The following is a 57,671-nucleotide window of genomic DNA, read 5'->3' as shown; positions in this document are numbered from 1 at the left end:
CTCGGCCGGCCTGTACGGGATTTCTCGCGAGGAATTCGAGACGCTGGTCGACCGACCCAGACGACAGTTCCGTCATCCCCTCGAGAGTCCCGATCCTGCGGGGATCGAGTTCCTCGACGATCTGCCCTCCTCGGATGGGGTCGTCTTCACGGCGGACGAGCCGGAAACACCGCCGATGATTGAGGAAACGACTCGTCCCCAGGATCGTTGAAGAAAACTGAAGTCCGGGCCCCGGCCGGCCGACAGCCGCCGTTGACGCCTCCCGCGATCGCACGTATCATCCCGCCCGAGCCCGGCCCTGCGCGGGCTTCGACAGAGGATTCGCAGGAGATCCGGACGAAACGGAGGTCGTCGCATGAACACGGCATTGAGGTGGGTCGCCGTCTTGGCCGGGCTGGCCGGTGGGCCCGTGAACCGGACGGACGGCCCCGAGATCACCTACCAGTTCAAGACGATCGAGGTCCGCGGCCTGGAGTGGCGTGAAGGCGGCGTCCCCGGCCTCAAGGCCGTCGCCAGCCGGGGCGGCGTCACGGTCTGGACGGCCCCGAAAGACTTCATCCAGAAGCTCCCGGCCGGCTCCGTGAAGGAAGGCCCCGCGACGCCCAAGGTCATGACCCGCTCCCAGACCCCCGCCCACGTGACCAGCCGCAAGGGCCATTCCTACGTCACCCAGGTCGCCTGGCGCGGCGAGGGGACCGCACCCCGGCAGACCTCGGACACGATCCGTGAGGGGATGGCCGCGACGGTCTCCGGCCGAGCCATGGACCAGGGGATCCTCACCCAGGTCGTCATCGAGGACACCGAGGTCCGCGCCGTCCACACGGTGAGCTGCCCGTCGCCGGAGAAAGCAAAGGTTTCCAAGCAGGACGCGAAGGTCGCCGCCTGCACTGAAGTGCAGACCGACGAAGCGTGCTGCCATCAGGACGCCTGCCCCGAGGTCGCGCAGTGTGCCTTCGAGGAAGCGGGTCTGGGTTCGGATCATCGCGCTCACGCCGCCGAGATGGTCATGGCCGGCGCGGAGCTTGGTCTCTACCTGCTGTATGAGAGCTACAACGAGCTGACCGACCCTGGTTCGGCGAAGTGGGCCGCTGTCGAGTTCGTCGGCGTGGATGGGACAACTCCTGGCAAGGAGTCGGCGCCGGCCCGGACAGCCAGGGTTGAGATCCCCGAGGTTGGCCGCGCCGAAATCGCGGGCGAGTGGCTGATCCCGAAGGATGAGGTCCTGCTGGTCGCCTTCGGTCCCCATACCGTGGCCGACAAGGACGGCAAGGCCGTCGTCCGCGAGCACCTCGCCATGATCACGGCCGAGGAGGTCGCGAAGGACGAGGAAAAGGACGCGGAGCCCCTGGGCTTCCCGGTCTTCCCCCCCGCAGCCCGAACCTCGCGCCCGGCCTCGGTCGTCGCCCCGGCCCCGGCGCCGGCCCCGGCCAATCCCGCGCTGCCGATGCCGGCCATGCCCAGCCGGACTCTCCCCCAGGGCGTGAACGCCGACGGCACCCCCGCGGCGCTGCCGAAGCTCCCCGAGGAGGACACGACTCCCGCTCCGGAGGGCTCGGCCCAGCCGACGGCGAGTCCGCAGGGTCGGAAGGCCAAAGCGCCGAAGTAGCCGTCGTTTTCGCTACAGGGCGGCGGAGTAACCCCCGTCGACCGGGATGGCTACCCCCGTGACGTAATCGCTGGCACGGCTCGCCAGCCAGACGGCCGTGCCCGCCATATCCTCCGGTTTGGCCCATCGCCCCGCGGCGATCCGGGCCAGGACCCGCTCGTGCAGGCCCGGGATCTGTTCCCGGGCCTGCTGCGTCATCTCGGTATCGAACCAACCGGGCAGGATCGCATTCACCTGGATGTTGTCCGCTGCCCATGAGAGGGCCAGGCTTTTGGTGAGCTGGACGATGCCCCCCTTGCTCGTCGCGTAGGGCGCGGCGAAGCTCGAGCCGAAGATCGACGTCATCGACCCGGTGTTCACGATCTTCCCGCCCCCAGCCCGCTTCATCGCCGGATAGACGGCCTTCGACATCAGGAAGGCACTCGTCAGGTTCGTCTCCAGGACGAGCGTCCACTCTTCCGCCGTGATCTCCTGCGGCGGGCGGCGGATGTTGATCCCGGCGTTGTTGAAGAGGACGTCGATCCGCCCGAAGTGTCCGAGGACTTCCTTCGCGACGCGGTCCACCTCCTCCGCCCGGGCCACGTCGGCCGAAAGGCCGATCGCGCCCCGGCCGATCTCCTCGGCGGCGGCCCGCGACTTCTCCGCGTTCCGGCCGACGACCGCGAGCGACGCCCCGGCCTCGGCCAGCCCCTTCGCGATCCCCAGGCCGATCCCGCCGTTCCCTCCGGTCACGATCGCCACCTTGCCGGTCAGGTCGAACGGGTTCAACGCGGGTTGCCTCCTCACGGTCACCTCGGGCGGGGCCGCCTCGCGGCGGTCTTCTTCTCCCGGTAAGCTAATCCAAGGGGACCGCCCGCCGCAAGGATGACGGGCTCGTCGCCTGATTCGCCAGGTGCCTGTCCACGAGAGTTGCCGATGACCGACCCGCGCTGGGAGACGCTCGCAGAGATCCTGATCCGCCACTCCGTCAAGCTCCGGGAATGCGAGACGCTCTTCATCGAGTGCTTCGACCTGGACGATAGCTCGCTCCCCAGGCTCCTGGTCCGAAAGGCCCTGGAGCTCGGGGCGTTCGCCCTGGTGGACGTGCGCGACAATCGCCTGGTCCGGGAGCTCGTCCGCCACGGGTCGGCGGCCAGCCTGAAGCGATGGGGCGAGGTCGACCGGGCGCGGATGGAGCAGGTCGACGCCTACATCGGTCTCCGCGGCTCCCGGAATATCAGCGAGCTGGCCGACGTCCCATCGGACCGGATGAATCTCTACAACGAGCAGTACCAGAAGCCCGTCCATTTCGAGTATCGGGTCCCGAAGACCCGATGGTGCGTCTTGCGACTGCCGGGCCCGAGCATGGCCCAGCAGGCCGCCATGAGCACCGAGTCGTTCGAGGATTTCTACTTCCGGGCCTGCACGCTGGATTACTCCCGGCTGGCCGCCGACCTGCGGCCCCTGGTGGGACGGATGGACGCCGCCCGCGAGGTCCACATTCAGGGGCCGGATACCGACCTCCGGTTCTCGATCGCCGGCATCCCGGTCGTCCCCTGCGCCGGGGAGATGAACATCCCCGACGGCGAGGTCTTCACGGCCCCGGTGCGTGACTCCGTCGAGGGCCACGTCCGATTCAACGCCCCCACGATCTACCAGGGCTCTCCGTTCGACGGCGTCCGCCTCGAATTCTCGAAGGGTCGAATCGTCCGCGCGGATTGCACCGCGGGCGACGTGGAGAAGCTCCGCTCGATCCTGGGCTGCGACGCGGGGGCCGCGTTCGTGGGCGAGTTCTCGATCGGCTGCAATCCGCGGATCTTCCACCCGATGCGGGACATCCTCTTCGACGAGAAGATCGCCGGCAGCTTCCACTTCACCCCGGGCAACGCCTACGACGAGGCCGACAACGGTAATCGCTCGAAGATCCACTGGGATCTCGTCCAGATCCAGCGCCCCGAGTACGGCGGCGGCACCATCGCCTTCGACGGCCAGCCCCTCCGCGTCGATGGACGATTCGTCCACCCGGATCTCGAGCCGCTCAATCCCCCGGCCTCAGCCGGCTGATCGGGCCGGCCGTTCCCGGCGCGCTCATTGGCCGCGGGCCCGCCACCGCTCGACGAACCGCCGGTAATCGGCCGGCGTGTCGATCCCCACGCCCGGCTCCTCGACGACCCCGATCGCGATGGCGTGCCCGGCCTCCAGGACGCGAAGCTGCTCGAGCTTCTCGGCGGCCTCCAGGGCCGATGGCGGGAGGCTGGCGATCGAGAGGAGGAAGTCCCGCCGGAAGGCATAGAGGCCCAGGTGAAGCAGCCCGATCGGCTCGCCTCCCCCCGACGGCAGCCCGTCGCGATGGCAGGGGATCGGGCTCCGCGAGAAATAGAGCGCGCGGTTGTTTCGGGAGCGGACCACCTTGACGCAGGATGGATCCCGGTAGACGGACTCCTCGCGGATGGGCGTCGCCAGGGTTGCCATGCGGGCGTCGGGATCCTGTTGCAGGAGCGATACGAGCTGATCGATGGTCTCGCCGGCAATCTCCGGCTCATCTCCCTGGATGTTGACGATGATGCCGGCTTCCGCGATTCGCGCGGCGACCTCGGCGACGCGATCGGTCCCGGTCGGGTGATCCGCGCGGGTCATCATGGCCTCGCCGCCGAACGCGACGACCGCGTCGTGGATTCGCGCGTCGTCCGTGGCCACGACGATGCGTTGCAAGGATCGCGCGGACCGCGCGGATTCGACGACGTGCTGGATGAGCGGCCGACCGGTTTCGGATAGAAGGGGTTTGCCGGGCAGTCGGGTCGAAGCGTGTCTGGCCGGGATCACGGCGACGATTTGCATTTTTCGAAAGGCCCTCGCTCCGGATCCGGGACGATACAAGGGTCGCCGGACGGGACCCGTTCCCGCCGGCCATCGCCCGGGCCTTGTCTCACTCTAGCGCGTCCCATGAGGGGACACAAGCCGGAGTGGGATCGCAGCTCGAGGCGACCGTGGCGCGAAGGGATCGCGCCCGGGTTCCGCGCCGATGGTCGCGGGGCCGAAGGGCACGGCGAGCCATCGCCGGCCCACTCAGGAGGTCGCTCGAGGATCGCGATCCAGCGGACCGCGCGAGGGGTGTCCCCAGACCCTTTCCCGGACCGGTCGGAGGACGATCCGTTGCTCCCGGGTCACCAAACCGGAGGCACCCGGTCCCCAGGTCGTCCGCGGACGGACCCGGCGACGGAACGCCGAAGGCGGCCCAACAACCTTGCCATACGCTCCGCGGACTCTCCGGGCGACGCCCGGGCCGGGTCCCCGCGCGTCGCTCGTCTGGCCGAACGATCCGGCCCGCGATCGCCGCTCGCCATGGAAGGGGGGTGTTCACAACCGATTCGCGGGGCGGCCGGAGCCAATGGTATGGCGGCCGTCTGGGGAGACCTGTTCATGGCATGGATCACGGACTGCTTCCGGAACCGAAAGAAGGACCGAGCCCAGCATCCCACGATCGAATCCCTCGATGATCGCTGCCTCCTGTCCACGACCCCGGGGACCGAGGTCCTCTCCGCCGCGAAGGCCGGCGTCCCGGCCTTCTCGAACCACCTTCGGCCGGAGACGTCCGTTCAAACTCCGCCCGTCGAGCGGGCTCGAGCCCACGTCCCGGCCTCGGTCGCGACCAGGGAGATGCCGGTCGGTTCGGTCGCCGCGGGGACGGCCGCGGTCTACGACCCGATCATCAACGCCGCCGCCACGCGATCGGCCTATTCGGTGGACGGGAAGGGCATGGCCGTCGCCGTCATCGACACCGGCGTCGACTACAAGAACTCCGCCTTCGGCGGCTCGTTCGGGGCCAATGCCAAGGTCATCGCCGGCTACAATTTCGCCAACAACTCCGCGGATCCGATGGCCACGACGTCGCAGCACGGCACGGCGGTCGCCGGGCTGATCGCCTCGTCCGACGCCAGCGACCCGGGCGTCGCGCCGGGCGTCAACATCGTGGCCCTGAAGGTCGTCGGCGACAACAACTCGGCCGACCTCGGCAGCATCGTCAACGCCCTGCAGTGGGTCGTGGATCACCACTCCGAGTACAACATCACCGTCGTCAACATGTCGCTCTCGGACGGCGGCAACTACGCCCACAACTGGTTCGCCCAGGATGGGGGCAACGGGCAGAAGATCACCGAGTTGATCGGACAGCTCACCTCGATGAAGATCGCCGTCGTCGCGGCGACCGGCAACAGCTTCACGGGCCAGCAAGGGGAAGGGTTCACCTCGATCGTCGACGGCGTGATCGGCGTCACGGCCACGGACACGTCGGATCACCTGCTCTCGAACGCCCAGAGGCTCGGATCGACGGTCGGCATGGGATCGATGACCGACCTCGCCGCCCCCGGCAAGGGCCTCGTGGCGCCGGCCGGCGACAGCGGGACCACGACGGTGGAAGGGACGAGCTTCGCCGCCCCCCTCGTCAGCGGCGCCGTCGTGCTCCTTCAACAGATCTACGCCTCGCGGTTCGGCACGCTGCCGACCGTCGATCAGGTGACCGGGTGGCTGGAGAAGGGCGCCAGGGCGGTGAATGATAGCGTCACCGGCCTGACCATCGGACGTCTCGACGTCCTCAACTCCGCCTCGCTGGTCCCCCAGGCCACCGCCACTGCACCGGCGTCCCCGCCCCCGCCCCCGCCCCCGCCCGTCGTGGTGACCACGCCGACGCAGACCGATACGGGCGGATCGGCCGCAACGAACCCGACCGCCTCGGTCCCGGTGGTCGATACGACGACGACTTCGCCTCCGCCGACCACCACGACCACGCCAACGACCACGACATCCGGCGATGGGACGACCACGACCACGACCACGACCACGTCGCCGGGCTCCGCGACGACCACCGTGACCGCCTCGTCCAACGTGCGGATCTACGTCAACGGCAAGCGAGTGACGAGCTCGGACCAGTCATCCACCCTCTCCGCGGGCAGCCTGGACACCCTCATCCAGGGGATGAACGCGTGGGCGTCCGACGATTCCTCGGATTCGACCGACGCCGGGACGTCCCAGGTCCGCGTCTGGAAGGCGGCGACCCGGGCGAGCAGCCTGGCCGCCGCGGGCAAGCTCTATCCGACCGGCCGCCTGGCCGTGCGGATGTCCCACCCGCGTCGTCGAGCCCGCTAACCACGGCGGAGCGTCGCCTCGCCCGATCGGTCGCGATAGAATGCAGTCGGATGGGACCCCGCGCGGCCTCTTTCCTGGGCGGCGACGGGGTCCTCGACTTGTTCGGGCATCCCCGGGGAGGCCGGGCCGGCCGGCATCGAGTCTCCGGGGTTCATCGCGAGGGGGACGCGGCATGGCGACGACGTTGAAGACCGCACTGATCAGCGGCGCGGGGAGCGGGATCGGACGCGGCATCGCCCGGGCCCTGGACGGGCTCGGGATCCGCCTGGCCCTGCTCGGGCGCGAGTCCGCCAAGCTGGAGGAGACCCGGGCCGGGCTCTCCGGCGGGGCCTCCGCCTTGACCGTCTCCTGCGACGTCGCCGACCGCAACGGCGTCGGGGGCGCCGTTGAGAAGGTGCTCGAGACGTTCGGCTCGATCGATATCCTCGTTTGCAACGCGGGCACGAACGTCCGCAATCGCAAGCTCGACGTCCTGGCCCCGGAGGACTGGGACCGGATGGTGGCCGTGAACCTGACCGGGCCGTTCAACCTGGTGAAGGCCGTCTTGCCATCCATGCGCGAGCGGGGCTCGGGGCTGATCATCCAGATCTGCTCGATCTCCGGCCTGAGGGCCAGTACCCTCGGAGGCGCCGGCTATTCGGCCTCGAAGTTCGGGCAGTCGGCGCTCGGGATGTGCCTGGGCCGGGAAGAGGGGATCCGCGGAATCCGGTCCACGGTGATCTATCCCGGCGAGGTGAACACGCCGATCCTCGATGCCCGTCCCGTGCCCGTGCCGGCCGACCGCCGCGCCGCGATCCTCCAGCCGGAGGACATCGCCGCCGCGGTGAAATTCCTGGTCGAGCTCGACCCGCGAGCGAGGGTCCCCGAGCTCGTCATGACGCCCACGGTCGACGACTTCTGCTGAGACGCCGACCGGGCGTCGCGGGCCCGTGCGGGCTCAGACATTCAGTCCGAGGTGGCCGGCGGCGATCTCGCCGCTGGCGTACTCGTTGAACTTCTCGTAGATCAGGTGGCGATAGAGCTTGCTATCGATCTCGAGCTGGGCCGGGCTCCCCACGTCCTCGATCCGGCCGTCGTGGATCACCAGGAGCTGGTCGCAGGAACGGATGGTCGAGAGGCGATTGGGGAGCAATAGGAGCGTCCGGCCCTCGGCCAGGCGTGAGAGGGTGTCATCGAGGAGGAGCTGGGTCTCGTCATCCACCTGCGCCGTGGGCTCCTCCACGATCAGCACCGAGGCGTCGTGGAGGTACGTTCGCGCCAGGGCGATCCGAAACTGCTCGTCCGGCTTCAGGTAATGGCCGAGCGGCCCGATGATCGTGTCGTAACCGTGAGGCAGGTCCAGGATGACGTGATGGACGTGGGCCAGCTTCGCCGCCTCGATCACGCGGGGGAGCCCATTGATCGGATCGCCCATGCCGATGTTCACGAGCACCGAATCGGTGAAGACGAGGTCCGCCTGGAGGACCGTGCCGACCTGGGCCCGGATCGACTCCAGGGTGACGTCGCGGAGATCATGGCCGTCGATCAGGATCCGGCCGGAATTCGGGTCGATCAGGCGCGGGATGAGGCAGGCGAGGGCCAGCCGGGAATCCTCCTCGAGGCTGAGGATCCCCGTCCTGGTCCCGGCCGCGATGTCCACCCGGATCGAGTTCAGCAGCGGCCGTCCGGAACGACTCCGAAGCGAGACGTCCTGCAAGCTGACCCGCTCCTTGACCGCGCCCAGGAAGTGGGCCCCCACGTTCTGATGGAGCTCCGGCGACCGTTCCAGGAACTCGAAGACTCCACCTGCGGATCGGTTGGCCTGGGCAATCAGCCCTCGCAGCTTCAGCCATCGCGCAATCGGCAGCGCCAGGCTCGCCAGCGACGCCATCAGCACGAGCATGGTGGCGATCGAGATCTGATCCCGGATCAGGACGTTGTAACCGAGGAGCCCCAGCGCGATCACGACGGCCGCCCCATAGAGCAGCACCGTGGTGGGGTTGAGCCTGGGCTCGGTGGCGATCCGATCCGCATCGGCCTGGCGGAATCGGTCCAGGTGCTCGTCGAAGCGCTGGCGATCGTAACTCTCCAGGCCGTGGATTCGCACGGTCCGGAGCAGGGCGAGATCCTCGTGGAGCAGGCAGAGCTGCACCGAGACGTCGCGGAGGGCCGCGTCATGCGCGAGGCGGGCGTCGCGGTTGAGCACCCGCGACGTGATCCAGACCAGCAGGCCCAGCGAACCCAGGAAGACGGTCAGGATCGGAGACGCGAAGAGGGCGATCAGGATCAGGCCGGCGGCGAGGATCTGGGTCCGCGGCGTGACGTCCAGGTCCGCGAGCAGGGCCTCCCGCACGTCGTTCACCTCTCGGGTCCAGATGTTCACGACCGGGCCGATCCCCTCGGTGGGGAGGGACGAGTCCCCGAGCCGGTACATCTGGCGATGGATCTGCCGGCGGAGGGTCGTCGCCAGGTTGGTCGCCGCCCGCGACATGGCCCGGCGCCGCCACTGGGTCATCAGGCTGATGGCCAGGAGGAGCAGCAGGCCGCTCGCCAGCAGGGTGGCCAGGGCCCCCACGTTGTTCCTCAGCGGCGGGATGATTCCCGTGATCCGGTCCATCAGTCCCGCGCCCAGCCGATGGACCGGATTGGGGCTCATCAGGTTGTTGGCGACGAGCGGGAAGATGCCCGTATTCCGGAACCGGATATACTGCCCGTCGCTGGATCCCAGGGGGATGGCCCAGGCGGGGAGCTTGTCCTGGTTGGCGACGGGGAATCTGGCCTCGCCGCGGTCGGCCATCAGGACGACGAAGAGGCAGCCGATCACCAGCAGCTTCAGGAGCAGGAGCGACTGGACCGCGCCGAGGATTCGGGCGACGAGGCCGTCGCGCTCGGAACTGATGAGCGTCCTTGCGCGACGATACGCGTCGGCTTGCATGCGCGGAGACTCCGGCGGGTCGGGATCGCTTCCAATCAGGCGAGGTCGCGATCCTCAAAAAGCAGGAAGGCGAACAACAAGGCTGCTCCACTGTACAACACGCAGTAGCCCAGCGCCGGCAGAACGTAGCGGTACCACGGGATAATCTGACCGGTGGAGATCGAGGGGCCGGCGTTGTAGAACTCGAGACCGGGCAGAATCCACGCGAAGAGCTTGGCCATGAAGCTCATCAGCTCGTTCATCTGCCCCTGCTGCGCCACCTCGACCAGGACCGGGCTGAGGTGCCCCAGGAAGAAGATGAGGATGCAGACCACCAGGTTCACCAGCATCGGCAGCCTGGTGGAGATGGCCACGCTGATGCTGGTCAGGATGGTGACCTCGAAGAATCCCAGGATCAGGCCCGGCAGGACCTGCAGGACCTGGGCGAGCCGCTTGGCCGTCTCGGCGGTGCCGCCGGCCGACTCGCGGAGATCGTAGGCATACTTGTACCAGAGTCCGCCCGCGAAGAGCGTCCCCAGCAGGACATAGAGAGCGAGGACGCCGAGCTCGATCCCCAGGAACTTGCCGATGATGAACTGTCGTCGGTTGATCGGCTTGGAGAGGAGCGTGATCGCGGTCTTGCCCTCGATCTCCTCGGCCACGGTCGAGCTCGCCGTCAGCAGCGCGAGCAGCATGCACGCGAACGAGATCGTGGTCAGGCCCGTGTCCTTGTACATCTTGATGTCTTCACCGAAGGTGAAGTATGGGACGAAGATCGTCGCGATCAGCAGCGCCCCGGCGATGACCGCCATGACGAAGAAGGAGGGCTGGCGGATCGTTTCCTTGGCGGTGGCGAGGGCGATGGTGATGGATTTCATGGTCGATCGGGATGGGGGGATCTTGATGATGGCAATGACAACGATTGGATCGTGATCGGGACGAGCTCCGCGGACCGGGCAGGCCGGCTAGAAGCGGATCGAGAAGCCCTCGAGGGCGGGATGGCCGGTCGGTTCGTCGTGGACGCTGGTCTCCCGGATGAACCCGCCCATCTCGTCGCCGATGGCCTCGAGCAGGCGATCGAGCTCCGCGGGCGTTCCTTCGACGAGCATCTCGACTCGACCGTCGGGCAAGTTCCGGACGCTCCCGACGACCTCGAAGCCACCGGCGAGGTGGCGGCAGGTCGCGCGAAATCCAACGCCCTGGACGTGGCCCGAGAAGAAATAGCGACGACGAACCGGGGACATGGCGGTCCCAGCGTTTCCGCTCCGCCGGCCACCGAGCGAACTCCGCCCGGCCCCCGCGGCTGCCCATTCAACAGATATTCAGTCTAGCGGACATCGGCAATCCCGGACAAGGGGCAGAGGCGCGGGCATTGCGCCCCGGGAGCCCGTTGAAGCCCTCGCCGCAACGCGAACCGGCCGCGATCCGACGTGGTCGGGGATCGCGGCCGGCCCTGGCGAATTCCAGCGTGATCGCGGTCGAGGGCCGGATCAGAGCCCGTTCAGCTCGACCCGTTCGATGGTGGCGATGGGGGCCTGGATCGGAAGCAAGGCGGAGCGCCCGGGGCCGACGCCGACGGCCGAGAACGGGACGATCGGGGCGCCGGCCGAGGTGCCGGCTTTCACCGTGACGGCCGAGAGCGTGAAGGGGAGCCGGTTGTCGACCCGGAGCGTGGTGCTGCCGACCACCTTCTTGGCGGGCTTGACCGTCACGAGGACGCCGGCGATCGCCTGGTCGAGCTTCCGGGCCAGCGTCTCGCCATCCAGGACGGCGAGCGACGAGTTGTCCTGGAAGTTCGCCCTGCCGATCGGCTGCCAGGCGTCGTCCATGCCCCGATAGCCGATCGCGATCCGGCCCTTCGTCTCGCCGATCTTGGAATCGGTCAGCTCGAGCTTCACGAGGAGCGCGGGGCCCGTGACCGCGGGAGTCTCGCCGCCGATCGCGGACCGGACCGGAAGTCCCATCAGCCGGTAGTTCTCGATCTGATCGTTGAGCCGCTGGGCGTCCTGGGCGAGTGCCCCCTGGCCGTGAATCTGGACGAAGATCCGCCCCTGCTGGAGGGCCGAGGCGTCGACCGTCTCCTCGCCGGGGCTGCGGTCGACCAGCTCCACGAGGCGGGCGGCAATCTGGATCTCCGAGTGGTTCATGATCTTGCCGGCCTCGGCGGCCATCGTCTCGAACGGCAGGTCGTTGCAGACCCTCCACATGACCGCCTGGGCCACGCCGTGGCTGGTGCCCAGCGTCGCGAGGGTTCGGAGGGACTTGCGGACCCGCGGGTCGTTCGAGTAGTCATCCACGTCCATGAGCGAGAACGTGTTGGCGGTGGTCGGGGTCGGCAGCCCGTAGTTCAGGCAGACGGCCGGGATCGACAGCTCCAGGGTTTCTCCCGCGGGGACCGCGACGGCCGGACCGGAGGTGGGCTTCACGCCGACCGACCGGAGCCCGACGGGATTCCCGGTGCTGGCGAACTGGCCGAAGCCGCCCGCCCGATTGTTGATCGAGCCGAGGCCCATGCTCTGAGGCCGTCCGCCGGGCTGGGAGGCGGACGCCGACGCGACCAGCCCGGGCGGGATGACCACGTTCAGCCGCTTGGCCGTGGTGTTCCGGACCGTCAGCCGGACCCGCTCCTGGCCGTCCCCCCGGGCGATGACGCCCAGCTCGCCGGAGCCGCTCCCCTTGAGCAAGTCGACCGTCTCGGTCTCGACCGCGGCCGGCGGGGCGGATCGCTCGACATCGTCGGCCAGCCCCGGGGTCCGGGCCGTCGCCGGGATCGATCCGACCAGGATCAGGCCCGCGGCCGACCAGGCCCGGACCAGGCAAAGGTGTCGCCACAGCATTGCGTTGGACCTTTCTGGACGGGGCCGTTCCCGAGGGCGCTCCCACGCCCACCCTCCCGGGCCCGTTTCGTCATGCACTCATAAGTCGGTGGATTTGCAATTTCGGGCTCGATTCGGCGCGGATCGTCCCTCATCCCCCGAGACGTCCCGCGGCGGCAGGATATTCGAGCCTATCACGTCCCAATCTTCGGCACCGTCCCGCTTCGACCTCGAACGATTTCCTGTCCCTTTCGGCCCTGCGACCCATCGCCCTGGGGTCGACCGCCAGGACCGTCGGAATTCTCCCGACCGTCCGGGTTTCCCCCCCGCCCGCCATTGACCGATGCACCGATCAGCCATTACCTTGGCTTCTCAGCGGTATTGTACCATGCAGTCCGAAACTGCGGGGGCTTCATGAGCTTCGGCGAGGATGACGGCGGCAGCGAAGTTGAGCTGGAAACGGTTCGCGGCCGGAACTGGCCCACGGTCACTCAGTTCTCGGTCTTCCTCGAGAACCGGGTCGGCCAGCTCCTGGAGGTCGTTCGCGCCTTCCAGGGGAGCAAGGTGAAGATCGTCGGCCTGACGATCTCGGATTCCGCCGACTGCTCGATCCTCCGATTGATCGTCAGCCATCCCGAGCAGGGGCGCGAGATCCTCTCGCTCAACAAGCACGCCTTCGCCGAGAACGAGCTCGTCGCCGTGGAGCTCTCGGCGACCTCGAGCGCGATCAACGAGCTCTGCACGGCGCTCCTCCAGGCCGAGATCAACATCCACTACGCCTATCCGCTGATCGGCACCCCCCGCGGACGGTCGGCGATCGCCATGCACATCGACAACTCCGAGCAGGCCAGCCGCACCCTCCACGACATGGGATTCGAGATCCTCTGCGAGGCCGACCTCTCGTCGTGACCGCGTCGCCGACTCGGCCTATCCGACCTGACGGGCGAGCCAATCCCTGGCCGCGCCGAGGATTTTCGCATGGTCGAAGGCCAGGGCGAAGTGACCATCAAGCGGCTGCCAGGCGGCCTCGGCCGCATCGTCCCCGCCTTCAATCCGGTGATCGGTCCCAGCGAGGATCGCCGCGAAGGCCAGGGTGATCGTCCTGCCGCGGGGATCGCGGTCGGGCTCGCCGAAGAAACCGATCGGCTCGACCGGGCCGGGGATGATCAGGCCCGTCTCCTCGCGGAGCTCGCGGCGGGCGCCGGCTTCGGGCGCCTCGTCCATTTCGAGGTATCCGCCGGGAATCGCCCAGGAGCCGGCGAACGGATCGCGGCGGCGGCGGATCAGCAGGACGTGCTCCGCGCCGTCGATCCGGGTGAAGACGACGAGGTCCACGGTGACCATCGGACGCGGGTGGTCGTAGCAGTAGGGAGGCGGCATGGGGCACTCGTTCGAGGGTTCGTGCTACGATGAGGAGAAACCAACGGGATTCTCCCAGCAGGGACCATGATGAGCAACTCCGAGACCGTCGCTCCCGCGTGGACTGTTCCCGACCCGGATGCCGCCGGGATCGAGAATCTGATCGGCCGCCTGAGCGAGCACGACGCTGACGTCGATATGGCCGGGACCTGGTCCGAGCCGCTCTGGCGATTGCTCCTGGAGGCCGGGGCAACCCTGTGGTCCCTGCCGACGGAGCAGGGGGGGCAGGGGCTTGCCCGGCCGCTCATGATCCAGCGGTTCGCCCAGGTTGCCTCCGGCAGCCTGACCGCGGCGTTCATCATGTCGCAGCACGAGGCGGCCGTGAAGCGCCTCGCCGCGGCCGGCGATCGCCCCGCGGCCCGCCGCTGGCTCGACCGGATCCGGGCGAAGGAGGCGTTCGCGACCGTCGGCATTTCTCAGCTCACCACCTCCCGGCGCCTGGGGGCCCAGGCCCTGACCGCGATCGAGACCTCCCCGGGGCAATACCTCCTTAAAGGGGCCATGCCCTGGGTGACCGGGGCCGAACGGGCCGACCTCTTCGTCACGGGCGCGCTGATGGAGGATGGTCGACAGCTCCTGATCGCCCTGCCGGCCGATCGGGCCGGCGTGACCGTTCGACCCTCTTTCGAACTGGCCTCGTTGCAGGCGTCCTGCACCGCGGAGGTGACGCTCGGGGAAGTCCAGGTGGACGACTCCGACCTCCTGACCGATCCCAACGCCGAGATCTCCTCCCAACCCGGAGCGGTCGGGACGGCCGGGCTGGAAACCTCGGCCCTGGCACTGGGCCAGGCGCAGGCGGCCGTGGCGGCGTTGCGGCAGCTCTCGGCGGCGAAGACCGAGCTTCTTCTGCCCTCGGCCCGCTTCGAAGCCCGTTGGTCCGAATGCTTCGGTTCTCTCCTGGCCTGCGCCCGGGGGGACCTGAATTCCTGCGATCCCCTGGAGCTCCGCGAGCAGTCCAACGACCTGGTCTGCCGGTCGACCCAGGCCTTCCTGCTGGCACGAAAAGGGAGTGGCTTCGTCAGGTCGGAGCCCGCCCAGCGGTGGGCGCGGCAGGCCCTCTTCTTCCTGGTCTGGTCGTGCCCGCCTTCGCTCGTCCAGGAGGCGATCGGCAACCTAGCGGGCGCTTGAGCCTTCGCCGCCCTGCCTCGCCTTGAGGACCGCATCCAGGGTCCTCCGGAGCCCATCCTCGAACGAGACCAGGGGGCGGTAGCCGAGGACTTTGCCGATGAGCTCGATGCTGGCCAGGGAGTCGCGCACGTCCCCGGCCCGAGGTTCCCTGAGGATCGGTTCCAGGTTCGTACCGAGCAGTCGGTTCAGGCCTGCGACCAGGTCGAGCAGGCTGACGCGCGTCCCGGTTCCCACGTTGAACACCCGGCCCTCGAGCGGCGCGGGGTGCTTCAAGGCTGCGAGGTTCGCCGAGACGGCATTGGCGACATACGTGAAGTCCCGGGTCTGGGTCCCGTCGCCATAGATCGTCGGAGACTGCCCTCGGGACATGTGCTCGATGAACAGCGAGATCACGCCGCTGTACGGGCTCGACGGATCCTGCCTCGGCCCGAAGATGTTGAAATATCGCAGGCTCGCACCGTCCAGGCCCATGGTCCTGGCATACACCCGGACATAATGCTCGCCGGCAAGCTTGCTCGCGGCATAAGGCGAGAGCGGATTGGGGAGCATCTCCTCGTGCTTGGGGAGCTCGAGCGTGTCGCCGTAGGCGCTGCTGGATGCGGCGAGGAGGAAACGGCGGACGCCGGCCAGGCGCGCGGCTTCGAGCATGTTGAGGGTGGCCGTCGGCCCGCTCCGGTGCGATCCGAGCGGATCCTTGACCGACCGAGGGACGCTCGGTATGGCTCCCTGATGGAGGACCAGGTCGACCCCGTCGGCGGCGCGTCGGCAGACCTCGAAATCCGCGAGCTCCCCCTCGATCCAGTCGTACCGTCCTTCGAAATCGGCGAGGTTAGAGCGATGGCCGGTCGACAGGTTGTCGATGACGCGGACGGAGTAGCCCTCATCGAGGAGCGCCCCGACGAGATGCGAGCCGATGAAACCCGCACCGCCCGTGACCAGGACCGTTTCCGATTGGCTCATCTTGGTTGGCTATCCGATTTGGGGGTCGTCAGGATCCGGAGAAGTCGCAAAGGGACTCGACGTGAGGCCCGCTGCCGTCGTTCGCCCAGCCGTCGAGCTGGGCGGCATCCTTGAGCTGCTGTCCGCGCTCTCGACGCACGGAGAGGAACGAGCAGTGCAGGTCCGGCAGCGAGGTCAGGTCGCCCCAGAGCTTCTCGAACTGGGCGACCGGGAAGACGTCCTCCTGGCCGTGGCCCCAGCGCCGCTTCACGTCCTTGATGGTGACGTAGGTGGGGACCCTCGCGGCCAGGTTCCGGACGGCCACGGCGACCTTCTCGGGGTGGGACGATAGCTCGTCGCGGGTGAGCTGGAGCGTCTCGAGCAGGCCGTCGATGCGGACCCAGGTCGTCAGCGTGTTGTAATAGCGGAGGGCGAACTCGGTCTCCTCGCGGGGCTGTGCCAGTCCTTCGAGCAGCCGGAGCCGGCCGGCCACCTTGGCGAGCCCGCCGCCGCGATCCTCGATGCGGCGGGGGATCACCTCGAAGCCCAGGGTGGACCCGCCCTCGACGATCGAGCCGAGGATCCCCGGGTCGAGCGTGGCGCCCAGGGTGTCGATGTTGTGGACCATCAGCCAGTTGAGCCGGGGATGGTCTCGCAGGAGTCGACCGAGGAGCCCGTTGCGGAGCAGGTTGGGGACCTCGTAGAAGTGGCCCGGCGGGTTGAACCGCTGGACCGGTAGGTTGTCGGTATAGTCGTTGCCCTCTCCCTGCGATTTCGCCCACTCCAGGATGGCCTTGCGGCCGGCCTCGCGGACCTTCTGCTTGTTCTCGTCCAGGGTCTCGTGCGTCCCCTCCTCCCAGAGGAAGGTCAGGTCGCGGGCCATGGGGATCAGCCGCTGGCCGATCGACTGGCCGCGGGAGAGATGGACGGGCCCGGGATGGCCGTAGTTCTCGCTCCGTTCGAGGTGTCGCTCGATGGCCGAATGGGTGAGGTAGCTCGTGGTGACGACGTGGGGGATGACGATCCCCAGCCGCTTCATCACGGCGCGCGTCTTCGCAAGGTGGATTTCCAGGAAGCTGCGATGCCGTCCCGCCATCATCACGAACGGATTGACGGCCTTGACCACCCCGGCGCCGGTCGTCCAGCGGCTCCCCACGCCCGCGGCCAGCGTCACGACTGCCACCTCGCCGCAGGCGAGCGCGGCCTCGCCGGCGAGCGTGGTGCCGCGCGTCGCGGGCCGATGGGCCGGGACCAGGTCCGCGTCGTCCACGTCCTCGATCTCGAGGTCAACCGGCAGGCGATTGCGCGCCAATCCGATTCGCCCGCGTTGCAGATCGGATCGAAGTCGCTCGTGCTGCACGGCGTCGAAACCGTTGTCCCGGCGGACCGCCTCGGCCTGCTCGTCCCACTGCTCGGCGGTGGCGTCGCCGGCGGCGCGGGTGACCGGGAAGAGATGGTTCACGGTCGTCCGGAAGACGCCGAGGAGCTGGCCGGCATCCTGCGAGCCATTCGCGAAGCGGTCCACGTCGGCCCGGCGAAGCGACGACAGGCCGGCCCGGTCCGAGGAGATCATCCGCGGTATCTGGAGCGTGTAGTAGCGGGCCGGCATCGTCGCCGCGGGTCCCGTCTCCAGCTCCGCCCAGGATCCCCTGGGGTTGATCCGGAAGTCATAGACCACGGGCTCCATGGCGAAGGGCAGGGCGTCGTCGAGCTCGCCCTTGGCGCGGCGCATCAGGTCCTGGACCTTCGCCTGGAACTCCGCGTGACGGTGGGGCGCGACCATGAAGGCCATGCCCCCGCCGGACATGCCGCCGAGCATCAGGAAGCCCCAGAAGTCGTCGCCGAGCTCCGCCTTCGCCAGGGCGATGATCGACTCCGTGAACGCGTTGGAGACCCAGGGGATGATCCGCTTGAGCGGCCCGTCCCAGTTCGCCGTCGTGTTCCGCCCCAGCGCCTGGACGTCCACCTTCTGGACCGCCTCGACGATCCGCTCGAAGATCCCGAGGGCCTCCTGTCGGGCCTCCCACTCCGCCGGGCCGCGGAGGAGATACTTGGTGGTCACCATGCTGAGGATGGGCCCGACGTTCTGGGCCATCCCGCCGTGGATCAGGATCAGGCTCTTCGCCAGGGCCTCGCGGAAGGCGGCGGGGGAAGTCCCGTTTGCCGTCGATCCCGGGCTCGCCTGTTCGTCGGGCGACTCGTTCAGGAGGCGGTGCTCCGGCAGCAACCTGCCGCGGCTCACCTGCCACTCCGGGTCCCCCTCGCCGGCGGGGACGCCGCGGATCAGCTTGACGCCCGGGAAGATCCCGCCCGAGTCCTGCCAGCCGCCGCCGGAGCCGCCCAGCCATTCGCCGAGGATCGCCCGCGCGACGGCCACCCGCGCCTCGTCGAGCTCGAGCCCCCCCGTGAGATTCCTCGCCTGGCGAGTGGCCCTCATCAGGACCGTGATGAGCGAGGCGAGGAGGTTGGTGGAGACGGCCAGCCGCGAGCCCTTGGGGATGTCGTTGACCTTGCTCACGACCTCGAGGCCGAGGCCGGGGCGGATGACGGCGCCCAGGAGCGGGCCGAGCGGGATGCCGGTCCCCTCGAGCGACGGCGGCACCAGCCCCGATGCGATGATGCCCGCCTTGACCAGCCCCAGGTAGTCGTTGCCGAAATTGAACAGCTCGTCGAGGGATTCCACGTCCTTGCAGGCGTTCAGGTCGATGCTCGTCAGCCTCAGGACCGGCTCGTCGATGACCCGGATCCGCGTCTCGATGGGGGGCCTCGGGGCGTCGTCACGGCCGTGCACGCCGAGGTCCACGGAGATGTTCAGGACCCGGGCACCCTCGGGGTAGTCCATGCCCAGGAAGAAGATGTCCGACCAGCCGCTATGCGAGAGGTCCAGCCGGACCGGCGTCCGCTCGACCAGGATCGGGAACGGAGAATCCGCCCCGCTCCGCTCGAGGAGCCGCGGATGGAGCCGGAGCGGATGCTCTTCGATGCCGCCGACGCGGAACATCCAGCGGTTCCCCCGACAGCTCCGGACCGACTTCCGGACCTGGTCGGCGAGGGTCTGGAAGGCGACCTGGTCGTAGGCGAGGGCCAGCGCGCTGGCGATCGCGCCGTCGGGCCCGCACTCCCGGGCCGCGCGACGGAAGGCGGTGATCGCCTGCTCGTAACGCCGCTCCATGAGGTCGGTGAAGCCCCGGAACGGGATCCGGCCGGTGGCCCGGACCCCGGGATCCTCCTGGATCTGATAGCGATAGAGCGCGTGCAGGAAGAGCGAGGCGCGGACCCGTTCGTAGAGGTTCTCGCTCGACTGGCGGAACGCCTCGAGCTCCTCACACGCCTCGAGGGTCTCGCCAAGGTCGCAGGCACGCGCCAGCGAGAGGACCGAGCGATCGCGGATCGCCGGGTCGGTGCGGGTGATCGTCTCGATCAGCAGTCGTCCGAGTTGGCTCATGATCGGTGGGAATTCTGCTCGAAGACCGCCAGGGAGCCCGCCAGCACGGCGAGGATTCGCTCTCGATCCAGGCCCGCCATGGCGAGGGCGATCTGGGCCTCGATGTTGCCGAATTTGACGCCCAGGTTGAACCGGGATCCGCGAGTCTCCAGCGCCAGGTATCGCTCGCGGCGGGCCAGCTCGTTGAGGGCCGACGTGAGCTGGATCTGCCCGAGGTCGCGTACGTTGCGGCGGACCAGGTCGCCAAGGATGTCGATGACCGTGCTGGTCAGCACGTGCATCCCGAAGAAGCAGAGGTAGTGCCCGGCCCGCAGCCCCGGCACGTGGAGGCGGAGCTCCGCGAGGGTCGGGTTCGGCTTCTCGATGATCTCGTCGATCGTGTAGACGTCGGATCGCTGCGGCAGTCGGCGGCCGGCCAGCGTGCCGTACTGGTGGATCAGGTGCTCTCGCGTTGCCTGGACCGCCGAGACCGCGCAATCCTCAGACGCGGCAAGGTCCAGGAGCTGCCTGGCACATCGGCGAGGCTCGGAGGACACATACAGGTGATCGCTCAGGAGCAGCAGGAAGGGCTGCCCGTCGAGGAACTCGCGTGCGGACCAGACGGCATGACCGTAACCGAGTGCTTCTTCCTGGATCGCGAATCGGAGCCGCTGCTCGAGGTGCTCGACCCGGTCCGCCTGCTCATTGGCCCAGTCCTCGCCCCGGAAGGACGCCCTGAGGTTGGCCGCGTAGCGTCGGAGCTGGCCCCGATAGCTGGACTCGTCCCCCGGGGCGACGACGACGCAGATCTCCTCGATGCCGCTCTCGATCGCCTCCTCGGCGATGACCTGGAGGACGGGCTTGGTCAGGCCGTCTCGATCGACGATGGGGAGCATCGTCCTCTGGACGCCATCCGTCGGCGGATATTGCCCCGCCCCCCGCCCCGCGGCCGTGATCACCGCCTTCGAGAGATGCACGCGAAATCCCCTCCAGCAGAGCCCGCTCCGGGCCTCCGGCCCGAGTCCGATCTGTCCCTATCCCGCCCGCGGCGCGGATTCAGGCACTCAGACTAAGCCCTGTTTCACGGGTCAGCAACCCCGGAGCCTTGACATCCCAGGTCCCAGGGGATAAATTAACTCTCACCCAACCAACAAGATTGGGGATGTAGCTCAATTGGTTAGAGCACCGGCCTGTCACGCCGGAGGTTGCGGGTTCGAGCCCCGTCATCCTCGCTTTCATCCCGCCCCATCGCACCTTTCGGTGCCCTCTCTCCCATCATCCGATTCGCGAGACGGTCACCACCCATCTGATCGAGCCTCTCGAATCAGAAGGTGAAGCAACGGGGCAGGATTTCCAGGCTCGGACAATCGCGAGGATTCCTTCATCGAATCCTCTCCCTGTTTCGGCCCGTCAGGTCTTGAAGCGGCGACGCCTCTGCCACCATAATTCATGATTCCTCATGGAAGCCAGCGCCAAGGCGGCGCCGAGTCCGTCCCCCCCTTCGAGGCGAATCGTCCGGCGACTCTTTCGCGTCGACCGGCACCGGGAGAATCCAGTCCACAGATGTACGTACCAACAAAGCTGTTCTTCACCAAGGGCGTGGGCACCCATCGGGAGAAACTGACGAGCTTCGAGCTGGCCCTCCGCGACGCGCGCATCGCCTGCTACAACCTGGTCCGCGTCTCGAGCATCTTCCCGCCCCGCTGCAAGGAAATCTCGATCGACCAGGGGCTCAAAAGCCTCCAGCCCGGCCAGATCGTCCACGTGGTCATGAGCGAGAGCGCCACCGCCGAGCCGAATCGGCTGGTCGCGGCGAGCGTGGGGGTTGCCATCCCCAAGGACCGGGACACCTTCGGCTACCTCTCCGAGCATCACTCCTATGGTCAGACCGCGAAGATCGCCGCGGACTACGCGGAAGACCTCGCGGCCGAGATGCTCGCCACCGTGCTGGGGGTCGAGTTCAATCCCAACAGCTCCTGGGACGAGAAGCGCGAGATCTGGAAGATGGCCGACGTGATCGTCAAGACCAAGGAAGTGACCCAGACGGCCGTCGGGCACAAGGACGGGCTCTGGACCACCGTCGTCGCGGCGGCGATCCTGCTACCCTGAGCGGCGATCCCGGCTCCGCGTCCTCTCGGTCCTCCTCTCCCTCGGTTCCCATCGGCGCGCGAATTCATGGCCAAGAAGAAGAACTACCTCAACAAGATCAGCAAGCATCGCATCGCGCCTCCCGCCGTCACGGGGCGGGAGTCCGCGGCCGACCTCATCGAGGAGACCTTCCTCAGCTACAACGGCGGCCGGCTCCGCGAAATCTGCCAGGTCTTCACCCGCAAGCTGCTCGAGCCCGACTGCACGGTCGGGCTGACCGTCTCCGGGGCCCTCACGCCGGCGGGGCTCGGGATGAGCTGCCTGATCCCCCTCATCAAGGCGGGATTCGTGGACTGGATCGTCTCGACCGGGGCCAACCTCTACCACGACACGCACTACGCGCTCGACCTGCCGCTGCACCAGAGCCGCCCGCACCTGGACGACTTCGCCCTCCGGCAGAATGACGTCATCCGGATCTACGACATCGTCTTCGATTACACCACGCTCCTGGACACCGACGCCTTCTATCGGGAGATCATCAAGGATCCCGCCTTCGGGCGGAGCATGGGCACGGCCGAGTTCCATCACGAGGTCGGCCGCTACCTCCACGCCCGGGCCGAGACCCTGAAGCGTCCCGCCAATAGCCTGCTCGCCGCCGCCTACGAGGCGGCGGTCCCCGTCTACACGTCCAGCCCCGGCGACAGCTCGATCGGCATGAACCTCGCCGCGCTCAGCCTCCAGGGCGGCAAGCTCCAGATCGACACCCTGCGCGACGTCAACGAGACGGCGGCCATCGTCTACAACGCCAAGAAGGGGGGCGGCAAGTCGGGCGTCCTCATCCTGGGCGGAGGCAGCCCCAAGAACTTCATCCTCCAGACCGAGCCGCAGATCCAGGAGGTCCTCGGGCTCGCGGAGAGCGGCCACGACTATTTCCTCCAGGTCACGGATGCTCGACCCGACACGGGTGGACTCTCCGGCGCGACCGCGAGCGAGGCCATGACCTGGGGCAAGGTCGATCCGGACACCCTGCCGGACAGCGTCACCTGCTACACCGATTCCACCATCTTCCTCCCGCTGTTGACCGCCTACGCGCTCGCCCGTCATGAGCCGAGGCCGCTCAAGCGACTTTACGACCGCCGGACCAAGGACTACGCGGCGCTCCGCAAAGACTACAAGGCTCGCGGCGAGGCCGCGCCGGACCTCACCGCCCGGAAGAAGCTCGATTGACCGTCCCAGGGCGTTCGATTGACACGAGGATGATCCGCATCGATCCCGATCGTCCCGACCCGGAGATCGTGGCCGAGGCCGCGGCGATCCTCCGGCTCGGCGGGCTCGTGGCGTTCGCCACCGAGACCGTCTATGGTCTCGGGGCCGTCGCCACCGAGCCGGCCGCCGTGGGGCGGATCTTCGAGGCCAAGGGCCGGCCCTCGTTCAATCCGCTGATCGTCCACGTCGACGGCGTGGAGCGGGCTCGCGAGTGCGCGGCGAGCTGGCCCGACGCCGCCGACCGCCTGGCCGCGCGGTTCTGGCCGGGTCCGCTGACCCTGGTCCTGCCGCGATCCGCGAGGATCCCGGACGAGGTCACCGCCGGTCGGTCGACCGTGGCGATCCGATCTCCGGCCACGGCCGTGGCGCGGGCACTCATCGCGGCCGTCGGCCTTCCACTCGCGGCTCCGAGCGCCAATCGCTCGAACCGGATCTCGCCGACCCGGGCCGAGCACGTCCTCGAGGAGCTCGACGGACGCGTCGAGCTGATCCTGGACAGCGGGCCGACGAGGCTGGGTCTCGAGTCGACGGTCCTCGACCTGACGTCCTCGACTCCGGTCATCCTCCGGCCCGGGCCGATCGGGCTGGCGGAGATTCGCAGCGTCCTCGAACAGGTCCCGGTTGTGGAGGCCGGCGAAGGATCGCATTCGGACTCGCCCGCGAGCCCGGGGATGCTGCCGGTCCATTATGCGCCGAGGACTCCCGCATACCGCCTCGAGCCGGGCGACGGAATTCCCGCCAGGAGTTGGACAGCTCGAAGTGCGCTCCTGATCCTGGGGAGCCACGGGGCCGAACAGTGGCCCGACTCGCTCCCCCGGATCATCCTCTCCCATCCGATCGCGGCGGCGCGAGATCTCTACGCGACGCTTCGCGAGCTCGACTCGCGAGGGCTCGGTGCGATATTCGTTGCCATGCCTCCCGCCGTCGCCGAGTGGGCGGCCGTGCGCGATCGGCTCCTGCGCGCGACCAGGCCGCTAGTCGAACAGCCTCCGCTGGATGTCGACGATTGAGATCGGCAGCTCGGGCTCCGGCTCCGAGAGGCCCAGGTGGCGGTACGCGAGGGCGCAGGCCTGACGGCCGCGGGGGGTCCGGACGACGAACTCGCGGCGAAGGAGATAGGGCTCGACCTCGTCGCGGAGCGTGTCGACCGCGACGTTCATCGTCGCGGCCAGCGCCTCGACGCCGGTCGGTCCCCCGTGGAAGACGCGGATCAGGGTGTCGAGGTAGCGGCGATCCTGCTTGTCCAGGCCCTCGGCGTCGATCTCCTGCATGTCGAGGGCGTCACGGGCGATGGACGGCGTGACGACGCCGTCGGCGCGCGCCAGGGCGAAATCGCGGACCCATCGCAGGCGGGCGTTCGCGATCCGGGGCGTCCCCCGGCAACGGCCGGCGAGTTCCCAGGCGGCCTCCAGCGAGATCTTGGTCCGGAGCTTCTCGGCGTTGACCGTGATGATGGTGGCAAGGTCTTCCCGATCGTAAAACTCGAGATGCTCGTGCATGTGGAACCGCTCGCGGAGCGGCCCGGAGAGCATGCCGCTGCGCGTGGTCGCGCCGATGATGGTGAACTTCTTGAGCGGCAGGTTGATCGTCCTGGCGGACATCCCCTCTCCCAGGACCACGTCGACCCGGAAGTCCTCCATCACCGGGTAGATGAACTCCTCGACGGCGCGGGGCAGGCGGTGGATCTCGTCGATGAAGAGGATCGAGCCCTCGGCCGCGTTCGTGAGGTAGGGCATCACGTCCATCTTCTTGTCGAGCGCCGCGCCGCTCGTAATGCTCAGCTCGACCCCGAGCTCGTTGTGGAGGACGGTGGCGAAGGTCGTCTTGCCCAGCCCCGGGGGCCCGTCGAAGAGGATGTGGGGCAGCGGCTCGCCGCGCATCCGGGCGGCCAGGAGGGCGATCGACAGCCGCTCGGCCACGGCGCGCTGGCCGACCACCTCCGCCAGCCGCTGGGGGCGGAGCTTGTCCTCGACGGGATCGTGGGGGCGTGGCTGGCGGGACGAAAGTCCCTCCGTCGCCTCCGGCTCGACCGGTTCGGGGCCGTCGTCGGGATTCCCCTTGATGATGCGCTCTCTCATGTTTGCCTCGAATCGTGTCGTGGTCCGGCCGAGGGGCACGCCCGTGCTCTCAATCCCGACTCTGGTGGTAGATGGCTTCGATCAGCTCCGCCACGGACTTGAACTTTTTCTTGCCCGCCGCGGCGAGCGCCCGGTCGAGGACCTGGCGGGCCTGGCTCTCATTGTGGCCGACCGAGAGCAAGGTCTCGTAGGTGTCGCGGATCACGTCCGGCTCCGCCGTCGGCGGGGATCCGTTGGTGCCGACGCCGTGCTTCTCGTCGGCCGCGTCCTGATTGACGATCAGGGCGAATTTGCCGACCTTGCGCCGGAGCTTGGCGACGATCCGCTCCGCGGTCGCCTCGCCGATGCCGGGGAAGGTGGCGAGCATCTTCACGTCCTGGTCCTCGATCGCGCGGGCGAGCTCGCGGACCGGCCGCACCATGGCCCGCAGCGCCTTCCTCACCCCGACTCCGTCCACCGAGCAGAAGGTGTCGAAGAACTCTCGGTCCAGGGGCGAGAGGAAGCCGATGAGCCGGGGCAGCATCCGCCCCCCCATCGCGTTCCCCTCGATGTAGAACATCGTGTGCAGCGCGATCATCTCGCCGATCCGCCCCTGCACCTGCCTGCGGGTGTGCTCGGGGATCAGGACCTCGATCTCGACGGGCTCCAGCGCGAGCGTGAGCGCCTCCTCTCCGACCGTCCGCAACGTCCCCCGGATGTGCGTGATCAACGACCCTCGTCCTTTCTCCCATGCGATCGGGCGATCTGGGTTTTTGTTCAGTAATTATGGCTCACGCTCCGTCGATGATCAAGGCCATCGAGTGGATCTCCGAAACGGCTCGCGCGGTCGCGCCCCGATCCGGCGATCGCGGTCCGCGAGTCGCGCGAACCGGACCCGCGCGAGAAGCGCGCGTCGTCGCGGCGACGTCGTCGGCGAGCTGGCCGACTGCGGCCAGCTCGCGCCGATGCCGCGAGTCGTCATTTTCTTCGGATCCGAGGCGCCGACAAGGCCGAACTCGCGCGGGCCGCTACCGCGCCGCGCGCGCCGCTCGCGCGGCCCTCGCAGTACGCTCGCGCGACGGCGTGGTCATCGCGAGGATTCCCAGCAATTTACGGGACGAGACGCACATCAAACTTCAGACTAACATAAAAGGTTATCAGGATTTCACAACGCGCTTGCAGTGTTTCGTTTGATAATGCGACACGTAACATTCGCCAGAAACTCAAAAAAAACGCAGAAAATCCTCGAAATTGCCCGATCTTCCTCTTCCACTGATTCAAAGATCTGGTATGAATTGGCGCAGGGACCGCTCGATCAGAGTTGGTCGAAGACAGACGAACATGTTTAGCAACGAGGAGAGAGCGATGGCTGTCAAGAAGTCGGCCGCACCCAAGACCGCCGCCCCGAAGAAGCCCAAGGCGACCGTCAAGAAGGCCGCACCGAAGAAGGCCGCCCCCAAGGCCGCCGCGGTGAAGAAGGCCGCCCCCAAGGCCGCCGCGGTGAAGAAGGCCGCGCCGAAGAAGGCCGCACCGAAGAAGGCCGCCCCCAAGTTGACCGACGCCCAGGTCACCCTCCTGAGCGAGGTCGGCAGCAAGGGCGAGGCGGGGCTCCTCTCGACCAAGGCCAACGCCCGCTCGCTGACGGCACTCCAGGCCAAGAAGCTGGTCAAGAAGGGCAAGAAGCACGAGGGGCAGTTCTTCTACCACATCACGAAGCTCGGCACGAAGTCCGCCACGCCCAAGGCCCCGGCCAGCGAGCCCTCCTCGGCGTCCTGAGCGATCCGGTCGCGTCGTCACGCGACCCCGGCACTCCCCGGATCGGGGGCGGGCTGGTGGCGAGCGAACATCAAGGCCCGGGACAGTCGCCCGACTGTCGCGGGCCTTGCTCATTGCGGGCGGCAACTCGACCTTGGCGGAAGCCACTCCCGCCGCTAAGATCCTCATGCTCTCGCGCGGCAACCACTCCGCGCGGCCTCCGCGAAGGAACGCGGCGGGCGGGCGCTCGACGATTCCCCAGTCAGGAAGCGGGGCCGTTGCTCATGCCAGATCACGCACGTCGATTCGGGGCGATCGCCCGCTCGGTCAGGCCCCTCTTGCTCGCTTCCTGCCTCGCCACCGCGGGCTGCAAGACGTACGTCGGCACCACGGCCACGAGCTTCCTCGGCCACGTCCGCAACAACCCGGACCCGAACGCCCGATACCTCGCCTATTCCAAGCTCGGCTCGTCGGACGCCTACGACAGCGACGAGCAGAAGGCGGAGGCCGTCCGCACGCTGATCGACAAGTTCGAGAAGGGGCGCGAGCCGATCGCGACCCGCGCGGTCATCTGCCGGTCCCTCGGCGAGCTCCACGATCCCCGGGCCCACGACACGCTGGTGAAGGCGGTCAGCAGCCCCGACGCCGTGATCAAGATCGAGGCCTGCCGCGCCCTCGGCAAGGTCGGGCAGTCCGCCGACGCCACGGTCCTGGCCCAGGTGATGGCGACCGACAATCTCGAGGACGCGCGGATCGCGGCGATCGAGGGGATCGCCGAGCTGAAGACCAGCGACCCGCGGATCTTCAAGCTGCTCGTCGACAGCATGGAGCACGACGATCCGGCCATCCGCCTGGCGGCGCTCGGCGCGCTGCGGAAGCTGACCGGCAAGGACATGGGGACCGATCCGGGGCCCTGGCGGACCGAGCTGAAGGCGCAGATCGCCGCGGCGGCCTCCCCCGACACGCGCGTCCCGCAGGACGCCCCCGCGCCGGCCGAGGCGAAGGCGATCCCGGAGCTGCTCCGTCGACCCTGAGCGAGTCATCCTCCCGCGTCAGCGACCATCGCTCGCTCCGTCGCGATGGGCCGGTGGCGGATGGGCAGACCTTGACGTCGCCTGCTAAGATACCGAACCGGCCGCGGTCGCGAGGTGTCTCGCCCTTGACGGTGCACCGCGCGCGAATGAGGCGCCGCCCTCTGTACTGAACTTCCACCCCGGTTCCGAAGCCGGATCGATGATGGATAGCCATACCCTCGACCTCCTGGAGTTCGACCGGATCCGCCTGCTGGTGGCGGCCCGAGCGGCCTGCTCCCTGGGCAAGGAGGCGGCGAAGGCCATGGCGCCTTCGAGCGATCCGGGGCGGATCCACGAGCAGATCGCGCTCACGACCGAGATGGCCGACGCGATCCGATCGCGGATCTCGCCCCCGCTGGGCGGACTGCACGACATCCGCCCCCACGTCCGACGCGCCCAGGTCGGGGCGATGCTCGAGCCCGAGGACCTCGCCCAGGTCGCCGAGACCCTGCGGGCCCTCGGATATCTCGACCAGTGGCTCGTCCGGGTGGGCGACCAGTTCCCCCGGCTCGGCGGGCTGAGGCACGGGGTGGGCGAATTCTCGGCCGTGGCGACGACCATCGAGGGCTGCCTCGACACCCGGGCCAAGGTGCTCGACACCGCGAGCCGGCGACTCTCCTCGCTCCGTCGCGAGATCGGGCAGGCGGAGGAGCGGATCCAGGAGACTCTCCGGCGGATGCTCAGGTCCCCGGAGATCAAGCGGATCCTCCGATATCCCAACTTCACGATGGTCGGGCACCACTACGTGCTGCCGATCTCGAAGGACCACCGCGGCGAGGTCCAGGGTTCCGTCCAGCGGACCAGCGCGACGAATGAGACGGTCTACATCGAGCCCGCCGCCATCTCCGAACAGTCGGCCCAGCTCTCCTACCTGAGGTCGCGCGAGGCCAAGGAGATCCGCCGGATCCTCCGGTGGCTGAGCGCCCAGGTGGCCCATGTGGCGGACTCGCTCCTCGATACGCTCCGGATCATGGCCGACGTCGACCTGATCCAGGCACGCGCCCGCTACAGCATCGACTACGCCATGTTTCCCCCCGACATGAATGCCGAGGGGAGATTGGTCCTCCGCCAGGCGCGACATCCCCTGCTCGAGGCGATCTTCCGCAAGGATCCCGCCCTCGATGTCGTCGCGTCGACACCCCCGCACGGGAATCCGATTCCCGCGTCGGACGCCTCCGCCCCGGAGCGTCTCGCGGCGGCCTCCGGCGACGCGTCGCCGTCGGATCCGGTGATCGTCGCTCCGGCCCCGGCACCGATTCCCGCGCCTCGTGCGGTCGTGCCGATCGACATCCACCTCGGCGTTCGCTTCCGGACGCTGGTGGTCACGGGTCCCAACACGGGCGGCAAGACCGTCGCCCTGAAGACGGTGGGATTGCTGGCCGTGATGGCCCAGAGCGGACTGCACGTCCCCGCGGGGGAGGGCTCTCAGTTGCCCGTCTTCGATGCCGTGCTCGCGGACATAGGCGACGAGCAGAGCCTGGAGCAGTCCCTCTCCACCTTCTCCTCGCACGTCCGGCGTATTTCTGAGGTCCTTTCCGGGGCGACGGAGCGCTCGCTCGTCCTGCTCGACGAGGTGGGGGCCGGGACCGATCCGGCCGAGGGCGCGGCGCTCGGCTGGGCGATCCTGGACGAGCTCGACAGCATCGGCTGCAACGCGATCGTGACGACTCACATCGGCGAGCTGAAGTCGTACGCCATGGGGAACGGCCGGGCCGAGAATGCGGCCGTCGAGTTCGACGTCGAGACCCTCCAGCCCCGCTACCGGGTCCACATCGGCGACGTGGGACAGTCGAATGCCCTGCGGATCGCCCGCCGATTGGGCCTGCCGGAACACATCGTCCGCCGGGCGGAAGGCTACCGGGAAAAGCACCAGGGGGCCTCCTCGTCGGCCCCCGAATGGGAGCTGATCCAGAAGCTCCGCAAGGAGGCCGAGGACGCTCGCCAGTCCGCCCTCGCGGCCCAGGCGGAGGCCGAGAGATCTCGCGAGGCCCTGGCCCAGCGGCTGGCCGACCTGCAGCGCGAGGCCCAGCGTGAGGAGTCGATCGCGGACGCCCGCGCGCGGCTCCAGCCGGGGGATCGCGTGGTGGTCCCGAGGCTGGGCTACGACCGGCCCGGCCGGATCGTGAAGCTCGACCCCCGGAAGAAGACGGCCGTGATCGCCATCGGTCACGTGACCTGGGACGTGGCCATCGACGAGCTCATTCCCCAAGTCGCCCGCACTCCGGACGAGTCGCCGCGAGGGCAGCAGCCGACTCGCTCGACCAAGCCGAAGGCGTTCCGATCGCTCGACGACTTCGAGTGACCGGCCGGGACGTCACGACTTCGATGGCGGCTGAGCGGTCACGCGCTCGATCTCCGGCGGCGGTGGCATGGGGGTCTTGAGGAAGAGTACGCCGAGGGGCGGCACCCGGAGGGAGAGGTGATACGGCTTGCCGGCATGCGGCTCCGGCACGGCGTAAACCCCGCCCTGGTTGCCGACGTTCGACCCCCCGTAGTGGCCGGCGTCCGTGTTCAGGACCTCGCGGTAGAACCCCTCAACCGGGACGCCGATCCGGTAGTTCTCGCGGACGACCGGCGTGAAGTTGCAGATGACGACCATGGAATCCTTGCTGTCACGGGCGCGGCGGAGGAAGGCGAGGACGCTGTTCTCCCAGTCGTGGAGCTCGAGCCACTCGTACCCCTGCCAGTCGAAATCCACCTCGTGGAGCGGTTTCTCGGCGACGTAGAGCGCATTCAGGTCGCAGATCAGCTTGAAGATTCCCTGGTGGTCTCCCCACTGGAGCAGGTGCCAGTCCAGGCTCTCGTCGTGGTTCCACTCCCGCCACTGGGCGATCTCGTCCCCCATGAACAGGAGCTTCTTGCCGGGGTGGCCGTACATGTAGCCGTACAGGAGGCGAAGGTTCGCGAACTTCTGCCAGAGGTCGCCCGGCATCTTGTCCAGGAGCGAGCCCTTGCCGTGCACCACCTCGTCGTGGGACAGGGGGAGGATGAAGTTCTCCGTGAACGCATAGATCATGCTGAAGGTGAGCGCCCCGTGCTCGTACTTGCGGAAGACCGGATCCTTCGACATGTAGCGGAGGGTGTCGTTCATCCACCCCATGTTCCACTTGAGGCTGAATCCGAGCCCGCCCAGATAGGTCGGCCGCGAGACGCCGGACCAGCTCGTGGATTCCTCCGCGATCGTGAGGATGCCCGGGTGCTCCTGGTGGCAGATCTCGTTGAGCCGCTTGAGGAAGTCGATCGCCTCCAGGTTCTCGTTGCCGCCGAACATGTTGGGGACCCAGTCGCCCGGCTTCCGCGAGTAGTCGAGGTAGAGCATCGAGGCCACCGCATCCACGCGGAGCCCGTCCAGGTGGTAGCGATCGAGCCAGAAGAGGGCATTGCCGAAGAGGAAGTTCCGGACTTCCGCCCGGCCGTAGTTGAAGATCTTGGTCCCCCAGTCGCGATGCTCGCCCAGCCTGGGATCGGCGTGCTCGTAGAGGTGAGTCCCGTCGAAGAAGCCCAGCCCGTGCAGGTCGCTGGGGAAGTGAGCGGGGACCCAATCCAGGATCACGCCGAATCCGTTCCGATGCATCGTGTCCACGAAGTAGGCGAAGTCGTCCGGCGAGCCGTGTCGCGACGTCGGCGCGAAGTAGCCGACAGGCTGATAGCCCCAGCTCCCGTCGAAGGGGTGCTCCGTGATCGGCAGCAGCTCCACGTGCGTGAAGTGGGTGTGCTGGAGGTGGGCCACCAGGTCGTGGGCAAGCTGGCGATAGGTGAGGAAGCCCCCGGCCTGGTCCCACTGCTTCTTCCAAGAGCCGAGATGGACCTCGTAGACCGACAGCGGCCGGTCCAGGCCCTGGCGGCTGACGCGATTCGCCATCCAGTCCTGGTCGCCCCACTGGTACCGTGACAGGTCCCAGACGACCGAGGCCGTCTTGGGCCGGACCTCCGCGGCGAAGCCGTATGGGTCGGACTTCTGGACGAGGTAGCCGTTGTTCCGGCTCCGGATCTCGAGCTTGTAGACCTCGCCCTCGCAGAGGTCCGGGATGAAGATCTCCCAGATCCCGGTGGCGCCTCGATTCCGCATCTGGTGGCGGCGGCCGTCCCAGTGGTTGAAGTTCCCGACCACGCTCACGCGCTGGGCGTTCGGCGCCCAGACGGCGAAATGGACGCCGCTGAACCCCTCGTGCATGCGGAGGTGTGCCCCCAGCCGGTCGTAGTTCCGGAGGTGAGTCCCCTCGCCCAGGAGGTGAAGGTCGAAGTCCGTGAGGACCGGGCCGAACTGGTAAGGGTCGACCTGTTCCCAGGCGTGCTTCTCGAAGTTCTCGATCCGGAGGCGATAGCGCGGAGTCGCTTCGCGATCGGGGAGGACGACCTGGAAGAATCCGTCCGGGTGGAGCTTCTCCATCGGGACCGGCACGCCCGGCTCCCCCTTCTCGAGGTCGATCAGCTCGGCCTCGACGGCCTCGGGCAGGAAGGCGCGGACGACCCAGCCCTTGCTCCGCCCGTTCGCGGCCTCGAGCCGGTGGGGCCCGAGTATGGTGAAGGGATTCCAGTGCTCCGCGTGGACGATCAGGTCGACGTCGGCCTGCGACGTAATCCGCGACTCTTCGGTTGATACTGCCATGATGTCCCACCCACAGTCCGATCCGATCGCGGATCCCACCGGTTCAGCCACCCCGCTCCGCGCCCATATTTAGCTCGATAGCACGGAGCATGCAATGTCGATCCCGAGGATCATGGGATCCTTCCGCACATTTTGCGCCACGGTCGGACCCCATGATAGCCCGCGGTCGGGTCATCGCCTCGAATGCCGGCGTGGCATGCGGGTGGCCGGCGAGATCCTCAGCGTGCCGGGACGGAACTCGATTCCGGGGTGGCGAGCGACTTCAGAGCAAGCATCCGATCCAGGGCCGCCCGGGCGTGATGGGCGGTCTCGGGCGGAACCTTGATCCGATTGACGGGAGTGCCCTGGACGAGATTCTCCAGGCACCAGGCCAGGTGCGGCAGGTCGATCCGATACATCGTGGCGCACATGCAGACCATCGGCGAGAGGAAATGGATCGCCTTGTCGGGATGCGCGGCCGCCAGCCGATGGACCAGATGCAGCTCGGTGCCGATCGCCCACGAGGAGCCGGCGGGCGCCTGCTCGATCGTCTTGAGGATGAACTCGGTCGAGCCGACGATATCCGCCTGGTCGACGACCTCCATCATGCATTCGGGATGGATCAGGATCTTGATCCCGGGGAACTGCCGGCGAAACTGGGCGACGTGCGCGGGCTTGAACATCTGGTGGACGGAACAATGCCCCTTCCAGAGGATGACGCGTGAGGCGTTCAGCGCCTCGGGTGTATTGCCCCCCAGCGGCAGCCGGGGATCCCAGACCGGCATCTCCGAGAGGTGAACGCCCATGGCCCTGGCCGTGTTTCGACCCAGGTGCTGGTCGGGGAAGAAGAGGGCCCGCTTGCGGCGGGCGAACGCCCAGTCGAGCACTTCTCGGGCGTTCGAGCTGGTGCAGACGATGCCGCCGTGCCGGCCGCAGAACGCCTTCAGATCGGCCGTCGAGTTGATGTAGGTCACGGGCATGAGGTCGGACGTGTCGAGGACCTCGGCGAGATCCGACCAGGCGGACTCGACCGCGTCCAGGTCCGCCATGTCGGCCATGCTGCAGCCGGCGGAGAGGTCGGGGAGGTAGACCTCCACCTCGGGCCGCGAGAGGACATCGGCCGTCTCGGCCATGAAGTGGACGCCGCAGAAGACGATGGACTTGCAGGTCTCGCTGCGGGCCGCGAGCTGACTGAGGCGGAGGCTGTCGCCCCGCAGGTCCGCGAACCGGATGACCGGGTCCTGCTGGTAGTGATGGCCGAGGATGAGCAGGGAATCCCCGAGCCGTTCCTTCGCCAGCCGGATCCTGGCCTCGAGCTCGTCGTCGGGCAGGCCGCGGTAGGGATCGAACGGGAGTGAGGCCGACACGGGTTCCGCGAGGAGGCTGGAAGTCATGAAGGTCCGTCCGCTTTGGCCGGGTGCGACCGGCGTCGCAGCGCCCGAAGGTCGAGTCGCATACCGTACGTCGCTTCATTATAGGCGCGGCCGGGGAGCCAGTTGAATATTTGGCGGCCCCCGGCCCTCCCTTGTGACCCCGTGTCGTTTTGATCATGCTAGGAGTCGCGGCGGATCCAGGCAGAGGCACCCCATCGCTGGAAACCCCGGGATGGCAGAGAACGTCACCGTGCTGATCGTGGACGACAGCGCGGGCGACCGCGCGCTCTTCCGGACCATCATGACGCGAGGTGGGTACACGGTCCAAGACGTCTCGAGGGGGCGGGATGCCCTCCCCAAGGCGCTCGAGATGCGGCCTCACATCATCGTCCTGGATGTCAACCTGCCGGACATGGACGGCCTGGCCGTCTGCCGGGAAATCCGCGGCAACGGCCTGCTGGCCAACGTTCCGGTCCTGATGCTCACGGTGCGGCACGACGACGCCGACGTGCTCGCGGGATTGGAAGCCGGCGCGGACGATTACGTCGCCAAGGATTCGGCCCCGGAGCTCGTCCTCGCCCGGGTCAAACGGCTGGTCCAGTACCAGCAGTTGCTCAGCCTGACGATGCTGAACCGCCAGCTCGTGCAGGCCGGCCGCCTCCTCGCCGGGATCATCCATGAGATCCGGGGCCCGCTGTCGGTGATCCGAGGGAGCGCGGAGCTCCTGCGGATGGGCAACGGGACGGAGCCTCACGATCCTCAATGGGTGGATTCAATCCTCCGAGGGATCCAGCTCCTCCAGGTCCGGCTGGATCACCTGATGGCGATGGTCCGATCGGGCCCCCCCCAGCTTCAGTCCGTCGACGCGGCGGCCGTGGCCAGGGAGGCCGTCGACCTCTTCTCCAAGGGGCTATCGCCGAGCGTCCGCGGGATCACCTTCGAGGTCTGCTGCCGCGGCGAGTCGGGGCCGATCGCTCGGGGAGACGCCGGGCGGATCATCCAGGTGCTGATCGACCTGCTCAGCAATGCCCAGCAGGCCATCGCCGGGATCCGGACCACCGGGAAGGTCCAGGTCGCGGTCGAGACGGCGGATCAGGAGGGTCCCTGGGTGAAGCTGGAGGTCCGCGACGACGGGCCGGGGATCCCGGAGAGCCACCTCGGCCGCATCTTCGAACCCTTCTTCACCACCAAGGAAGGCGGGACCGGCTACGGCCTCCACCTGGCGTCGGAGATCCTCAAGGAGCAGGGGGGCAGGCTGACGGTCCAGAACAATCCGGAGGGAGGCGCCTGCTTCTCGATCTGGCTCCCGCGCGACGGCGCCGTCGCGACCGAGAAGGCCGTGGACGGATGAGCCCCGCGTCGGGATCGGCGAGTGACGGCTCGCGCGATCGGACGGCGATCGCCCCGATCCTCATCTCCCTGGGCTGGCTCCTCCTGGTCGTCCCGACCGCGCTCCGGCTCGATCCCGAGGGGCGGAGGCTGGTGCTGCTGGCGTCCTCGCTGCCGATCGCCTGGACCTGGGCGATCCGATCCTGGGAACGCTTCTCCCGGGCCGGGCGGACCGGCTACTTCCCGGTCGACACGCCCGCGGAGCCGACCCAGGCGGCTTCCGCGTCCCACGCCCAGCCGATCGCGTCGGGCTCCGGCGAGCTCGCCATGACCCGCAGCGGCCTGTACGCCTCGATGCCGGTCGACGATCCCTCCTCCGCGGACGATTCCAGGACCGGCGAATTCGCGATCACGGATATGGTCAACCGCCTGGATCCGGTCGACTTCCGCTGGCTGGATTCCAGCCTCGCGGAGCAGGAGTTCCTCGGCTGGTCGCTCTCGGAGCTGGAGGATCTGTCCTTCCTCCAGGTGATCCACCCGGATGACCGGGAGCGGGCGAGGGACGCCCTCGAACAGGCGATCATCCGCGGCGATTCGCACGGTCACATCTTCCGGATCAAGACCGCCCTGGGAGAGACCAAGGCGGTCGAGTTGAACGCGAGCGCGCGATACAAGGCAGGGCAGCGACTCTCCTACCTCCGATGCCACCTCTCCGACGTGACCGAGAAGATCCGGTCCGAGCGGGAGCTCCGGCTCCGGAGCCGGGAGCTCATCCGACTCAACGAGCAGCTTCGCGGCATCAATCGCCAGCTCGAGGAGCTGAAGGACCGGTACTCGGAGCTCTACGACGACGTGCCGACGATGTGCTTCAGCCTCGACGACCGGGGGCGGATCATCGAGTGCAACCGGACCTTCCTGGCGACCGTCCGGCTGCGCCGCGAGGAGGCGCTCGGGCGCAGCTTCTTCACGTTGCCCCACCCCGACGACGACGAGCGGATCCATGCCATGTTCGCGGAAGTGTTCAGGAAGGGGACTATCGAAGGGGAAGGGAGATGGATCGTCGCCGGGGGGCAGACCATCGAGGTCTGGTTTCGAGGGACCGTGTCCCGGGCTCGGAGTGAGTCTCACGCCCAGGTGCGATGCGTGGCGGAAGACGTGACGGCGAAGCACCGCCTGGAATCGGAGATCCGCGCGACCAATCGCTCGCTGGCGGTCGCCAACGCCGAGCTCTCGCTACGGAATCAGGAGCTCGACGAATTCGTATACGTCGTCTCCCACGACCTCCAGGAACCCCTCCGGACCTTGCAGGTCTTCTCCGATTTCCTCCTCCGCGACCATGCCGACCAGATCGAGCCCGAGGGCCGACAGTTCATCCACTACCTGGCCGACGCCTCGCGACGGCTGCAGGCGATGGTGTACGGGTTGTTAAACCTGGCCCGGGCCGGGAAGCTTGACCGTGAGATCGGCGACATCTCATTCCACGAGCTGATCGACATCGTCAAGGCCGACCTGTCCGCGCGGATCCGCGATCGCAGGGCCGAGGTCCTCGTCGAGGGGGCGGACGTCTCGATCCGAGGGGAGCAGTGGAGGCTCCAGCGTCTGTTCACGAACCTCATCAGCAACGCCATCAAGTACAACCAGAGCGAAGCACCTCGGGTCGTCGTCGGCGCGACCGCCGATCCCGGGCGGCCTCCCGATGAGGGAGAGGCCGGGCCGGATGGCTCCTCGATGGTCCGCCTGTTCGTCCGTGACAACGGGATCGGCATCGATCCCCGGAACCACCAGAAGATCTTCCACATCTTCCGCCGGCTGCACTCGTCGGAAGAGTACGAGGGGATCGGCGCGGGGCTCGCGATCTGCGCCAAGATCGTCCAGTCGCACGGCGGCCGGATCTGGGTCGAGAGCCGCCTCGGGGAGGGGGCCACGTTCTACGTGACCCTCCCCCGCTCGCCGGAACGGCCCGCCGGGGCCGAGCCGGCCGTCGACCGCGACACGGCCTGACCCCCCGACAACACCGGGCCCGTGCAGGACCGACCGCGGTTCACGCACCGTTGTTCCGCGACCGATCGGCCCTCATCGACTCGGCCAGCCTTCGGAGTCCCTCCTCGATGCTGACCGTCGGCGTGTAGCCGAGGTCGCGTCGGGCCGCGGCGAGATTGTACCAGTGGGCGGTGGACAGCTCGCGGGCCAGGAATCGCGTCATCCGTGGCTCGCCGGCGAGTCGAAGCGTGCCGTATACGGCCTCCATCAGGCCGCCGATCGCGATGGCCAGCGGTCGGGGCACGGCCTTCCGGACGGGGGGAAGGCCGGCGATCTCGAGGAATTGATTGACCATGTCCCAGAGGGGAACGGGCTGGTCCTGGGCGATGAAGTAGGCACGGCCCGCGATCGGCGAGCCCGGCGCCAGCCGCTCGCCGGCAAGCACGTGCGCGAGCGCGGCGTTGTCGAGGTAGGTGAGGTCGATGAGCGGGTTCTTGTCGCCGATCCGGAAGAGCCTCCCGGCGCGGGCCCGATCGAAGACCCTGGGGAGGATGTTGTTGTCTCCCGGTCCCCAGATGAGATGCGGGCGCAGCGAAACGGTGGCCAGGGAGGCGTCGTTGCTGGCCAGGACGAGCTTCTCCGCGATGGCCTTGGTGGCCGGATAGGCGGCGTCGTAGTGGTCCGCGTAAGGGGCGGTCTCATCCACGCCCTCGAGGTCATGGCCGGTGAAGACGACGCTCGGCGAGCTCGTGTAGATGAGCCGCGGCACGCGATGCTCGCGGCAGGCGGCCACGACGTTCTGGGTGCCGACCACGTTCGTCCGGTGATAGGACGAATAGGCCCCCCAGATCCCGGCCATCGCCGCGACGTGATAGACCGTGTCGCAGCCGCGGACCGCCTGGGAGACCGCGGCGGGATCGGCGATGTCCCCCTGGATCTGCTCCACGCCGATCTCGTCCAGGGCTGGGTGCCGGGTCCTCGCCAGGGAGCGGACAGCCCGGCCCTCCGCGCGGAGCATCCTCGCCACCGCCGAGCCGAGGAATCCCCCCCCACCCGTGATCAGGACTCGGCCCCGATCGTCCTGGCTCATCGACCCTTCCTCCCCGCCCAGATTGCGAGCTTCTCCCGATGAATCTTCGAGTTGTGGCGGATGTCCACCGGGAACGACGGATGGAAGCGGATCTCCTCGATCCGCCGCGTATGGGGGAACCGCGATCCCATCGCCCGCAGTTCCTGACGGACCTTTTCACGCCCCGCCGAATCCAGCCCGGGGAGCGGCTCGACGCAGAGCACCGGGACCACGACATCACGCCGTCGGGCCCCCACGAGCGCCGACCGCACGACGCTCGGGTGGGCGTTGAACACCCCCTCGCAGCAGATCGTGTAGAGCGTCTCGTCGGGCAGGACGACCCGCTGCGACATGCGGCCGCAGAACCAGAGGCGGCCCTCGGCGTCGCGATAGCCGATGTCCCCCATCCGATGAAAGAACGAGCCCCGCGCAGGGGCCGCGATCTTCGCCAAACGGGTGGCCTCGGGGCGTCGGAAATACTCGCGGGTCACGACCGGACCCGAGACGGCGATCTCGCCGAGCTCTCCGTCGTTCACCTCGAGGTCGTCGGTCCAGGTTTCGATCGGGGCGTCGCTGACCCGGATGATGCGGACGTCGAGACCCCTCACGGGGACGCCGACGCAGACGCCCTTGCCCTGCTCGGTCTCGTGCCGCGTCTCCTCCAGGATCTCCCGGCTGCCGATCGAGGCGACGGGCATGGCCTCGGTCGCCCCGTACGGGGTGAAGACCTCCGCGGGGGGCTCGAGGAGTTTCGAGAAGACGTCGAGGACGGCCGGCGAGGCCGGGGCGCCGGCCGTGATCGCGCGGCGGAGCGTGGTCAGCTTCACGCCGCGCTTCGTCGCGGCGGGCCCGACCCGGCGGAGCAGGGCGGGGGAGCCGAAGAGGTTCGTCGGGCCGAAGTCCTCGATCGTCCCAAGCAGGCGGTCCGGGTTCACTCGCGCGGGCCGGGTGAAGTCCATGTCGGGCACGATCGCCGTCATCCCGAGCGCAGGGGCGAAGAGGGCGAAGAGCGGGAACGTGCAGAGGTCGAGCTCGCCCGGCTCGATCGCGTAGAGATTCCGGAAGTGCTCGACCTGGGCCTCGAAGATGCCGTGGGTGTACACGGCCCCCTTGGGCGGCCCGGTGCTGCCGCTCGTGAAGAGGATCGCCGCCACGGCGTCGTCGGCGACGGGCCGGAACGGATCGATCGGGTTCGCCGACTCCGACAGCGACTCCCGGCCCAGGCGGCGGACCTCGTCGAGGGTCCGATGGCCGGTCCAGCGCCAGCCGGGCGCGACCACGAAGACCTCTCGGACGGTCTCACGGCCCCAGCCCAGGACCCGACGAGCGGCGACGGCCCGCGGGATGCCGAAGAAGTAATCGGGCGCCGCCTCATCGAGGCACCGCCCCAGGTTTTTCAGCCCCATGCCGGGGTCGATAAGCACCGGGGGCACTCCAGCCTTGAAGAGGCCGAAGGTGAGCGAGAAGAAGTCGAGCCCCGGCTTCACCATCACCGCCGCCCGCGCCCCCGCGGCCACTCCGGCCACGGCGAGGCCCCGCGCGATCTGGTCGCTATCGCGATCGAGCTGGCGATAGGTCATGTGCTCGTAGAGCACACGTCCGCCGGCCGAACGCCCTCCGGGCACGACCACCGCGTGACGATGCGGCTGGCGGATCGCCATCGCCCGGAGATGCCTGGCGATGTTCGCGGGCTCCTGGACGACCGAAGGCACGAGAGGTGGCTCCTCGAAGGCGGGCTCAACAAAGGAATTCGCGGATCGCGGGGATGAGCGCCTCGGACTCGTCCTCGAGCACGTAATGACCGGCGTCCGGGTAGGCCAGGACCGTCGCCCGCGGGAAGCGTCGGGTCCACTCGTCGAGGAACGTCCCGTCGAAGACGAAGTCCTTCAGCCCCCAACCGACGAGCATCGGCACGTCCGCGAGCAATGGCAGCCGGTCCTGCACCCCGGTGACGAGGTCGTAGCAACGATCGCCGGGGCGGAGCGGAATATCCTGGACGAACCGATGGATCGCGATTCGATGGGCCCACGAATCGTAAGGCGCCGCATAGGCTTCGCGGACGTCGCGCGAGAGCGGGTGTCGCTTGCAGCCGATCCTGGCCGTCCCCCGGACGAAGGCGTTCAATCCACGGACCGCCCAGGCGCCCAGCGGTGTGTCTCGGCAGACCCAGAGGGCCGGCGGGAATGACTTGGCCGCCGGCATGTGGAAGCCCGCCGTATTCATCACCACGAGCCGTGAGATCCGCTCGGGATGGCGAGCCGCGTAGGCCATGCCGATCATCCCGCCCCAGTCGTGGAGCACCAGCGCGATGTCGCGGTCGATCCCCAGCGACGCCAGCAGGGCCTCGAGGTCGTCGACCCGGCTCTCCAGGGTGTAGTCGTAGCGGGCATCGTCCGGCTTCTCGGAAAGCCCGCAGCCGACGTGGTCGGGGACGACCACCCGGCAGGTGGGGCTGAGCGCCTCGGCGAGCCGGCGGAAGTGGAAGGACCAGGTCGGGTTGCCGTGGACCATGACCACGGGGGCGCCCGCGCCCTCGTCCAGGTAGTGGAGCCGGATGCCGTCGCGATCGAAGTCCGCCCCGGGGTGCCGGTCCAGGAATTCCCGGAGGGCGGACGAGCGCGCCGAGATCCGCTCCGCCGCGGCGATCACCATTCCACCCCCAGCATCAGGCAGTTCAGCCCGCTCCCGATGCCGAGGAAGGCCACGCGGTCACCGGGCTGGACGACCTCGCGATCCTCGGCGAGCGCCGCGGTCAGCGGCAGCGAGACGGTGCCCATGTTGCCCAGGTAGGGGAAGGTCGAGAAGTCCTTGTCGAGGCCGATGCCCAGCGAGCGGAGGATCGTATCGCGGTGCGAGGCGCCGACCTGGTGGCAGATGACCCGGTCGATCCGATCCTTCATCCAGCCGAGCTTCCGCAGGAAGGCCTGCCAGGTCCGGATGCCCAGCTCCACCCCGTGGGTGAGCACCGCGGCGGAATCCGTCGACGTGAACTGGAGGAACTGGTGCGAGGCCAGCGGCCGGAGCGCCTCGATCCCCCAGCGGCAGAGGTTGTGGAACTGCGGCGCCGTCTGGGTCACGCCGCCGAGCAGCCGCCGGCTCCGTGCCTTCGAGAACGAGCCGTCGGTCAGGAGCACGGCCACCGCGCCGGAGCCCCCGGTCAGGGTCGCCAGCGAGTACTTGAAGTACTCCATGCGGGGATCCTGGCACATCCGCTCGATCATGATCTCGTTGATCTCGCGGGCCGACTCGCACGACACGACCAGCCCGGCCCGGATCTGGCCGAGCTCGATCCGATTGGCGATCTCGATGATGCCGTTGAGGACGCCCAGGCAGGCGTTGCTGATATCGAAGACCGTCGCCTCCGGGCTGATCCCCAGGTTCGAGGCGACGTGGCAGGCCGTCGCCGGCTCGAAATACTCGCGGCAGACGCCGCCGTAGATCAGGGCGTCGACCTGGTCCGGGCGGATCTCCGCCTGCTCCAGGGCCCGCCGGGCCGCGATGGCCGCGCCGTCGGAGAGGCGGAACCCCTCCTCCCACCACCGTCGCTCCACGATCCCCGTGAGCGACTCGAGCTGACCCGGGCGGAGGTGCAGGGCCTCATAGACCGGGCCGAGTCGCTCCTCCAGCTCGGTCGAGGAGACGACCACCGGGGCGATCTCGTACCCCAGCGCTTCCAGGTAGACCTTCGAGTACTTCATCGACCCGCTTCGATCCCGCTACGAGAGATTCTCATCCCGCCCGGGCGGACTCATCGAGTCCGCAGTCGCAGGGTGAAACCGTCCATCTGATAGATGATCTTGCCGTCGACCGAGAGGATGCCGTCGGCCCGGATCAGCCGCGCCTCGTCGTCGAGGCCCGTGATCACGGCCTGGGCGGTCACCTCGCGGTTGGTGGGCAGGATCTGCCCGCGGTAGATCCAGCGGTGCTCCTGGCCCAGGGCCGGGGACTCGAACGAGGAATCGGCCCCGCCTCCCCATCGGTCCGCGGCTACGACTTTAAGGAGTTGGAGGAGGGATTCCAACCCCAATGACCCCGGCCAGACCGGGTCGCCCAGGAAGTGGGCCGCGAAGAACCAGGCGGATGGATCGACCTCCACCCGCCCCTCGATCACCCCGAGCCCGTGCGGGCCGCCGTCGCGGCTCATCGCCACCACGCGATCCACCATCCGCCAGCGCCGATCCGGGAACGGCGCCCGATCCGGCACGGCGAACGCGCGGGCCCTCGCTCGCTCGTCGGCCGTCCACGCGTGGCTCGACGCCTCGCGGACGCCGGCCTGTTCCGCCAGGGCGTCCGGGTGGAAGAACCCGAAATAGGTCGAGCCGTCGAAGACCAGCGCATCCCCTTGCCGGACCGCGAAATCGAAGTGCTGGAGGATCATCCCCGCCGATCGTGTGACCTTTGTCACGGCCACCTCGGAGCGGATCGTCCCGGACGATCGATCGAGCGCCCGGTGCTGGCGAGCGGTCCCGCCGAGGTTACGGTACTTGAGCGGCCCCGGGCTCGCCAGCGCGGAGCCCATCGCGGCCGAGGTCCAGCCGCAGGTCTGGAGCGCGGCCTCGAGCAGGACCGCGTACGGGACCTGCTCCTGCCGATCGGCGTCGAAGTACCAGGCGTCGGGCGGGATGTCGTAATCGCCCACGGCCGACGTCCCGACCGCCATCGTGAACGGCTCGCCGCGGAAGGTCACGATCCGATCCAGGAACTGGTACGGTGGCGCCGGCAGGCGGGCGATGAATCGATCCGCGTCGAACGGACGGTAGCGCTCGCCGAAGGCCGCCGACGGCTTGCCCGTGGCGAACGCGAGAATCGCCGCCTTGTCCTGGTAGGGGGCCGCCGAAGCCCGACCCTCGATGGCCGGAGCCGGGACCGACGACTGCCAGAGCCGTTCGAGTTCGTCGCGGGTCGTCCCCGTCAGCCGGAGCGTGATGTCGCTGACCTCCACGATCGGCTTGCCGTCGGCGTACATGAGCGCATCGGCGATCGCGTAGGGCTCGGGGCCGTAGCCCAGCTCCTTGACTGAAATCTCGTAGGTCACCTTGCGGGTCGATTCCACGACCTGGCCGCGGCAGCGGAGCCGGCTCGCCACCCCCGGGAGCGGCTCGTACGCCGCCCGGTCCCGCTTCCCGATCCAGCCCAGCCGCATCAGGAAGATTCGGAGCGTGTGCAGGCAGCACTCGTACATGAGCGTACCCGGCATCACCCGGTCGTCCACGAAGTGGCAGACCATGAACCAGTCGCCCGGGTGGATATCCGCCTCGCCGCGGATGATCCCCAGGCCGAACCGGCCCCCGGCGGGGTCGAGCGTCTCCACGCGATCCACGAGCGTCATCCGCCCCCCGGGAAGCGGGAGGACCTCGTCCGCCTGAATCCGGGCGAAGGACGGGCCGAACGCGGTGGCCAGGTCGCCCCGACGGAGGGCCCCGACCTGGGACTCGTCGAGTGTCGCGGGCGACAGCGGCACCAGGTCGGTCCAGTCCTCCGGACGGATCCCGGGTCTCGGCCTCGCGTCGAGCGGACGCGGGACGACCCCTTTTCCGGCCGAAAGCTCGGCCTCGGAGAAGAATCCCGCGCAGCCGTCTCGCATCGTCAGCAGGACCTGACCGTCTACCGTCCCCTCGAATTCGAACCGGAAGAGATGCGTCTCGCCCTGCCGAAAGAACCGCGTGATCCGGATGTCGTACCGGATCACGGCACCCGGCGGCGGCAGCCCGCGATGGAACGTGACCGTGGCGTCGAGCAGGCGATAGACGGCCAGGCCGCAGGTTTCGAAATCGATCCCGAGATAACCGGAGAGGAACAGGTCCGCCTGCCCCGCCTCGATGGCGATGCAGGGCGCGATCCGGCCGGCGTCGAGATACCAGCCGCCCGGCAGCACGTCGTGCTCCGTGACGACTCGCCCGGGGCTCATCGACAGCGGCTCTCCGTCGATCTCGACGATCCGGTCAACGAGCATGAGCGGCTCGTCGGGTAGCCGGACGCGGGTCGGATAGGAATCCACCCCCGCGAACTCGGGCCCGAGGACCCGGGCGATCGAGCCGACGGCGAACTCCAGGCATTGCTCGCGATCGAGCGATCGGACCGGGCCGGCCGGCACCTCCGCGTGCAACCTCTGTTCCTCGATGACGGCCACGGGCGCCCCGGTCGTCGCCAGCCCGATCAGGCGGAGCTGGTGATCGAGGGCCCCCGCCATGAGCCGCTCCCAACCCGCCGCGGTCGAGAGGTAAGTGCCATGGGCCGCGACGCGGGCCGACTCCGCCGAGACGAGGCTGGTCGACATCGGATCCGGGTGTGTGGAGTTCATCGGACTCATCATCGTCGTCGCGGGGATGGGAACCGGTCCGGTCGGCGCGACCGTCGCGGGTACGCGCGGCCGCGGAGGCCGCAGCGCGGAATAGTCCGCGTGGCGGGCCTCGATCTGGAGCGTCCGGCCCCCGGTCGCCGCCCGATCGTCCTGAGGAGGCTTGTCGTTCGACGGATCGACGGAAGGGACCGCGAGGGGAATGCCGAACTCGACCAGTCGCCCGACGATCCCGCGCACCGTCTCCGCCGGGTCCCGATCGGGCATGTAGGCGGCCATCGCGAGATGCGGCCGATCGCCCAGGATCTTGCCGATCAGCCGGGTACACGACGCGCCCGGCCCCATCTCGAGGAACACGCGGATGCCATCCGAATAGGCCCGCTCGACGACGGCCGGGAAATCGATCGTGCCGGTCGCCTGCGCGGTGATCGCGTCCGCGGCCGAGCCACGATCGGGACGGTACGAGTCGCCGAGGACACCCCGGTAGAACGTCACGCCCTCGACGGCCTTCGTCGGCAGGTCGTGGAGTGCCCGGTAATCCGACTCGACGCAGCGGCCGATCTCGCAGTGCACCGTGCTCACGATCGGCAGCGGCAGGAAGGGACAGCCGAGTGCCTCGACGACCGCGCGGACAGCCGATCCCTGGCCGCCGATGACCGACTCGTCCGCGGCGTTGCGGATCAGCAGGTAGACCCGAGATTGGCCTCCGATCGCGGCTTCCACCTCGGAACCGCCCCGCGGGACGATCCCGGCGATCCAGTCGACCGCGTCCGTCGACTCGAGCCCCCAGGTCCGGCGGGCGGCGTCGCAAGTCCCGGCCAGCTCGGTCGCGAACAGGGGAGACGACTCGAGCCGTCGTGCCATCTCGTCGCGATCGGTCCAGGCGCCCAGCGAGACGAGCGCCGTGGATTCCCCCATGCTGTAGCCGATGGCCGCGGCGGGGCGGACTCCCAGCCCCAGAAAGACCTCCGTCATCAGGCTTCCGACCGCGACCTGGCCAAGGATCGGGGCCCGATGGTCACCGCCGCCGCTCGCCGCCGCGGTTTCGTTCCACCAGACGTCCGGGCGGAACTGGTCGCGAAGCCGCCGGTTCCGACGATCGAGGGCTCGCATCGCCTCCGGCCACGCCAGGGCCGCGTCGCGACCCATGCCGGGGAAGATGTTGCCGAGCCCGGGGTACACGAAGGCGATCGGCCAGGGACCGACGACACCCTCGCCACCGACGCGTCTTGCGGACGGCTCATCCAATCCGTATCGGTCGGTATCGTGCTCGGACGACTCGAGCACGACCCGGTCCAGGCGTCCGTCGAGCGTCGCGACGGAGACCCCCGCGCGGCGCGCGCCGTCGTCTCGGTTCCGGAGCCAGTACTCGCGAGGTCCGCCGTTCGTCCCGGGCAGTATCTCCTCGTGCAGGCGAAGCGCCGCCTCGATCACGCCGGATAGGCCCTCGGCGGCCCCCAGCCAGCCGATCCCCCTCCGGGGCCCAGGCGTCAGGGTCAGCTCGGGTTCATTCTCCGTCTCGCGGCCGAGGACGGCATACACGAGATCGCCGTCGCGGCGGGCGTCGTCGAGCCGCTTCAGGACCAGGGCCGCGGCCCCTTCTCCCGGCTCGCGGATGCCGGCCAGGCTCCCGGCCGCACTCGCCGCGCGGGGATCACCCGGCAGGTCCACCGCGCCGACGACCACCGCGTCGAGCTCCCCGCGGGCCAGCCACCGCTCGGCGATCCTCAGGGCCTGGGTCCCGGAGGCCTCGTCGGCGGAGACGGAGAAGCTCGGCCCCCCGAAGCGGAACTCGCGAGCCACCCGGCTGGCCACCAGGCCGCCGAGCGATCCCATGGTTCGGTTCGCGTTGAGCGCCGGACTGACGATCTCGCGCAGCTCGTCGACCCAGGCGTCGCGCTCTGCCGGCGCGAGCCCGAGGCCGAGGGCGCGATCCCACTCCGCCACCTTCTCCGGCAGCCACCAGCGGAGTTGGTAGTCGTTCGTGTGCTGATCCAGGCCCAGCCCAATCAAGACGCCGGTCCGCGGTCCGGACTGGGGGCGCACCCGGGTCTGCTCGAGGGCGTCCGCGGCGACCTTCAACATCAGGGATTGCTGCGGGAGGATCTCCGCGAGCTCCCGCGGAGGGATTCGAAATCGGCCCAGGCCGATCGAGAAGCCTCCGAGCGGGCCCCACTCCGTGTCCTCTCCCGAATCCGCCCCGAGGAGACGCTCCCGGACGGCCGGCAGCCCGTCGGAAGTGCCGAAATGGGCCGCCATGCCCACGATCGCGACTGGGCACGCCGCGGCGTCGGATGGCCTCTCTCCTCGTTCCGCGATCGGCCCGGGCACGGCCCACTCCTCGAGGAGGAGATGGGCATTGGTCCCGCCGAAGCCGAAGCCGCTGATCGCGGCACGACGGGGGATCGACGGTCCGCGCCGGGCCCACGGCTCCGACGACCTCAGGACCCGGAACGGGCTTTCCTCTAGGTTGTGCCTCGGGTTGGGAACCGACTGGTTCGCGGTCGGCGGTAGCACACCGTGCTTCAACGCCAGCAGTAACTTGATCAGACCCGCCGCGCCGGCCGCGGTCAGCATGTGGCCCACGTTCGACTTCACGGATCCGAGCACGCACCGACGCGAGCCGGGCGTCCGGTCCTCCCAGAGCGCTCGCAGGCTCTGGACCTCCACCGCGTCGCCCACGGGGGTTCCCGTCGCGTGACACTCGATCAGGTCGACGTCGGCGGGCGACCAGCCGGCCCGGTCGTAGGCCGATCGCATCGCGCGAAGCTGACCTTCGCTGCTCGGCGCCAGCAGGTCGCCGTGGACGTCGTTCGAGAGCCCGACGCCGCGGATCACGGCGTGGATCGTATCCCGGTCGCGGACGGCGTCCGCCAGCCGCTTGAGGACGAAGACGCCGACCCCCTCGCCGACAACCAGCCCGTCCCCCGCGGCGTCGAACGGGGCCGACTTGCCGCGCGAGGAAAGCGCCTTGAGCTGGGAGAAACCCATTTGCGTGTAGAGCGGGTCGGGCCGCGACACGCCCCCGGTGATCATCGCGTCGGCGTGCCCCGAAGCCAGGGCATCGGCCGCGAGCTTGATCGCGAACAGGGACGACGCACAGGCCGCGTCGAGCGTGTACGCCTCGCCGCCAAGTCCCAGCCCTCGCGCCAGCCAGGTTGCGGGTGCGGCGGCGGGGAACGCATTTCGAGGATCCGGGACCGCCTTCAACCGCGAGCCGCGATTCGTTTCAAGGCCGATGGCACGGTCGAGCTCCCCGCCGAGCACCTCGCGCGAGTAGGCCGAGGATCCCTCGGTGGGCAGGACGATGTGGCCGAGGATCACGCCGACGCGGCTTCGATCCAGGTCCTCGGTCCGCGCGGATCGCCATGCATCGCGGCCGGCTATCAGGGCCAGGCGAAGCCCCGGATCGAGCCGGTCGACGACACCGACATCGAGATCGAGCCCCTCGAGCGTACCCTCCACGGGCGGGACGAACCCTCCACGGGTGGAGTACACGCGATCCGGCCGGGCGATCCTGGGGTCGAAGACGTCGGCCGGGGGGGCCAACCAGCGCCCGGCCGGGACGTCCGACGTGGCGTCGACCCCAGCCTCGACCCGCCTCCAGAAGTCGTCGAGTGAGCCGCCGCCCGGGAGGAAGCCGGCGTAGGCGACGATGGCGATGGCCGTATCCGGGCCGCGTCTGACGTCGGCGGGGTCGGCAGGGCCTTGCGGGGGGGCGTTCAACTCGACGCCACCTCGAGCTGGGGGAGTCGATTGCGGCGGAAAGCCTGGTTCAGGGACGGGTCGACCACGCATTCGTAGCCGTCGATCCGTGCCACCAGTCGGCCGTCGTCGTCCAGGAACTCGATGTCCGCGACCGCCCGGTGGCTGCCGGCCTCGCGGACGATGGCCAGCACGCGGACCCCCTCCGCCGGGAAGCTCCGCCGGTACTGGCGATAGGAGCCGATGCCCGTCGGCAGAGAGTTGGCGCCCAGATGCTGACGCGTCCAGAGCACGACGACCTGGAACGCGGCATCGATCGCCAGGGGGTCGGTCAGCCAGGACTGGCGGAAGGGGCGCTCCATCCAGGCCGCCGGGACGGGCGCGGTCGCCACCCGGGCGGCCACGGCCCGGTCGCCTCCCCCTTCCAGATTCTCGATCGCCTGCATCGCCGGCCCGTGGAAGAGGAGCTTGTGGTAGACCTCATCCCGCCTGATTTCGAGCGGCCGGAGGGCCGGTTCCGCCAGTCGGCGTTCCCCCGACGGCTGGGCGTCGGCCAGCAGGACGGTCGCCCTCGCGTGGATCACCGGCCGCCCGCCCTCGAGCGAGCCGTGCACCTCGACGGGGACCGCCAGCAGCTCCCCATGCCTCTGCTTCTTCCCGACGCGGATCGAGAGGCCGGCCGTCCCGCGGTCCGGCAGGACGATCCCCTTGAACAGCTTGAGATGATCCACGCCCGCGACCGCGAGGCCGGGGTTGCGATGCAGGGCCCCTTCCGCCAGCCACTCGAGGATCAGGGCCATGGGCAGCACGGCATGGCCGTCGATGACGTGCGAACGGATGACGGGGAGCGATCGGACATCGATCTTCCGCTCGAAGACGACGTCGAGCTTGGCCTCGCCGTTGGATCTCCCGTTGCCGGCGGCGTGGGCCGCCGGTTGGCCGTGGCCGTGCTCGAGGGAATGACCGTTGGACTTGCCGTTCTGCCCCGTCCGGGTCGGCGCGGGTTGCCCCGTCGCCGCCAAGGGCCTGGCAAGGACCACGACTTCCGTCCAGGCTCGCCGGGCCGACTGGATCTCCTCGGCGAAGAGCCTCGCGCCGGCCCGGAGCGGGATCAGGCCCAGCCCTTCCTTCTCGAAGAGCGCCCGGAGCGAGTCGTCCACCATGCCTCCGGCCCAGGGCCCCCAGTTGAATGAAACGACGCGGCAGTCCTGGAAGTCCCGCGACGCGCGATGGCACCACTTGTTGAGCCACTCGTTGGACGCCGAATAGGCCACCTGCCCGAGCCTGCCGAACCGCGCCGTGGACGACGAGAAGACGGCGAGCAGCCGCAGCGCGGCGAGGTCCACGGCCTCCGTGAGCGCCATCAGCCCGCCGACCTTGGTGTCGAAGACGGCATCGAACTGGGCCTGGGTCTGGTCCTCGATCCGCCGATCCGCCAGCACACCCGCCCCGTGGATGAGCCCGCGGACCGGGCCGTGCGTGGCCTGAACCTGGGCGAGGACCCGCGCCACCGCGCCGCGATCTCGGACATCGACCCGGTGATACTCTACCTCGGATCCGGCGGCCCGGATCCTCGCCAGGGTCGCGGTCACCTCGCGATGGGCCAGGACCTTGCGGGCCGCGTCCGCGAGCTCCTGCGGCGAAAGGCTGGCTCCGGCATTCGACCGGATGGCCCGGCGGATGTCCGCCTCGGAGTGGGCGGCCGCCAGCCATGCCGGCTCCGTCTCCCTCTCCGGCTCGGCCGTCCGACCCAGGAGCACAATCCGGGGCTGCAGCGCCGTCGCAAGCTCCACGGCGATCTCCGCCGTGATGCCTCTCGCGCCGCCGCTGATCACCACGACGTCGCCGGGCCGGATCCCCGGCTCGCCGGCTCGACGCGAGGACGACGGGAGCGGCTGCATCTCCACGGTGGCCGTATGGCCGTCGGCCAGCCCCACCTCGATCGGTCCACGTCGGAGGACCTCCTCCGCCAGCCGATCCGCCAGCAGATCGAGCGGCGGCCGTCCCGTCCCGACGTCGATCGCCTTGCACGCGACCTCCGGCCATTCGGCCTGGGCCGTCTTGACCAGGCCGGCGAGCGCCCCCGAGCCCGGATCCTCCATCGGCTGCCGGAGGCTGAACCCCATCTCGCCGTCGAGCCGCGACACCGTGACGAGCACGGCCCCTCCGCGGGCGGCCGAGGCCCGAAGTCCCGGACCGCATCGCTTCAAGAGCTCGAAAGCACCCTTGAGCACGGCGGCATCGGTCCCGGAGGCCCTGGCCACGACGACGAGCCCGGCGAGGCGGTCGACGACCGCCGGCAGGTCGGCCGTGTCGGGACCGATGAGCCTGGCCGCAAGTCCCCGCCGGCAGAGGGCATCGACGACCGCGGCGCCCAGCGGTGATCCATCCTCGGTCACCCAGAATTCGCCCTGAACATCGAGGGGAGTCGTTTCCCGAGCGGTCCTCTCGTCGAGCGGGACCGAACGGGGAATCAGTTGCTCGAGAACCGGGTCCGGGACGTTCGCCGCGTCGCTGGCCATCCCGTGACGAGCGGCCTCCGGCAACGTGGCCTCCGGCAACGCGGCCGCGGTCGGCGCCGGCTCCGGCATTTTTGCCCGCTTCGAATCGCTCGCCAGGAAGTCGGCGATCTGGGCGAGGGTGCGGAGCTCGCCGAGGTGCTCGGGGCCGACGGCGGGCGAGCCCGGTAGCCGATCCTGGATGGCCGAGAGGATCTCGACCCGCTTGATCGAGTCGATGCCGAGGTCGGCGTCGAGCTGCATGCCCAGCTCGAGCATCTCGGCGGGATATCCGGTCTTCTCGGAGACCACCTCGAGCAGGACCGCGGCGACGTCCACCGAGGGGGCCGCCTCCGGCGCGGTCGCGGCGGGCGTGCTCGCGACGCCCTGGCGCAGGAAGTCGGCGATCTGGGCGAGGGTGCGGAGCTCGCCGAGGTGCTCTGGGCCGACGGCGGGCGAGCCCGGTAGCCGGTCCTGGATGGCCGAGAGGATCTCGACCCGCTTGATCGAGTCGATGCCGAGGTCGGCGTCGAGCTGCATGCCCAGCTCGAGCATCTCGGCGGGATATCCGGTCTTCTCGGAGACCACCTCGAGCAGGACCGCGGCGACGTCCACCGCGGGAATGGACGGTTCAGCGCGGGGGGGCGACGCGGGAGGCCTCTCCACCAGGCCGCTCATCTTGCCGTTGGCCCCATGGCCGTTCGTCGAGGCCGGCGCCGAGACCAACGAGACGGGCTCGTAAGCGGGAGCCGGATCAACCGGGACCGAAATCGGGTAAGGCATCGAGGGGAGGGTGGTAGCGGGGGCCGCAGCCGGGGGGGCCGCCGCGCCAACCGCCGCCAGGGTCAGCCGCTGCTGGTGCTCGAAGAGGGCCTGGAAGGATCGCTGCGATTCGACCTGGCCTTCCAGGAACTTGCGGTGCAGGTCCGCCGTCTGCTCGGCCAGTCGCTGGAGTCCGATCAGGCTCTCCTGAGCCTGCTGGAGGGCGCCGGCAAGAGCCGACCCGACGGCCTGCGTCGCGGCCGCGACCGGTGCGTGCGAGCCCTTCGAAACCGACGGCAGCGGTCTCGAAGTCGGGGCGGGTCGGGTGGCAGGGGGGGCGTGGCCGTTTGTCCCGGGGGCATGACTTGGTATCGCGGATGGCATGATCGGCTCGGGGGCTGTTGCCGCCGGGATGGGCTTCGGTTGCACACGCGGTGCGGACATCGGCGTTGGCGGGGGTGGAGGGGGGGTGGCGGGCATCGGGTTCGCGCCGCAGACCTTCACGGTCGGTCCCTTGCGAGCGGCCGGGGCCGGGGAGGGCTTCCCGCCGGCCGCGTCGTCCCACCGGTCGAGCGCCAGAGGATAGCCGATCGCCGCCAGGTTTGCGAGCGCCGCCGCCAGGTCGATGAGATTGCCGTGCGGCCCTTCGCCGCGAGAGCGGTCGATCGCGATGGCGGCGTGATCGGCGTCCTCGAGGATCGAGCGGACGAGTCCGCTCAGCTTCCCGTCGGGGCCGACCTCGAGGAACGTCCGCGCCCCGGCCTGATACATGGCCTCGATCTGGGCGACGAACTCGACCGGCTGGGCGAGCTGGCCGGCGAGCAGCTCTCGGGCCTCGTCGGGGTCGTCGGGGTAGGCCGATCCGGTCGCGTTGGCGAAGACGGGGATCGACCCCGCGGCGAGCTCGACGGCCCGCAACTCGTCGCGGAAGGCGTCCTCGGCGCCCGCCACGAGCCGGCTGTGGAAGGCCGCCGACACCGCCAGCCGCCGGGCCGTCAGCCTGGCCTCCTCGCAAAGATCCGCCGCGCGATCGACCTCGGACCTCGGGCCGGAGAGGACGCACTGCCTCGGGGCGTTGCGATTGGCGATGACCAGGTCCAGGCCGTGCCGGCGGATCAAGCCGGCCACGTCGTCCGCGGGGGCGAGCACCGCCAGCATCGAGCCGGGCTCGTCACCGTTGGCGCAATCGGCCATGAGGGCGCCCCGCCGCCTCGAGAGTTGGGCCAGGGTCCGCTCGTCGATCCGGCCGGCGGCGTGCAGGGCCGTCAGCTCGCCGAAGCTGTGGCCAGCCGCGAATCCGGCCTGGAGCCCGAAATCGCGCAGGATCCGGAGGAGCCCGGCGGAGACCGCACCGATCGCCGGCTGGGCCGCCCGGGTATCCCGGAGCGCCTCGTGCTGGGCGCGACGCACCTCGTCCCGGAATGCAGCGGGGGGATAGATCGTGTCGCCGAGTCGGGGCTCGCCCTCGCCGGCCAGGCTCTCCCAGAGCGAGAGAGCCGCTTGCATCCGCGGGAACCGGCAGGCGAGCTCCCGGAACATCCCGAGATATTGCGAGCCCTGGCCGGGGAAGACCAGCGCCAGCGGCCCGGGCGCCGGCCCGCGGCCGACGAAGACCTCGCGCGACGGCCCGCCGGCGGACGTCGGCGTGTCGCCGAGTCGGGCCGAGGCCATCTCGATCAACCGGGCGGGGGCCGTCCCGCCGCGGCTCGCCACCATCAAGACGCGGAGCGGGCGCCCCGGCCGGAAGGCCGCGCGGGAGCGGGCGCCTTCGGCCCGCACCTCGGACCAGGCGACCTCGCCGGTCCATTTCGGCAGCCCGGCCGACAGGGACGTCGGATCGTCGGCGGTGTAGGCCAGGATCTGGACGTCTCCGCACCAGTCAATGCCCGTCGGCGTCGGCGCATGCTCCTCCAGGACGCAGTGATAATTGCTGCCGCCGAACCCGAAGGCGCTCACCGCCGCCCGCCGCGGCGCTCCCCCCGGCGGAACGAGCCACGGGCGGGGCTCGGAATTGACGTAGAACGGCGAGGCCCCCGAGGCCAGCGGGCCGATCGGCTCCTTCACCTTGATCGTCGGCGGCAGCACCCTCCGATGGAGCGCCATCGCCGCCTTGATCAGCCCGGCCGCCCCGGCGGCGGCCTTGGTGTGGCCGAGCTGGGACTTCACCGAGCCCAGGGCACACCAGCCCGCCACGTCGCGGGCCCCCCGATAGACCCCCTCCAGGGCCTCCAGCTCGATCGCGTCCCCGACCTTGGTCCCGGTCCCGTGGGCCTCGACCAGCTCGATCGAGGCGGGCGTGATCCCGGCCCGCTCGTAGGCCTGCCGCAGCGCCTTCGCCTGGCCGGCGGCGCTGGGCGCGTAGACCGCCTGCCCCTTGCCGTCGCTCGACGTACCCATCGACCGGATCACCGCGTAGATCCGGTCGCCGTCCCGCTCCGCATCCGCCAGCCGCTTCAGCACCAGGACCCCCAGGCCCTCCCCCAGGATCGTCCCGTCGGACGACGCGTCGAAGGGCCGCGCGTCGCCCGTCGGCGACAGGGCCGGGGTCTTGCTGAAGCACATATACATGAAAATGTCATTGAACGTATCGAGCCCGCCGGAGAGGGCGACGTCGCAGCGGCCGGCGGCCAGCTCCAGGAGCGCGAGGTTCACCGCGCCCAGCGAGCTGGCGCAGGCGGCATCGACGACGCAATTGGTGCCGCCCAGGTCCAGCTTGTTGGCTATCCGGCCGGCCGCCACGTTGCCGAGGAGCCCCGGGAACGAGTTCTCCTGCCAGGCGGGATAGGATCCCGAGATCCGCCGGACGACGTCCTCGGCGGTCGCGCCATCGACGCCCGCCTCTCGGAGGGCCCGCCGCCAGATCGGGTGCCCGAGCCGGGCCCCCAGCGGGATCACGAGCTCGAGCGTCCCCGTCACGCCCAGGATCACGCTCACGCGGTCGCGGTCGAAGGTTCGCCCGGCGCCGTACCCGGCGTCCTCGAGTGCCGCGCGGGCCACCATCAGGCCCAGGAGCTGGGTCGTGTCGGTCGCCTCGAGCGCGTGCGGGTTCATGCCGAAGTCGAGGAGCGGGAAGTCGACCGGCGTCAGGAAGCCGCCCCGGCGGGCGTAGGTCCGGTCGGCCGCCTTCGGGTCCTCGTCCCAGTAGTCCGCCGGCCGCCAGTGCGAGGACGGCACATCCGTGATGGCATCCAGGCCGGCGAGGATATTGGACCAGTAGCGCCCGAGGTCCTCGGCCATGGGGAACTGGCAGCCCATTCCGATGATGGCCACCGGAACCGGTTGCGGGGATTCGGCCTGAGTCAATTCACTTACCCTTTCCAACGGCGCGGGCGAGCAAATGCGGGCGGAGCCAGGTAGCGTCGGCGATCCGCGGAAGAACCCCCATGGTAAGCGGTTCGGCCCCGCTACTCAATGTCACCGCGGTCCCGAGGGGCAAGCCTCGGCACTCCGGCCGGCAGGCGGACCCCCTGCGACTCGAGCATCCGCGAGCGGGCCAGGACGGCCGCGCCGTGGAGGATATTCAACGCCACGGTCACCGCACGGCGATTCTCGGGGGCCTCGAGGAAGGTCCCGCGCACCCAGTCGTTGAAGGCCGCCATGGCGGGCCCGCACCAGACCTGGTAGTCCACGACGCGGGATGGCTCGCCGACGTTCGCCCACCGGGAGGACTGGCCGAGATACCACCGGAAGACCAGCGCCATCCGGTGCTTCGGCTCGCGCTCGCCGCGTTCCGCCTGGGCCGGGTCGCGACGGCGGAAGAACTCCCGGGTCTGGTCCCAGATCTCGTCGAGGGGGAGCCGGAAGATCGTCTTCTCCAGGTTCGCCCGCTCGGCGGCGGGGATCTCGTCGAGGCTGCCGTGGTTCCGATAGACCTCGTAGAGCTTGGCCGCCCGCATGGCGAACATGGTCCCACGCTTGAGGACCTGGACCTTCACCCCCATCTCGAACATGTCCGCCGCGGGGGCCATGGCGATGTCGGCCTGCTGGGCGTCCGCCAGCATCTTGCGCACGGCGTCCGAGGTCCCCGCCTCCTGGCAGGCCTGGTTCACCGAGCCGGTCACGAGGTAAGACGCCCCCATCGCCAGCGCCGCCGCCGCGGACCAGGGGGTGGAAATACCCCCGGCGGCGCCCACGCGAGGCGTCCGGTCATAACCGTGCTCCCGGGCGATCCGGTCCCGGAGCGCGAGCATCGTCGGGATCAGGACGATCGCCGGGCGATTGTCGGTGTGACCACCCGAATCGGCCTCGGCGGTCAGGTCGTCCGCGAGCGGGATCCGGGACGCCAGGATCGCCTGCTCGTGGGTGATCTCTGCCCGGTTCACCAGCTCGCCGAGCATCCGCTCGGGGGGCGGGGACAGGAACCTCGTGGCGACCTCGACCCGGGAGACCTTGGCGATGATCCGGTTGGGCGTGACGATCCGCCCGGAAGCGGGGTCGACATGAATCCCCGCGACCCGGTAGCGGACGACCGGCAGCGTCAGCCCCAGGAACGCCGAGGCTTCCACCAGGCGGATACCCCGCCGCAGGTAGAGGTCGACGATCGCCTCCTCCAGGGCGGGTTCGTGCGGGCTGTGGATCAGGTTGACGCCGAAAGGGAGCGTGCCCGCCAGGCTGCCGACCAGCCGATCGATGGCCGCGTCGACATTCTCGATGGTCAGCCCGGCCGCCCCGAAGATCCCGAGCATCCCCCCGCGGGCCATGGCCTCGACCAGCTCGACCGAGGCGATGCCGTTGGCCATCGCGCCGGCCATGCAGGCGTAGCGGGTGCCGTGGGCTTCCCGAAACGTCGGATCCCCCAAGCCCTCCAGCGGCATGGCGGGGACGAACGCCCGGACCCGCCCCCGGTCCGGTCCGATGTCGGTCGGGTCGAAGGGCGTACCGGACCGAACACAATCCGGGCCGGCTTCCTGGCCCTCCTTCGGCTCGAGGACCAGGAAAGGCTCCGCGACCGCGTCGAGCGCGTGCTCGATCGCGTCGCGGGAGCCGTCGTCAGACGACCACTTCACGACGAAACTCCATACCAGGGCAGATCCTCCGCCCGCCATCGTTCGGGCGCAAGGATGCCAGATATACCAGGCGAGGCGTCCGGCCGACAGGGGCATGTCTCGCCCGAGCGGATCCCGAGGCACCGGCCGGTCGTCGTGATCTCCGAGGCCACGGCCGTCGAGCCCGCTCCGGACGCCCCGCCGGATGAGGCTCAGCCAGGGGCTCGCCTGAGGGTCTTCGCCGTGATCAGGTGCATCCAGATGGTTGGCTGGACGTTGAGCGCGAACTGCTCGATGAACGGGTTCTGGGTCGTGGCGATGACCTGTGCGGTGAGCTTCAGGGCGCCGGTATGCCCCATGATCATCTGGCTCAGATAGGTCCGATCGTAGACCGCGGTGTTTCTCGGCCGGACCTTGTGCAGAGCTGTGACGATCGTCTGCGCCATCGGTGCAAGGGCCGATGGGATCGAGGCCGGCAGATAGGTGCCGGTGCTGGCGGCGTAGGCCCCGAGGGCGAGTGCACCCTGCTCGTGGTCGCCGATGAGCTTCGCGGAATAGAGCGCGATGGGGACGCTCCTCGTGGTCAGCAGCGTGATCTGTCCGAGGAACCGCTCCATGACGTTGATCCCGTAATAGGTCGCAACCGTCTGGAGGTCGTTGTCACCAAGAGTCGTGCTGCTGGGAGTGGTCGCCACCGGCGCAAGGGTCCCGGTTCCCATGGCGGCGGAGACGTCGGACTGGATCGTCGGCAGGAGGCCCGTGGCAAAGCTGCGGATCGATGCGTCCTGGGCGCTCGTCGACAGGGCGGAAACCTGGTTGAGCAGGTTCGTCTCGGCCTGGACAATCAGGGTCGAGAACGTCTGATCCACGTTCTTCGAGCGAACGCCTGCGATCATCTGCTGGGCGATCACCTGACTCGAGCCCGCGACGTTCCCGGGCAGCGCCACCGCGTGGCCACCCGCGAAGCCATTGAGAGCCAGGTCGATGTCGCGGGCGTCGTTCAGGAGCGAGAGCGCGAGCGACTGGGTGGTTGGGTTGGAGCCCGAGAGAGCCTCGAACTGGCTCAGGAAGACGACCAGATTGTTTTCGCTGGCGACCGCCTGCAAGGCCGTGACGTCGGAGTTGCCGGGGGCGGTCGGGACGTTCACGAGCGAGCCCCCCGTGGACGCGGCCGCGACTGCGCCCACACCCATGGTCCTCATCTGGGCCGCCGGGGCCGCGGCACGCGCCATGCGGGACATGGCGAGGTGGGCGGAGACGGCCGTGACGTGGTGTCCCGTCGCTCCCGAGAGGAGCGCCCTTGTCTCGAGCTGATCGCATTCCAGTCGACGCTTGCGTGAGCGATTCAGAATCATCGGTGGCAAACTCCTGCGCAGCCTGACTCTTCGGTGAGTTGAGAGGCGGCCCAGGACAACACGCCCGCGCCGACCCAACTGGGGTTGGAGCCGGGCGGATTCCAGGTGGATCGTTCGAGGCCCCTCCGCCCTTGGTGGGTAATC

At 69.1% G+C, this 57,671-nt stretch carries 37 protein-coding genes and 1 tRNA gene (1 of these 38 running past the window's edge); 16 read left to right on the top strand and 22 right to left on the bottom strand.

The genetic code is table 11. The features are described from left to right. On the top strand, nt 1-211 hold the 3' portion of the coding sequence (locus tag G6O54_RS24095; protein WP_165228884.1) for an ABC transporter permease. 1,697 nt of this gene lie to the left of the window's left edge; 211 of the gene's 1,908 nt are visible here — the last part of the coding sequence; its start codon lies off the left edge, out of view; it ends in the stop codon at nt 209-211. Nucleotides 212-355: 144 nt separating this feature from the next. After that, nucleotides 356-1,606, top strand: coding sequence for a hypothetical protein (locus G6O54_RS24090; protein ID WP_165228882.1), 1,251 nt, complete (start codon nt 356-358; stop codon nt 1,604-1,606). 12 nt (nt 1,607-1,618) lie between these two features. Here G6O54_RS24090 and G6O54_RS24085 read toward each other — a convergent pair whose 3' ends face one another. Next, nucleotides 1,619-2,374, bottom strand: coding sequence for an SDR family NAD(P)-dependent oxidoreductase (locus G6O54_RS24085; RefSeq protein ID WP_165228880.1), 756 nt, complete (start codon nt 2,372-2,374; stop codon nt 1,619-1,621). A gap of 147 nt (nt 2,375-2,521) precedes the next feature. Between G6O54_RS24085 and G6O54_RS24080 the strand changes: the two genes are divergently transcribed. Then, a complete protein-coding gene (locus G6O54_RS24080; protein ID WP_165228878.1) occupies nt 2,522-3,649 on the top strand; it encodes an aminopeptidase in 1,128 nt (375 codons plus the stop codon). A 24-nt stretch (nt 3,650-3,673) separates the two neighbouring features. Here G6O54_RS24080 and kdsB read toward each other — a convergent pair whose 3' ends face one another. Then, entirely contained in the window at nt 3,674-4,423 is a 750-nt protein-coding gene (gene kdsB / locus G6O54_RS24075) for a 3-deoxy-manno-octulosonate cytidylyltransferase (protein ID WP_165228876.1), read from the bottom strand. A 582-nt stretch (nt 4,424-5,005) separates the two neighbouring features. On the opposite strand from kdsB, the gene G6O54_RS24070 reads away from it, so the two are divergent. Beyond that, a complete protein-coding gene (locus G6O54_RS24070; protein ID WP_165228874.1) occupies nt 5,006-6,727 on the top strand; it encodes a S8 family peptidase in 1,722 nt (573 codons plus the stop codon). 172 nt (nt 6,728-6,899) lie between these two features. Beyond that, complete coding sequence (locus G6O54_RS24065; protein WP_165228872.1) at nt 6,900-7,631, top strand: SDR family oxidoreductase; 732 nt, start codon at nt 6,900-6,902, stop codon at nt 7,629-7,631. A gap of 33 nt (nt 7,632-7,664) precedes the next feature. Here the strand turns inward: G6O54_RS24065 and G6O54_RS24060 are convergent, their stop codons facing one another. The 4 genes from G6O54_RS24060 to G6O54_RS24045 form a co-directional block, all read right to left on the bottom strand. Continuing rightward, a complete protein-coding gene (locus tag G6O54_RS24060) occupies nt 7,665-9,641 on the bottom strand; it encodes an ABC transporter ATP-binding protein (RefSeq protein WP_165228870.1) in 1,977 nt (658 codons plus the stop codon). 35 nt (nt 9,642-9,676) lie between these two features. After that, entirely contained in the window at nt 9,677-10,498 is an 822-nt protein-coding gene (locus G6O54_RS24055) for an ABC transporter permease (RefSeq protein ID WP_165228868.1), read from the bottom strand. A gap of 87 nt (nt 10,499-10,585) precedes the next feature. Beyond that, complete coding sequence (locus G6O54_RS24050) at nt 10,586-10,864, bottom strand: acylphosphatase (protein WP_165228866.1); 279 nt, start codon at nt 10,862-10,864, stop codon at nt 10,586-10,588. 246 nt (nt 10,865-11,110) lie between these two features. Next, nucleotides 11,111-12,457: a hypothetical protein gene (locus G6O54_RS24045; protein ID WP_165228864.1), complete on the bottom strand. Its 1,347-nt coding sequence runs from the start codon at nt 12,455-12,457 to the stop codon at nt 11,111-11,113. Nucleotides 12,458-12,850: 393 nt separating this feature from the next. Between G6O54_RS24045 and G6O54_RS24040 the strand changes: the two genes are divergently transcribed. Then, the gene (locus G6O54_RS24040) at nt 12,851-13,345 is read left to right on the top strand and encodes an ACT domain-containing protein (protein ID WP_165228862.1); all 495 of its coding nucleotides are present in this window, start codon (nt 12,851-12,853) and stop codon (nt 13,343-13,345) included. An 18-nt stretch (nt 13,346-13,363) separates the two neighbouring features. Here the strand turns inward: G6O54_RS24040 and G6O54_RS24035 are convergent, their stop codons facing one another. Then, entirely contained in the window at nt 13,364-13,816 is a 453-nt protein-coding gene (locus tag G6O54_RS24035; RefSeq protein WP_165228860.1) for an NUDIX domain-containing protein, read from the bottom strand. Between the two features lie 66 nt (nt 13,817-13,882). On the opposite strand from G6O54_RS24035, the gene G6O54_RS24030 reads away from it, so the two are divergent. Further along, nucleotides 13,883-14,983, top strand: coding sequence for an acyl-CoA dehydrogenase family protein (locus G6O54_RS24030; RefSeq protein ID WP_250847045.1), 1,101 nt, complete (start codon nt 13,883-13,885; stop codon nt 14,981-14,983). On the opposite strand, the gene G6O54_RS24025 is transcribed toward G6O54_RS24030, so the two are convergent. From G6O54_RS24025 to G6O54_RS24015, 3 genes are read right to left on the bottom strand one after another with little or no spacing between them, the layout of a single operon-like run. Then, nucleotides 14,969-15,943 carry an SDR family oxidoreductase gene (locus G6O54_RS24025; RefSeq protein ID WP_165228858.1) on the bottom strand — a complete coding sequence of 325 codons (975 nt, stop codon included), beginning with the start codon at nt 15,941-15,943 and terminating at the stop codon, nt 14,969-14,971. The genes G6O54_RS24030 and G6O54_RS24025 overlap by 15 nt on opposite strands. 28 nt (nt 15,944-15,971) lie before the next feature. After that, complete coding sequence (locus G6O54_RS24020; protein WP_165228856.1) at nt 15,972-19,367, bottom strand: UTP--glucose-1-phosphate uridylyltransferase; 3,396 nt, start codon at nt 19,365-19,367, stop codon at nt 15,972-15,974. Continuing rightward, the gene (locus tag G6O54_RS24015; RefSeq protein WP_165228854.1) at nt 19,364-20,323 is read right to left on the bottom strand and encodes a sugar phosphate nucleotidyltransferase; all 960 of its coding nucleotides are present in this window, start codon (nt 20,321-20,323) and stop codon (nt 19,364-19,366) included. Before G6O54_RS24015 ends, G6O54_RS24020 begins: the two co-directional genes overlap by 4 nt. Nucleotides 20,324-20,504: 181 nt before the next feature. Between G6O54_RS24015 and G6O54_RS24010 the strand changes: the two genes are divergently transcribed. The 4 genes from G6O54_RS24010 to G6O54_RS23995 all read left to right on the top strand — a co-directional run bounded on the left by G6O54_RS24010 (nt 20,505) and on the right by G6O54_RS23995 (nt 23,710). Then, nucleotides 20,505-20,578, top strand: a tRNA-Asp gene (locus tag G6O54_RS24010). A 331-nt stretch (nt 20,579-20,909) separates the two neighbouring features. Then, nucleotides 20,910-21,455 (top strand): pyruvoyl-dependent arginine decarboxylase, encoded by a 546-nt coding sequence (locus tag G6O54_RS24005; RefSeq protein WP_165228852.1) that lies wholly within the window; start codon nt 20,910-20,912, stop codon nt 21,453-21,455. 66 nt (nt 21,456-21,521) lie between these two features. Then, nucleotides 21,522-22,661 (top strand): homospermidine biosynthesis protein, encoded by a 1,140-nt coding sequence (locus G6O54_RS24000; RefSeq protein ID WP_165228850.1) that lies wholly within the window; start codon nt 21,522-21,524, stop codon nt 22,659-22,661. Nucleotides 22,662-22,690: 29 nt separating this feature from the next. Further along, complete coding sequence (locus G6O54_RS23995) at nt 22,691-23,710, top strand: L-threonylcarbamoyladenylate synthase (RefSeq protein WP_165228848.1); 1,020 nt, start codon at nt 22,691-22,693, stop codon at nt 23,708-23,710. Here G6O54_RS23995 and ruvB read toward each other — a convergent pair. Both ruvB and ruvA read right to left on the bottom strand, forming a co-directional pair. Then, nucleotides 23,675-24,778, bottom strand: coding sequence for a Holliday junction branch migration DNA helicase RuvB (ruvB, locus tag G6O54_RS23990; RefSeq protein ID WP_165228846.1), 1,104 nt, complete (start codon nt 24,776-24,778; stop codon nt 23,675-23,677). The genes G6O54_RS23995 and ruvB overlap by 36 nt on opposite strands. 49 nt (nt 24,779-24,827) lie before the next feature. Continuing rightward, entirely contained in the window at nt 24,828-25,487 is a 660-nt protein-coding gene (gene ruvA, locus G6O54_RS23985; RefSeq protein ID WP_165228844.1) for a Holliday junction branch migration protein RuvA, read from the bottom strand. A 635-nt stretch (nt 25,488-26,122) separates the two neighbouring features. Between ruvA and G6O54_RS37405 the strand changes: the two genes are divergently transcribed. The 3 genes from G6O54_RS37405 to G6O54_RS23970 all read left to right on the top strand — a co-directional run bounded on the left by G6O54_RS37405 (nt 26,123) and on the right by G6O54_RS23970 (nt 29,887). Then, the gene (locus tag G6O54_RS37405) at nt 26,123-26,533 is read left to right on the top strand and encodes a hypothetical protein (RefSeq protein WP_205679018.1); all 411 of its coding nucleotides are present in this window, start codon (nt 26,123-26,125) and stop codon (nt 26,531-26,533) included. A 263-nt stretch (nt 26,534-26,796) separates the two neighbouring features. Beyond that, a complete protein-coding gene (locus G6O54_RS23975; protein ID WP_165228842.1) occupies nt 26,797-27,546 on the top strand; it encodes a HEAT repeat domain-containing protein in 750 nt (249 codons plus the stop codon). A gap of 199 nt (nt 27,547-27,745) precedes the next feature. Further along, nucleotides 27,746-29,887, top strand: a complete 2,142-nt coding sequence (locus G6O54_RS23970) for an endonuclease MutS2 (protein WP_250847044.1) — start codon at nt 27,746-27,748, stop codon at nt 29,885-29,887. Between the two features lie 12 nt (nt 29,888-29,899). On the opposite strand, the gene glgB is transcribed toward G6O54_RS23970, so the two are convergent. Continuing rightward, the gene (gene glgB, locus G6O54_RS23965) at nt 29,900-32,194 is read right to left on the bottom strand and encodes a 1,4-alpha-glucan branching protein GlgB (protein WP_165228840.1); all 2,295 of its coding nucleotides are present in this window, start codon (nt 32,192-32,194) and stop codon (nt 29,900-29,902) included. Nucleotides 32,195-32,412: 218 nt separating this feature from the next. After that, nucleotides 32,413-33,567 carry a quinolinate synthase NadA gene (gene nadA, locus G6O54_RS23960; protein ID WP_165228838.1) on the bottom strand — a complete coding sequence of 385 codons (1,155 nt, stop codon included), beginning with the start codon at nt 33,565-33,567 and terminating at the stop codon, nt 32,413-32,415. Between the two features lie 211 nt (nt 33,568-33,778). Between nadA and G6O54_RS23955 the strand changes: the two genes are divergently transcribed. Together G6O54_RS23955 and G6O54_RS23950 are read left to right on the top strand one after the other, a co-directional pair. Then, nucleotides 33,779-34,897 (top strand): response regulator, encoded by a 1,119-nt coding sequence (locus G6O54_RS23955; RefSeq protein ID WP_165228836.1) that lies wholly within the window; start codon nt 33,779-33,781, stop codon nt 34,895-34,897. Next, nucleotides 34,894-36,876, top strand: coding sequence for a sensor histidine kinase (locus G6O54_RS23950; RefSeq protein ID WP_165228834.1), 1,983 nt, complete (start codon nt 34,894-34,896; stop codon nt 36,874-36,876). The genes G6O54_RS23955 and G6O54_RS23950 overlap by 4 nt, the downstream gene beginning before the upstream one ends. A gap of 40 nt (nt 36,877-36,916) precedes the next feature. Here the strand turns inward: G6O54_RS23950 and G6O54_RS23945 are convergent, their stop codons facing one another. The 8 genes from G6O54_RS23945 to G6O54_RS23910 form a co-directional block, all read right to left on the bottom strand. Next, the gene (locus tag G6O54_RS23945) at nt 36,917-37,945 is read right to left on the bottom strand and encodes an NAD-dependent epimerase/dehydratase family protein (RefSeq protein WP_165228832.1); all 1,029 of its coding nucleotides are present in this window, start codon (nt 37,943-37,945) and stop codon (nt 36,917-36,919) included. Next, the gene (locus tag G6O54_RS23940) at nt 37,942-39,636 is read right to left on the bottom strand and encodes a fatty acid CoA ligase family protein (RefSeq protein WP_205679017.1); all 1,695 of its coding nucleotides are present in this window, start codon (nt 39,634-39,636) and stop codon (nt 37,942-37,944) included. Before G6O54_RS23940 ends, G6O54_RS23945 begins: the two co-directional genes overlap by 4 nt. A 25-nt stretch (nt 39,637-39,661) precedes the next feature. Next, entirely contained in the window at nt 39,662-40,576 is a 915-nt protein-coding gene (locus G6O54_RS23935) for an alpha/beta fold hydrolase (RefSeq protein ID WP_165228830.1), read from the bottom strand. Continuing rightward, the gene (locus tag G6O54_RS23930) at nt 40,570-41,622 is read right to left on the bottom strand and encodes a 3-oxoacyl-ACP synthase III (RefSeq protein ID WP_165228828.1); all 1,053 of its coding nucleotides are present in this window, start codon (nt 41,620-41,622) and stop codon (nt 40,570-40,572) included. The genes G6O54_RS23935 and G6O54_RS23930 overlap by 7 nt, the downstream gene beginning before the upstream one ends. A gap of 50 nt (nt 41,623-41,672) precedes the next feature. Then, entirely contained in the window at nt 41,673-47,948 is a 6,276-nt protein-coding gene (locus tag G6O54_RS23925) for a beta-ketoacyl synthase N-terminal-like domain-containing protein (protein ID WP_165228826.1), read from the bottom strand. Next, nucleotides 47,945-54,457 (bottom strand): type I polyketide synthase, encoded by a 6,513-nt coding sequence (locus G6O54_RS23920; protein ID WP_205679016.1) that lies wholly within the window; start codon nt 54,455-54,457, stop codon nt 47,945-47,947. The genes G6O54_RS23925 and G6O54_RS23920 overlap by 4 nt, the downstream gene beginning before the upstream one ends. Before the next feature lie 134 nt (nt 54,458-54,591). After that, complete coding sequence (locus G6O54_RS23915; RefSeq protein WP_165228896.1) at nt 54,592-56,232, bottom strand: PfaD family polyunsaturated fatty acid/polyketide biosynthesis protein; 1,641 nt, start codon at nt 56,230-56,232, stop codon at nt 54,592-54,594. A gap of 152 nt (nt 56,233-56,384) precedes the next feature. Next, a complete protein-coding gene (locus tag G6O54_RS23910; protein ID WP_165228824.1) occupies nt 56,385-57,527 on the bottom strand; it encodes a DUF4142 domain-containing protein in 1,143 nt (380 codons plus the stop codon). Nucleotides 57,528-57,671: the final 144 nt, after the last annotated feature.

This window comes from Aquisphaera insulae, from assembly GCF_011064615.1.
GTDB classification, from domain to species: domain Bacteria; phylum Planctomycetota; class Planctomycetia; order Isosphaerales; family Isosphaeraceae; genus Aquisphaera; species Aquisphaera insulae.
This window is presented reverse-complemented; position numbering and strand designations above follow the sequence as displayed.

Coding starts and splice junctions, on each gene's coding strand:
- G6O54_RS24090 (WP_165228882.1), top strand. CDS start 356: ATGAACACGGCATTGAGGTGGGTCGCCGTCTTGGCCGGGCTGGCCGGT.
- G6O54_RS24080 (WP_165228878.1), top strand. CDS start 2,522: ATGACCGACCCGCGCTGGGAGACGCTCGCAGAGATCCTGATCCGCCAC.
- kdsB (WP_165228876.1), bottom strand. CDS start 4,423: ATGCAAATCGTCGCCGTGATCCCGGCCAGACACGCTTCGACCCGACTG.
- G6O54_RS24070 (WP_165228874.1), top strand. CDS start 5,006: ATGGCATGGATCACGGACTGCTTCCGGAACCGAAAGAAGGACCGAGCC.
- G6O54_RS24065 (WP_165228872.1), top strand. CDS start 6,900: ATGGCGACGACGTTGAAGACCGCACTGATCAGCGGCGCGGGGAGCGGG.
- G6O54_RS24060 (WP_165228870.1), bottom strand. CDS start 9,641: ATGCAAGCCGACGCGTATCGTCGCGCAAGGACGCTCATCAGTTCCGAG.
- G6O54_RS24055 (WP_165228868.1), bottom strand. CDS start 10,498: ATGAAATCCATCACCATCGCCCTCGCCACCGCCAAGGAAACGATCCGC.
- G6O54_RS24050 (WP_165228866.1), bottom strand. CDS start 10,864: ATGTCCCCGGTTCGTCGTCGCTATTTCTTCTCGGGCCACGTCCAGGGC.
- G6O54_RS24045 (WP_165228864.1), bottom strand. CDS start 12,457: ATGCTGTGGCGACACCTTTGCCTGGTCCGGGCCTGGTCGGCCGCGGGC.
- G6O54_RS24040 (WP_165228862.1), top strand. CDS start 12,851: ATGAGCTTCGGCGAGGATGACGGCGGCAGCGAAGTTGAGCTGGAAACG.
- G6O54_RS24035 (WP_165228860.1), bottom strand. CDS start 13,816: ATGCCGCCTCCCTACTGCTACGACCACCCGCGTCCGATGGTCACCGTG.
- G6O54_RS24030 (WP_250847045.1), top strand. CDS start 13,883: ATGATGAGCAACTCCGAGACCGTCGCTCCCGCGTGGACTGTTCCCGAC.
- G6O54_RS24025 (WP_165228858.1), bottom strand. CDS start 15,943: ATGAGCCAATCGGAAACGGTCCTGGTCACGGGCGGTGCGGGTTTCATC.
- G6O54_RS24020 (WP_165228856.1), bottom strand. CDS start 19,367: ATGAGCCAACTCGGACGACTGCTGATCGAGACGATCACCCGCACCGAC.
- G6O54_RS24005 (WP_165228852.1), top strand. CDS start 20,910: ATGTACGTACCAACAAAGCTGTTCTTCACCAAGGGCGTGGGCACCCAT.
- G6O54_RS24000 (WP_165228850.1), top strand. CDS start 21,522: ATGGCCAAGAAGAAGAACTACCTCAACAAGATCAGCAAGCATCGCATC.
- G6O54_RS23995 (WP_165228848.1), top strand. CDS start 22,691: ATGATCCGCATCGATCCCGATCGTCCCGACCCGGAGATCGTGGCCGAG.
- ruvB (WP_165228846.1), bottom strand. CDS start 24,778: ATGAGAGAGCGCATCATCAAGGGGAATCCCGACGACGGCCCCGAACCG.
- G6O54_RS37405 (WP_205679018.1), top strand. CDS start 26,123: ATGGCTGTCAAGAAGTCGGCCGCACCCAAGACCGCCGCCCCGAAGAAG.
- G6O54_RS23975 (WP_165228842.1), top strand. CDS start 26,797: ATGCCAGATCACGCACGTCGATTCGGGGCGATCGCCCGCTCGGTCAGG.
- G6O54_RS23970 (WP_250847044.1), top strand. CDS start 27,746: ATGATGGATAGCCATACCCTCGACCTCCTGGAGTTCGACCGGATCCGC.
- glgB (WP_165228840.1), bottom strand. CDS start 32,194: ATGGCAGTATCAACCGAAGAGTCGCGGATTACGTCGCAGGCCGACGTC.
- nadA (WP_165228838.1), bottom strand. CDS start 33,567: ATGACTTCCAGCCTCCTCGCGGAACCCGTGTCGGCCTCACTCCCGTTC.
- G6O54_RS23955 (WP_165228836.1), top strand. CDS start 33,779: ATGGCAGAGAACGTCACCGTGCTGATCGTGGACGACAGCGCGGGCGAC.
- G6O54_RS23950 (WP_165228834.1), top strand. CDS start 34,894: ATGAGCCCCGCGTCGGGATCGGCGAGTGACGGCTCGCGCGATCGGACG.
- G6O54_RS23945 (WP_165228832.1), bottom strand. CDS start 37,945: ATGAGCCAGGACGATCGGGGCCGAGTCCTGATCACGGGTGGGGGGGGA.
- G6O54_RS23935 (WP_165228830.1), bottom strand. CDS start 40,576: ATGGTGATCGCCGCGGCGGAGCGGATCTCGGCGCGCTCGTCCGCCCTC.
- G6O54_RS23930 (WP_165228828.1), bottom strand. CDS start 41,622: ATGAAGTACTCGAAGGTCTACCTGGAAGCGCTGGGGTACGAGATCGCC.
- G6O54_RS23915 (WP_165228896.1), bottom strand. CDS start 56,232: ATGGCGGGCGGAGGATCTGCCCTGGTATGGAGTTTCGTCGTGAAGTGG.
- G6O54_RS23910 (WP_165228824.1), bottom strand. CDS start 57,527: ATGATTCTGAATCGCTCACGCAAGCGTCGACTGGAATGCGATCAGCTC.